Source organism: Sphingobium terrigena (assembly GCF_003591655.1).
In the GTDB taxonomy this organism is placed as follows: domain Bacteria; phylum Pseudomonadota; class Alphaproteobacteria; order Sphingomonadales; family Sphingomonadaceae; genus Sphingobium; species Sphingobium terrigena.
On sequence record NZ_QVRA01000011.1, the window covers coordinates 57,672 to 113,985 of the forward strand.

Here is a 56,314-nt window from a genome sequence, read left to right on the forward strand (position 1 = left end):
GTCACATTCGCAGCGCTGGACGATCGCGAGGGGCTGATCAGCAGCGAGGTGACAAAGCATATTCACCGCGACGAGCAGAATGTTTTTCGTCGTGCGCTGCTCTACAATCTTGATGGTCCGGCAACCACGATCCTGGGCCATGCCGACCGGGCGGCACTCGAAAGCCATTTCCTGGTGCTGCCGCAGGGTCTGGACGGCGACGTCGTCGCGCAGCGCCTACTCAGTGCGGGGGCCGCCATGGTCGCGCTCCATGATCTTGCCGGCGCCGATCCTGCTGGCTGGAACGACACCGATGTCGATGAGGGTGGTGCGGGCCGGCTGTTTGGCGCCATCATCCAGTGCTGGTGGATTGATGGCGTGGCGGCCAACGCCGTCCTTGCCGACGTGGTGAGCGCGAGCGAGGGGCAGATCGCGTGCTATCGCACGGACGCGCGCTATCCGATGGTCGATCGAGGCCGCCCGACGCTTATCGGCCTGCGCGGCCTGGATGTGGTCCGCACCATCGATGAGGCACAGGCCGCCAATCAGCGCGAACTCGATGTGTTACGCGCCATTTACGGATCTATCGCAGGATGAAGCCGACGGAGAGAGAGGTGGCCTGGCAAAACTGAACATTGAGATAAGTGGATTTTCTGCCTGACGGTGGCCAGTATGGCTGCGAGACAGGAGCAGAGATGAGCCAACGACCCCGCCGGAACCACAGTCCGGCTTTCAAGGTGAAGGTGGCACTGGCTGCCGTGAAGGGCGAGAAGACGCTGGCCGAGTTGGCGCAGCAGTTTGACGTGCATCCGAACCAGATCACGACGTAGCGTAGGCAGTTGCTGGAGGGCGCAGCCGGTGTGTTTGGTTCGGACAAGGCATCGGAAATGGGCGAGCCGCCGGTTGACGTGAATACACTACATGCCAAGATCGGTGAGTTGACGCTGGCGAATGATCCCCGATCAGGTCGAGGACAAGCTTTTTGGCCGGCGCGCTCGGGAAGGCCGGTCTGTTGCCGAGCGCAAAGCGATGATCGATCGTTCGCACAGTCTGCCGCTGTCGCGGCAGGTGCGGGAACTGGGGATCAGCCGGGGCAGCGTCTATTATCTGCCCAGGCCGGTTTCGGTGGCTGATCTGGCGATCATGCGGCGCATCGACGAACTGCACCTGGAATTTCCGTTCGCGGGCAGTCGAATGCTGCGCGATCTGCTGCGGCAGGAAGGGATCGCGATCGGCCGCCAGCATGTGGCCACGCTGATGAAGAAGATGGCGATCGAGGCGATTTACCGTCGCTCGAACACATCGAAGGCTCTCCTGAGCTTGTCGAAGGGCCGACGCCAGGGCACAAGGTTTACCCCTATCTGCTGCGCAAACTGCCGATCGTGCGGCCCAACCAGGTCTGGGCGACTGACATCAGCTACATCCCGATGGCGAGGGGGTTCGTCTATCTCGTGGCCATCGTGGATTGGTTCAGCCGTAAGGTCCTGGCCTGGCGTGTGTCGATCACGATGGAGGCCGACTTCTGCGTCGAGGCGCTGGAGGAAGCCCTGGCGCGCTACAGCAAGCCCGAGATTTTCAATACGGATCAAGGCAGTCAATTCACCAGTCACGCCTTCACCAGCGTGCTGCACCGGGAGGAAATCGCCATCAGCATGGACGGCCGGGGCGCATGGCGCGACAATGTGGTGGTCGAGCGCCTGTGGCGCTCGGTGAAATATGAGGAGGTTTACCTCCGCGCCTACGCCGCGGTCAACGAAGCCCGGATATCGATCGGTCGTTATCTGAACTTTTACAACGCAAGGAGGCCGCATTCGAGCCTTGGTGCCCGGACCCCGGACCAGGCATATTTTGACAACCTGCCAATGGCGATGACAGCATGAATTTGGCCGCCGATATGGGGCGTCACTCCGGTCGGGCTTCGCCCTCCCTGCATGACGCCCCATATCGGCAGTTCGATGATGAAACCGGCAGATGATCCACTTATCGAATGCCGATCCGTGTTCAGACTACCCCGGCCACCTCTGAATAGCCCATGCGCCGCAATGCCGCGTTGATGGTGTTTTCGCTGATCGGCCTTGCTCGGGTGCGGATCGAAGGGAACACATAGCGCCCGGAGCCGGATAAGGATCGCATGGCTTGCAGTATCGCGAGAGCCTGCCGAGACAGAGGCACCGAATGGGGCTGGCGCATTTTCATCTTTGTTACCGGGATCGTCCAGACAGCTTTGTCGAAATTGACCTCAGCCCATTCCATCTGCCGCAGTTCGCCCGGACGCTGTAAGATATGAGGTGTCAGTTTAAGGGCGTACATGACGGCGGGATCACACTGATAATCCTCGATAGCGGGCAGGAGGGCGCCGGATCACGTTCGGCACGCGCCGTTGCGACTGCAAAGCGGAAAACACGGCTGGCAAAGGCGCGCAGGAGATTGGCGGTTTCCAAGCGGCCCCGTCGTTCATGCTTCTGCAGTTCATGAAGAAGTTCCTGAGGCGTGATATCGGTGACAGGCCGCTTTCCGAAGTCTGCCCCCATCAGTTTCACAAACCAGCGCATCTTCTCCAGCGTTGGCTCAGCCAACCCCTCACGCGCTTTCTTCTCTATCAATTCCTCGGCCACGCTAGCGAAGCTGTTGCTGGCCCGAATGCTCGCCTCGATGCGGGCTTGCCGCTTGGCTACATTGGGATCGACCGCGTGAGCCAGTTGCTTACGGGCTGCATCCCTGGCGGCGCGCGCCTCGGCCAGCGTAATCTCGGGATACGCCCGTAGCGACAGCTACCGCTCCACGCCGTCGATACGGCATTTGATTCGCCACAGCTTGCTGCCTCTTGGATTGACGAGCAAATATAAACCCTGGGAGTCAGTAACCTTGTAAGGCTTGTCTGCGGGCTTGGCATTGCGAATAGCGGTATCGGTTAGCGCCATTGGGGCCTCGATTCTGCTGGGGCCTTTTGAGGCCCCCAAATTAGGCCCCCATCATCCGCAGTTGCAGGCAAATAAGGGCATCCACTGATAATCAGCGAATGCCCATAAACATAGGGAAATCAGGGATTTTTCAACTGTTGGCAGACGTCGCCAGACAGGATTTTGGAGGCCCGAGCCGGAATCGAACCGGCGTGCAAGGATTTGCAGTCCTCTGCGTAACCACTCCGCCATCGGGCCATCCGTCGCGGTGGACGCCGCAAATGTGCGGCTTTGGTTGCAAAGTCAAGCGGCGGATCGGGCGGGGGCGTCAAGATTCTGATCGCCTGCCATGCAAAGCCGCTTGGCGTGGCCTGCGCGCTGATTTAGAGGTCCGTTGATCCCCTTGCTGTATTGCATTGCCAATACAGTTGTGCCAAGTCCAGTCGACCAAGCGAGAATGATCGTGACCGAGCAGAATTTTTCTTCGATGCGGACCGCCATGGTCGAAAGCCAGTTGCGTACCAGCGACGTGGATGATCCGCGCGTGATCGCCGCGATGGCCAGCGTGCCGCGTGAGGATTATGTCCCGGCCGAACGCCGCGCCATGACCTATATCGATCGCCCGATCCCGCTGAGCGGTGGCCGTGCGCTCAACCCGCCTTTGGTGGTTGGTCGCCTGCTGACCGAGGCGAAAGTTGCACCCGGTGACAAGGTGCTGCTGATCGGCGCGGCGACGGGCTATAGCGCCGCGCTGCTGACCGCGCTGGGCGCGCAGGTGACGGCGGTAGAGGAAGAGGGCGGGCCGGACATCGCTGGCGCAAGCCTGGTGCGCGGGCCGCTGAACGCCGGGGCGGCTTCTGGCGCGCCCTATGATCTTTTGTTCATCGACGGCGCAGTGGCGGAAGTGCCTGCCGCGCTCGTTGGGCAGCTTGTCGACGGGGCGCGGGTCGTCACGGGTGTGGTCGAACGCGGGGTCACCCGGTTGGCGAGCGGTCGGGTTGTTGCGGGCGTGCTGGGCCTGTCCAGCGTTGCCGATATCGAGATGGTGGTGCTGCCGGGCTTTGCCGCGCCGGAGCGATTCGTTTTTTGAGACGGGGATCATGACAGCAAAGCGACCTACTTTCCGGCGGACCACCGCTACAGCCTTGCTGTTGCTATCCTCTTGCCTGGCCGGTCCGGCCATGGCCGAAACGCTGCAAGGCGCGCTGGCGAAGGCCTATGCGTCCAACCCGACGCTGACCGGCGCGCGCGCGGGGCAGCGGGCGACCGATGAGAATGTGCCGATCCAGAAGGCGGGCGGGCGTCCCGCGGCGGATGTGAGCGCCAGCTTTTCGGAGAGCATCCTCAAACCCACGATCAGCTTTACGTCGCCCCAACGGACGGTGAATGCGCAGGCGCAGTTGAGCGTGCCCATCTATTCGGGCGGGTCGGTCCGCAACGGTGTAAAGGCCGCCAAGGTCCGGGTCGAGGCGGGGCAGGCCAATCTGCGCGGCACCGAAGCCAGCATTTTTTCGCAGGTCGTCGGTGCCTATATGGACGTGATCCGCGACAGCGCGATCGTCTCGCTCAATCAGGCCAATGTGAAGGTGCTGGAGGTCAATCTCCAGGCGACCAACGACCGGTTCGAGGTCGGCGACCTGACCCGCACCGACGTGGCCCAGTCGCAATCGCGGCTGGCGCTGGCGCAGGCCGATTTGCAGACGGTGCAGGCGAACCTGATCACCAGCCGCGAAAATTACATTGCGCTGGTGGGCGAGGCGCCCGACATGCTGGAGCCGCCGCCGGTCCTGCCGGGGCTGCCCGCCACGCCCGATCTGGCGGTGCAGGTGGCGCTGGCCGACAATCCCGACATTGCGTCGGCCAAGAAAGCGCGGGAAGCCGCTCGCTATGACGTGCGGGTGGCCAAGGCGGGCAATCTGCCCATCCTCTCGGCCTTCACCCAGGCAGGCTATACCAATTATCTCGATACGCTCGAAAATGGCACGGCCGGGGGCGGATCGCAGATCAACAAGCAGGCGCAGGCCGGGGTGCAGCTGAGCATCCCCCTTTATCAGGGTGGCCGCGTCGCCGCGCAGGTGCGCCAGCGCCAGGCGCAGGAATCGCAGGCGATCGAGCAGGAAATCCAGGTCGAACGCGGGGTCATCGCCCAGGCGCGCGCCGCCTATGCCAGCTGGCAGGCCTCGCTCCAGGCGATCGAGTCCAACCAGAAGGCGGTCGATGCGACCAGCCTGTCGCTGGAAGGCGTGCGGGCCGAAAATTCGGTGGGCAGCCGCACCATCCTCGACATCCTCAATGCCGAACAGGAAGCGCTCAACGCCCGCGTCCAGCTGGTGTCGGCGCGGCGCAACGCCTATGTAGCGGGGTTCAGCCTGCTCGCCGCGATGGGTCATGCCGAAGCGGACGATCTGGGTCTGGCCAGCGGCGCGCTCTATGATCCCATGGTCAATTATGATCGGGTGAAGGGCAAATGGTTCGACTGGGACTATGATGCCGCGCCCCGGCCGGTCGCCACGCGCACCGTTGACACGCTGCCGCAAAACGCCAATGTGAGTCCCGATACGGCACAACAGCCATAAGGGGCTGTTTTTGCGCGGCCGATAGTCAGGGGACGGCATGGGCGACATGAGCAAGGAACCCTCGATGGAAGAGATACTCTCGTCCATCAAGCGGATCATCGCCGAGGAAGGCGAGGATGCTGTGCAGGCGGTACCACGTCGTGGCCGCGCCGATGCTGCGCCCAAGGCGATGATCGAACCGGGTGAGCCGGAGCGCGCCCCCTTCGTGCCGCTGATCGACGAAGTGCTGGAACTGACCGAAGAGGTCGTGGTGGAGGATGTGATGCCCGCTCCCAAGCCTGCCGCCAAGGCGACGCCGGTGGCCAAGCCTGCCGCCGCAGCGGACGAGTCGATCCTGTCGGTCGAAAGCGAAGTCGCGGCGCGCCATTCGCTCTCCGCCCTCTCTTCCATGCTGGTCGCCGCCCCGGAAGGCGCGGACAATACGCTCGACGGGCTGGTCCGGTCGATGCTGAAACCCATGCTCAAGGAATGGCTCGACGCGCGCCTGCCTGCATTGGTCGAGGACATGGTGGCCAAGGAAATCGCGCGCATCACCGCGCGCTGAGCCGCACCCCTGCCGCTCCATTTTTTGATACGGGGCGTGGACTATATCATGATGGACATGCGCAGCCCGATGCCCGGATAGACAGACGGGTTTTCAGGGGATTGGTGATGATGTTGAGCAGACGCGGCCTGGTTCTTGGCGCAGTAGGCGCATCGCTCGCCGCGATGACGCCCTCCCTCCCGATGTGGAGCGCGGTGGCCCAGCAGGCGGGCGATGCCGCCGACATGGCCCGCTTCATCGCCGCGCTGCCCAAGGCGGAATATCATGTCCATCTGGAAGGCACGCTGGAAGCGGACATGAAGTTCGCGCTGGCGAAGCGCAACGGGCTGGACCTGCCCTTTGCCGATGTCGCCGCGATGAAGGCCAGCTATATTTATCATGACCTGCCCAGCTTTCTGGCCATCTATTATGACGGCATGAAGGTGTTGCGGACGGAGCAGGATTTTCACGATCTGGCCTATGCCTATCTGGCCAAGGCGGCATCGCAGAATATCCTCTATGCCGAAATGTTCTTCGACCCGCAGGAGCATCTGAAACGCGGCGTGCCGATGGCCGCGGTGATTGGCGGCATCACCAGCGCGCGGGTGGCGGCTGCGGCGCAACTGGGGATCGGGTCGCAACTCATCCTCTGCTTCGTGCGTGACCTGTCGGCGGAATCGGCCATGGCGGCGCTCGAAGCGGCGCTGCCGTTCCGCGAGCATCTGGTCGCGGTCGGGCTGGATTCGGACGAGAAAGACCATCCGCCGATCAAATTCGCCGCCCATTTCGCCAAGGCGCGGGCGGCGGGCCTGAAGGTCACGGCGCATTGCGACCTCAACCAGAAGGATATTTTGGAACATATCCGCCAGGCGATTGTCGACATTCGCGTCGACCGGATCGACCATGGCGGCAACATATTGGAATCGCCGGAGCTGATGGCGATGGCGAAGGCGCGGAACCTGTATTTCACCGTCTGCCCCAGCTTTTCCGGCACGGTGCGCGGGGATAAGCCGCCGATCGATGTGGTGCGCGGGATGCTGGACGCGGGCCTCAACGTCACCATCAATTCGGACGATCCGGCCTATATGGGCAGCGAATATCTCAATGAGGTGCTGGTGAAGGCGCAGGCGCGCAGTGCGCTGACCAAGGCGGAACTGGTGCAGTTGCAGCGCAACGCCTTCAACGCGGGATGGATGAGCGAGACGCAGCGCGCCGCCTGCCACGCGAAGCTGGACGCCTTTGCGAGGGCGCAGGGTGTGGCGGGCTGATAGTTTCGCTGGAATGGAAGGGGAAGGGCCATTAAGGGCGCTTCCATGACCGATCTGCCCAAGACATTCGACCCCGCCGATATCGAAGCCCGCTGGTACGCGCATTGGGAGGCGAACGGCCTGTTCCGTCCCGAACGGCCCGACGCGCAGCCCTATACCATCGTCAATCCGCCGCCCAATGTGACGGGCAGCCTGCATATCGGCCACGCGCTCGACAATACGTTGCAGGACATCATGATCCGCTACGAGCGGCTGCGTGGCAAGGATGCGCTGTGGGTCGTCGGCACCGACCATGCGGGCATCGCGACCCAGATGGTGGTCGAGCGGCAGATGGCAGCACAGGGCAAGTCGAAACACGACTTTGGCACCGACACACTCAGCCCACGGGATGGCTTCATCAAGAAGGTGTGGGAGTGGAAGGAAGAGAGCGGCGGCACCATCACCGGCCAGTTGCGGCGGCTGGGCTGTTCGATGGACTGGAGCCGCGAACAATTCACCATGGACCCGCATTTCAGCAAGGCCGTGGTCAAGGTGTTTGTGGAACTGCACCAGCGTGGCCTGCTCTATCGCGACAAAAGGCTGGTCAATTGGGACCCGCATTTCCGCTCCGCCATTTCCGATCTGGAGGTGGAGACGAAGGAGACGCAGGGCGGCTTCTGGCGGTTCCGCTATCCGCTGGCCGATGGCGTGACGTTGGCGGACGGCAGCGACCATATCGTCGTCGCGACGACGCGGCCGGAAACGATGCTGGCCGACATGGCGGTGGCGGTCCATCCCGACGATCCGCGCTATCAGAGCGTGATCGGCAAGGAGATTCTCCAGCCGATCACCGGACGGCGCTTGCGGATCGTGGGCGACGATTATGCCGACCCGGAACTGGGGTCCGGCGCGGTGAAGATCACGCCGGGGCATGATTTTAACGATTTCGAGGTCGGCAAGCGCGCGGGCATCGCGGCGGGCCAGATGCTCAATATGTTCGATGCGGATGCTAAGGTGGTGCAGACGGCGGATGGTCTGGTGCCGGAAGCCTATCTGGGGCTGGATCGGTTCGAGGCGCGCAAGGCGGTGGTCGAAGCGATGAAGCCAGATTTTTTGGTGCCGCACGTTACCAAGAATAAGGAGGGCGAGGAGGTCGCCGCCGACTTCGAGCCGCGGGTTATCCAGACGCCGTTTGGCGATCGGTCGGGCGTGGTCATCGAACCCTGGCTGACCGACCAATGGTATGTCGATGCCGCCAAGCTGGCCGTCGCGCCGATGCAGGCGGTGCGCGACGGGCGGATCGAGATAGTCCCCAAGACATGGGAAAAGACCTTCTTCAACTGGATGGAGAATATCCAGCCCTGGTGCGTGAGCCGCCAGCTGTGGTGGGGGCATCAGATTCCGGCTTGGTTTGGGCCGAAGCTGGAGAATGGTCGCACCACCACCGAGACTGAGTTCTTCGTCGCCGTTGACGAAGGTGAAGCGAAGGCGGTCGCTCAAGAGTATTATGGGGCAAATGCTTCTATATACTTTGTCGATTTTGAGCAGCGCCATTCGCCTCAGGGTATTGTTTCGGAAACCGACTGGCAGTCCGGTAATTTTGTCCTATTGCATCGCGATCCCGACGTCCTCGACACCTGGTTCTCCTCGGCGCTGTGGCCGTTCGGGACGCTGGGCTGGCCGGAAGAAACCCTCCCCTCTCCTTCAGGGGAGGGGCCGGGGGTGGGGGCCGTCGATCAGGCGCAGACTGTCGGGCACGCCCCCACCCCAACCCCTCCCCTGAAGGGGAGGGGCTTAGTGGAGCGCCACTACCCCAATGATCTCCTCATTTCCGGCTTCGATATCCTGTTCTTCTGGGACGCGCGGATGGCGATGCAGGGCATGGAGTTCATGGGCGATGTGCCGTGGCGCAAACTCTATCTCCACGGCCTCGTCCGTGCGGCGGACGGGCAGAAAATGTCCAAGTCTAAGGGCAATGTGGTTGATCCGCTGGGCCTGATCGACAAGTTCGGGGCCGATGCGCTGCGTTTCTTCATGAGTGCGATGGAGAGCCAGGGCCGCGACGTGAAGATGGATGAGAAGCGGGTCGAGGGCTATCGCAACTTCGCGACCAAGCTGTGGAACGCGGCGCGCTTTTTGCAGGCGAACGGCGTGACGGCCTCGAACAGCATCGACGCGCCTGCCGCCCACGCGCCAGTCAACCGCTGGATCATTGCCGAGACGGTGGCCACCGTGCAGGCGATCGACACGGCGCTGGCCGACTTGCGTTTCGATGCGGCGGCCAACGCCATCTATCATTTCGTCTGGGACCAGTTTTGCGACTGGTATATCGAACTGACCAAGGGCGCGATGGATGACGAGACGCGCGCCGTTGCGGGCTGGGCATTCGACCAGATTTTGGTGATGCTCCACCCGTTCATGCCCTTCATCACCGAAGAGTTGTGGCACCTGACCGGCGCACGCGCGAACGCGCTGATCGTCGCGCAATGGCCCAAGGCGCTGGCGGCGGTGGACAGCGAGGCTCAGGCGGAGATTGACTGGCTGATCCGCCTGGTCAGCGCGATCCGCGCCTCTCGAACCGAATTGAATGTGCCTCCATCAGCTAAGCTGAAACTTTCTGTGCAAGACGGTTCTTATCTGAGTCTGCCAGATCGGGTCGTGCGCAATAAGGATGCGATCCATCGCCTTGCTCGTGTTTCAGAGATCATGCACGCTCAGCCAATCGAAGTTTCTACGCGGACAGGGTCTGACAATTACGAAGCTCGGCTTATGGCTCAGCGCGGTGCTATTCAGATCGTGGTGGATGAGGCGACCTTCATCCTGCCGCTGGAAGGCGTGATCGACATTGCTGCCGAAAAAGCCCGTCTCGCCAAGGCGCTGGCTGCGGCGGAGAAGGAGCGGGATGGTCTGGGCGGGCGATTGTCCAACCCCAGTTTCGTTGAAAAGGCCAAGCCCGAAGCCGTGGCCAAGGCGCGCGAGGATCATGCCGAAAAAACCGCCGAGGCGGAAAGGCTGAAAGCGGCGCTGGACCGGCTGGGGTGAAGCTATAAGGACTATGGGTTCCCGCCTGCGCGGGAGCACCGGCACGAGGGGAGAGGCAGCAAGTGGCAGCAAGCACAGCAGGCGCAAAAGACCTGACGCAGGGGCCGATCGCGTCCACGCTGCTGCTGTTCGCCATTCCCACGCTGGCGTCGAACATTCTCCAGTCCCTCAATGGCTCGATCAACGCGATCTGGGTCGGGCGGTTTCTGGGGCCGCAGGCGCTGGCAGCGACGGCCAATGCCAATATCATCATGTTCCTCATGTTCTCGGTTGTGTTCGGCTTTGGCATGGCGTCGACCGTCATGATCGGCCAGTCGATGGGACGGCGCGATATCGACGCGGCGCGGCGCGCGTTCGGGTCGGCGGTCGGTTTCTGCATGGGGCTGGCGGTCGTGGTTTCGACGGCGGGCTGGCTGGGCGCGCCGGCGCTGCTGCGGATGCTGGCGACCCCGGCGGAAGCCTATGACATGGCGCTGGTCTATCTGCGCGTCATCTTCGTGGCGATGCCCGCCAGCCTGTTGTCGGTGATGATCATGATGGGCCTGCGCGGGGTGGGGGACGCGCGCACGCCGCTGATTTTCATGATCGTCAGCGTGGCCATGGACCTGATCCTCAATCCGGTGCTGATCCTGGGGCTGGGGCCGTTTCCCGCCATGGGCATCGCCGGATCGGCGACCGCGACCGCGGTGGCGGGCTTTGTCAGCCTGATCGGCATCATCGCCTACACCTATGCCAAGGATCTGCCGCTGCGGCTGCGCGGCGCGGAACTCGCCTATCTGCGCCCTGCGGCGGACCAGATGGGGGTGCTGCTGGGCAAGGGGCTGCCGATGGGCCTGCAGATGATCGTCATGTCCGCGTCGGGGCTGGTGATGATCGGCCTGGTCAATCGCGAAGGGCTGCTGGTGACGGCGGCCTATGGCGCGTCGCAGCAGCTATGGACCTATCTCCAGATGCCCGCCATGGCGATGGGCGCGGCGGTCAGCGCGATGGCGGCGCAGAATGTCGGCGCGGGCCGGTGGGACCGGATCAGCCGGATCACCGGGGTCGGCATCGGCTATCAGCTGCTGATCACCGGCACGATGGTAACTTTGATGCTGGTGTTCCACGAGCCGCTGCTGGGGTTGTTCCTGGGCGATAATGGCGCGGTGATCGCCGAAGCCTGGCACATGCAGTTGCGGGTCAGCTGGAGCTTCATCGCCTTTGGCTGCACCATGATCCTGTTCGGGGTGATGCGCGCCAATGGCGTGGTGGTGAAGCCGCTGATCATCCTGATCTTCACTCTGTTCGTGGTGCGGATCGGCTTCTATTATGTCGCCTATCCGCTGATCGGGGCGGATGCGCTGTGGCTCAGCTTCCCGGCAGGGTCGTTCGTGTCGCTGCTGCTGGCGTTCCTCGTCTATGCCCATGGCGGCTGGCGCACGGCCAAGCTGCTGATGCCGGTGCATGAGGAAGAATGTCGCGAGGCTGTGAACAGTGAGGCTGAGCCTGTCGGGCGGATTGCGCCGACGGGGTAATAACAATGCGCATTGATGGAAACCTACGAACTGTTGTTCCCCGGCAATGGCCGGGGAATTGCATATGAGTTTCCGTTATTCAGCAACGTCATGCTGAACTTGTTGCAGCATCCATCATGCCCCAAAAGCTGCCGCTCGGTACGAGGAATGGATCCTGAAACAAGTTCAGGATGACGAGGAGGGAGGGGGTAGTTTCATATGCGATAGCCCGGTCTTCGCCGGGGAACGCTATCACCTTTCCCATGCGTGACGATCAACGCCCCTGATTGCGCCAGCGGGTGATGGTGCGGTCGAGGATGGCGTCCTCGCCGCCCGACTGGCGCCATAGTTCGGTGAAGCTGGGGTCGCCCGATGCGGGGCGGCGATGTTCTTCCAGATTGTCGAGCGCGACGCGGATCGGCACCGCGACGCCTTCGCCGCAGATGATCGCTTCCCGGTTGCGCAGCGCGGGGATGGAATCGAGGAAGCCGCGCGCGCCTTCGGGCATGGCGGCCTTGACGAATGCCTGGTCGCGGTCGTTGTTCAGGCGCATCGAAATGATGGTGCCGCACTGCGACAGCACGCCTTCGGCCAGATCCGACGGACGCTGGGTGATGAGGCCAAGCGAGACGCCATATTTGCGGCCTTCCTTGGCGATCCGCTCCAATATCTTGCGCACCGCCTGCCCTGCGCCGGTGGTGCTGTTGGGGATGTAGCGATGGGCTTCCTCGCAGACCAGCAGGATCGGCCGCTGCGGCTCGTCGCGCGCCCAGATGGCATAGTCGAACACTAACCTGGACAATACCGACACGACGGTGGAGGTGATGTCGGACGGCATGGCCGACACGTCGATGATGGAGATCGGCTTGCCGTCCGATGGCAGGCGGAAAATCTTGGCGATGAAGGCCTGCATCGTGTCGGCGACCAGCATGCCGGAGAACATGAAGCTGTAGCGCGGATCGGCCTTGATCTCGTCAATCTTGGTCTTGAGCCGCATATAGGGCAGCGAGTTGGTGCCCTTGTCGAGCTTGCCCATCTCATTCTGGAGGATGGAGGTCAGGTCGGACAGCAGATAGGGGATGGGCGAATCGACGGTCAGGCGGCCAATCTGTTCGGCCAGGCGGTTCTTCGATCGCGCGGCGAGCAGACATTTGGCGAGAATGTCGCAATCGACGGTGCGTTCGGAGCCGGACGAGGTGACGAACACCTCGCAATGCTCCTCGAAATTCATCAGCCAGTAGGGCAGGGCCAGATTGTTGATGTCGAACACCGCACCGTTGTTGGCGAAGGCGGCGCCATATTCGCCGTGCGGGTCGATCATGACAATGTGCCCCTGGGGCGACAGGTCGCAGATGCGGTGCAGGATCAGCGCCGCACTGGTCGATTTGCCGGTGCCGGTGGAGCCGAGCAGCGCGAAATGCTTGCCCAGCATCGAATCGACATAGAGGGCGGCGCGCGTGTCATTGGTGGGATAGACGGTGCCGATTTCGACATTGGGGCGATCGTCTGCGGCGTAGATTTGCTGCATGTCGCGGCCCGACACCGGGAAGATATCGGTTCCGGGCGTGGGATAGCGGGTCACGCCGCGGCGGAAACGATAGATGCGGCCGGTCAGCTTTTCCTCATCGCCCTCACCCAGAAAGTCGATGTCGGCGATGATGCTCTTGCTCGCCTGATCCAGCGTCATCGCGCGCACGCTGGCGACCAGCCAGCATTGGCCGACGCGCATCTTCACCTGGCTGCCGACCTGTCCCGCCATCGCGGTGCAGGGATCGGGATCCTGCCCCAGCACGGCAAGGCGTGTGGCGTCGATCATCACCTTGGAACTGGACCCGGCAATCTGGAACACCATACCCATGGCCTGACCCAAAGCGGGGTGTGCGGACGATGCAGCATTAGTAAATTGTTGTGCGCCCGGCATCTGGGTCATGAGCCTTTGTCGTCCCTTCGACCGGAGCGGCTTCCGGCAAACAGGCACTTATCTAGGCGATAGAGGTAAAGATTGGCTTATAGCCGCACAGGGTTAACGCGCGGTAGGCACAGGTCCGAAACGGATCGACATGGGGCGGCGCGGAACAGCGGGCCAGTTGGCGCATTATTGCCGCGTAACAGTCAGGATCTTTGCTTGTCCGAAACGATAGTGGCCGATGGAGCGCGTCGCTCCGACGCGATCGCCATAGCCCGTGTCATCTGTATCCTTGGCGTTGTCTATGTCCACGCCTGGACCGGGCAGAATGGCGCAGCACTCGACGCGCTGCGCGGCACGGGGCAGGAGACTCTGCGCTGGGCGCTGATGGAGATATTCGGGCGCAGCGCGGTGCCGCTGCTGGGGCTGATTTCCGGCTGGCTGGTGGCGGGGTCGGAGAGCGCGCGGCACTGGCGGGGCCATGTCTGGCGCAAGGCACGGACGATCCTGCTGCCGATGATCCTGTGGAACGGGCTGGCGATCCTGCTGGTGTCGGGCGTGGCCTGGTTCGGGTCGCTGAGCGCGCCGGTGCCGACATCACTCTGGTGGGTGGTGCAGGAGGTGCTGATCGTCAGCCGCAATCCCGACATCAATGTCCAGATGCCGTTTTTGCGCGATCTGTTCCTGTGCATGGTTGTAGCGCCGCTGCTGGTGCGATCGCCGGGATGGACGCTGTGGATGGTGGTCATTGCGGCGGCGGCGGCGCATGTCGCAGGGCTGGGGCCGCCGGTGCTCATGCGGGCGTCGATCCTGTGCTTCTTCACGCTCGGCATCCTTGCCCGGCGTGGCGGGTGGGAGCGGCGGGCGATAGCGCTGCCGCTGGCGGGGGCAGTGCTGCCCTTTGCGCTGCTGATCAGCGTCCAGCTTTATGTGATGGTCGGGCTGGCGGAGTTGCCGCCCGTGCTGGTGCGCAATGCCATCGATCTGGCGGTGCGGATCGCGGCGGCGCTCGCTTTCTGGCGGCTGGCCTGGGCGCTGGCGGGGAGCGGTGTGCGTGGCGTATTGCTGCGGATCGAGCCGTTCGTCTTCTTCCTCTTCTGTGCGCACCTGATCCTGATCTGGCTGTTCGGCCCGTTGCTGGGCGAGCTGTTCGGGTCGCTCGGATCGCCGCTCTATCCGCTCTATCTGCTGATCCAGCCGCTGCTGGTGCTCGGCGCGGTCATGCTGATCGCCACGCTGCTGCGCCGGATCGCGCCCGGTGCGGCCACTATGCTGAGCGGCGGACGGATCAGGCCGGTTCGCGAGCGGTAAGCGCCTGTGCGGCGGCCATTGCAATGGCGAAGCTGCGTTTGCGCGCAGCCACATCATGGATCTGGCCGGTGAGGATCAGTTCGTCGACCTGGGTGCGGCGTAGAAAAGCGGCAATGTCGCGCTCGACATCGGCCTGGGTGCCGATGCTGGAGACGCTCAGCACGTCGGACAGCATCGCCTGCGCTTGCGGTGGCAGGCTGTCATAATAGCCCTCCACCGGCGGCTGGAGCTTGCCCGGCTGGCCGGTGCGCAGGCGGACGAACGCCTGCTGCATCGAACTGGCGAGCAGCTGCGCTTCGTCGGCGTTGTCGGCGGCAAAGACATTATAGCCCGCCATGACATAGGGAGTTTTGAGCTGCGCCGACGGGCGGAAGTCGCGGCGGTAGATGGCGATCGCCTCGTCCAGTGCGCCGGGTGCGAAATGGGAGGCGAAGGCATAGGGCAGGCCAAGCGCGGCGGCGAGTTGCGCGCCATAGAAGCTGGACCCCAATATCCATAGCGGCACATCCTCGCCCGCGCCCGGTGTCGCCTGAATGCCCAGCCGATCATCGCCCGCAAAATAGGCCTGCAACTCCATCACGTCGCGCGGGAACTGGTCCGCGCCGCCCGCCAGATTGCGGCGGATCGCCTGTGCCACCCGCTGGTCGGAACCGGGCGCGCGACCCAGCCCCAGATCGACCCGGCCGGGGAACAAGGCGGCGAGCGTGCCAAATTGTTCGGCGATCAGCAGCGGGGCATGGTTGGGCAGCATGATGCCACCTGCGCCGATACGGATGGTGGAGGTCGCATGGCCGATATGGGCCAGCACCACGGAGGTGGCGGCCGACGCGATGCCCGCCATGCCATGATGTTCGGCCACCCAGTAGCGATGATAGCCCAGCGCTTCGGCATGGGCGGCAAGATCGGCGGCATTGGCCAGCGCGGTGGCGACGCTGTCCCCTTCACGGACGGGGACGAGGTCGAGCATGGAAAAGCGTGTCATGCCTGCCATATGGGGGCATGATGGGTTTTATTTCAATACGGGAAAATCAGACGGCGCGACCAAAGCCCTGTGCCGGGGTGTCGGTGCGGCGACCAAATGTCACCGGACGACGCGCGACCAGCGGGTTGGCGTCGCGGTCCAGCAGCGCCATCGTCTCGGTAAAGCAGGGGCGCAGCGCGACGACGGTTTCGATCAATTCGTCCGGGCTTTCCCGCGTTTCCACGCAGCGGCGGGCGACCATTTCAATTTCTTCGGCCATGGCGCTCAGCCGATAGGCACCAAATTGCGCCGATTCGCCCTTGAGCGTATGGGCGGGCGTCACCAACGCGGCGGCATTGCGGGCGCGGAAAGCATCCTCGACCGCACCGATGGATTTGGCACCATCTTCCCGGAAATAGCCAAGGATGCGCAGAAATGCCGTACCCAGCTCACCGCGGGTGCGTGCAAAATCGCTCCAATTCACCAGATCGGTTTCTTGATGAGGCACCCGTGCCACTCCTTGCTCTAACAACGAGAAAATAGGCGGTGCATGTAAACAGAGCGTTAAAGCGTGGCGATCAGCAATGGATTAGTTGGTTCAATCCGGTGTTAATTGCGACAGCGCATAACGATGCGTGTCGAGGATCGCAAAGGACCAGCCATGTTGCCGGGCGAGCGCTTCCAGTTCGCGCCCGGCAATCGGGTCGTCCGCTTCGATCATAATAGCGTGCGCATCGCGCATGGCCCGTGCCGCGCGCAGGGCGGGCCAGGGACATTTCATGCCGCGCGCATGGACGATGACCGGATCGGCCATCGCGCCTATTTGCCGAACGGGTTTTTGGCGCTGCGCAGCGTCAATCGCACCGGCACCGCGCCAAAGCCCAGTTCCTTGCGGATGCCATTGACCAGATAGCGACGATAGCTTTCGGGCAGATCGTCAAGCCGCGTGCCGAACAGGATGAAGCCGGGGGGGCGGGTCTTGGCCTGGGTGATGTAGCGCAGCTTGATCCGCTTGCCGCCGGGCGCTGGCGGCGGATTGGCCTCCAGCGCGCTCTCAAACCAGCGGTTGAGGACGCCGGTGGACACGCGCTTCGACCAGGTGGTGCGGGTTTCGAACGCGACGCGGATCAGGTCGTCCAGCCCCTTGCCGGTCGCGGCCGACACGGTCATGATCGGCACGCCGCGCACCTGTGCGAGACCATCGAACAGTGCCTGCTTGATGCCCTGATAGAGGGCCGAACCATGTTCGACCGTATCCCATTTGTTGAGCGCAACGACGAGCGCGCGTCCTTCCTCCAGCACCTTGTCGGCGATGCGCAGATCCTGCGCCTCCAGCCCGCGGGTCGAATCGAGCAGCAGCACGACGACTTCGGCAAAGTTCACAGCGTTCAGACCATCGGTGACGGCCAGCTTTTCCAGCTTGTCCTGCACCTTGGCATGTTTGCGCATCCCGGCGGTGTCGATCAGGCGGACGGGGCGTTCTTGCCCTTCGTCGCTGATCCACATCCAGTCGACGGCGATGCTGTCGCGGGTGATGCCCGCTTCCGGGCCGGTCAGCAGACGGTTTTCGCCCAGCAGCCGGTTGATCAGCGTGGATTTGCCCGCATTGGGGCGGCCGACGATGGCGAGCTTGAGCGGGGCGCTCTCGTCATCCTCGTAAAATTCCTTTTCGTGCGGCTCGTCATCTTCTTTTTCCAGATACGGCAGCAGCGCCTGAAACAGGTCGGCCATGCCCTGACCATGTTCGGCGGAAAAGGGGATCGGTTCGCCCAGCCCCAGGCTGAAGGATTCCATCACGCCATCGTCGGCGGCCTTGCCCTCCGCCTTGTTGGCGACCAGCACGACCGGCGCATCATTGGCGCGCAGCCAGCGGGCGATTTCCTCGTCCAGCGGGGTGATGCCCGCGCGCGCGTCGATCATGAACAAAGCGAGGTCGCAATTTTCGACTGCCGCCTCGGTCTGCATCCGCATCCGGCCGGGCAGGCTGTTGGCGTCCTCATCTTCATAACCGGCAGTATCGACGATGATGAAGTCCAGGCCGAGCAGATGCGCTTCGCCCTCCCGCCGGTCGCGGGTGACGCCGGGCTGGTCATCGACCAACGCCAGCTTCTTGCCGACCAGGCGGTTGAAGAGGGTGGACTTGCCCACATTGGGCCGCCCGACAATGGCTACTGTGGGCAGCATGGAGGCCCGTTTCCTTCTGACAAATTCAAAATCGACAAATGCGGTGCTCCCGCGAAGGCGGGAGCCCAGTCCGTAAGGTGGAACTGGGCTCCCGCCTTCGCGGGAGCACATCTAGCATGATTGTTGCTCTTAGCGGAGTGCCGTCAATTTTCCATCATCGGCAAGCAGATAAAGCATGTTGTTGGCAACGATGGGCGAGAGCGACATGGAGCGATCCATGTCCACTTGCGCCTGCACGCTGCCATTGGTGGGATCGACATAGACCATCTGGCCGCGCGTGGACACGACGATCAGGCGATTGCCCGCCAGAACAGGACCGGTCCAGCGGATCGCCTTGTCCTTCTTCTTTTCCTTCTGCCAGCGGCGCAGTTGGCTGACCCAGCGGATCTTGCCGGTGGCGCGCGCGACGCAGAGCAGGCGGGCGTCGCTGGTGACGACGAACACCCATTCGCCGACCACCGACGGGGTGGAGATGCCCGCAATGTTGATTTCCCACAGGCGCTGGCCGCTGGTCAGTTCATAGGAGGCCATGCGGCCGCCCTGACCGATGGCGAATACCCGGCCCCGGTCGATCACCGGGTCGGCATCGATATCAGTCAGCGTGGCAACAGCGGTCGAAATGCTGGTACGCGAGAGCGCGTCGCCCCACAGGGTCCGGCCATTTTCGTAGCGATAGGCGGTCAGTTCGCCTGAGCTATAGCCCGCGATCACCGTGCCTTGGGCGGCGGCGGGGGCGGCGACGCCGAACACACCGGTCACCTGCAACGTGCCGCTGTCGGTCCACTGGGTTTCACCATCGGACTGGTTGAGCGCGAAAATCTGGTTGTCCTGACCCATCACATAGACATGGCCATTTTCCAGCGTCGGTGCGCCGCGCAGCGGCCCGGCCAGATGCTTCTTCCAGATGATCGCCCCGTCGGCCGCGTTGAGCGCGAATACGTCGCCCAGACCCGTGCTGGCGAACACCCGGTCGCCCAGGACGCTGACGCCGCCGCCGAAGAGCGAACGGCCATTGCCCTTGCCCTCGGCAGGCAGGCTGGTCTGCCACAATTTGCCGCCACTCGCCGCGTCGAACGCGATGACATGCGCGCCAGCGTCGGTCACGAACAGCTTGCCGCCTGACACGACCGGCGACGCGGCAAGGCGCGCCTGCGGCGAGCTGCCCTCGATCGAGGCGCTCCACACCTGCGTGGGTGATCCGCCCAGCGAGACATTGCCCATCGCCTTGGACGGGTCGCCACCCGGCTGCGCCCATTGATCGTTGACATAAGGGGCAGGCAGGGCGACCGGCACGTCGGCCAGCGCCGGTTCGACCTCGACACCCTGTTCATTGTTCAGGATGGACACGCGGTTGCCCAGCACAGGGGTCTTGGGCCCGCCCTTCTTGCCGCCGACGATGCCGCAGCCGGCCAGCAGCGCGATCATCAGGGTGAGCGTCACGGCGCGGCCAATGGGCGCTTTTGTCTTCATGCTGTCCATTCCCATGCGCTCATTCATCCCTGTGCCGGATCAGCGGGCAATTCAACCGCGTCGATCCCCAATAAACCTGCCATCTGTCGCGCGCGTGAACGGATCGACTGGGGGACATTGGCGTCCTTGGCGATTCCGGCGAACAGCGGCCCGGCGAGGTCATTCTTGCCCATCTTCATATAAGCGATGGCGACCAGTTCGCCCGCGCTGCCGAACCAGGGCGCACCCTCGATCGCCAGCGGTTTCAGGCGATCGACGATCTGCTGCGGCTTTAGCGTTTCAAATTGCAGCGCGGTCTGGCGGATCAGCGCCAGATCACGATAGGGCTGGTCCAGCCCGGTATCCGCGACCATCGCGCCATAAAGAGCGATTGCGCCCTTGGCGTCGCCCTTGCGCGAGGCTGTCCCGGCCTGCACCAGCAAAGCCGACGCGCGATAGCCCGGCTGGCTGGCCTTGGTCAGCGCGTCCAGCTGCTTGGCATCGGGCGTGCCGCCGCCGGTGGCGGTCGCCAGCACGGCGTCCATCTGTTCCGACACGGCTTCGGACTGGGTCTTGCTATGATGCTGCCAGTAGAGCCAGCCGCCAAAGGCCGCGAGTCCCGCCACGACCGCGACCAATATCCAGCGCCCATAGCGCTGCCACACGGTCAAAAGCTGGTCCTGACGGACTGCTTCATCGACTTCACGCATGAAGGCTTCGCTATTTTGCGGCGTCAGGGCCACGATATTCTCCGGGACATGGATCAGAAACAGATGGGCAGAAGGCGCGATCAATAGCGGCGCTTATGCCACAGGCAAATCACTTTTTCGGGCGATAGACCTGTTCTTCGGTCGGAAAGCTGCGCGCCCGCACATCGGCGGCATAACGCTCCGCTGCGCTGGTGATGGTTTGCGCGATATTGTCGAAGCGTTTGACGAAGCGCGGCACCCGTTCGAACATGCCCAGCATATCTTCGGTCACCAGCACCTGCCCGTCACAATGGGCCGATGCCCCAATGCCGATCACCGGCACATCGACGCTGTCGGTGATGGCGACGGCCAGTTCCTCCATCACCCCTTCCAGCACCAGGGCAAAGGCACCCGCCTGCGCGACGGCACGGGCGTCGGCCATGATCTTGGCATGTTCTTCCTGGCTCTTGCCGCGTGCGCCATAGCCGCCCAGCGCATTGACCGCCTGGGGGGTCAGGCCGACATGGGCCATGACCGGGATGCCGCGCTGGCTGAGGAAGGCGATCGTCTCCGCCATCACCTGCCCGCCTTCCAGCTTGACCGCCGCCGCGCCGGTTTCCGCCATGATGCGGCTGGCGCTGGCAAAGGCCTGTTGCGGCGAGGCTTCATAGCTGCCGAACGGCATGTCGACCACGACGACGCTATGATAGCTGCCGCGCACTACCGCCGCGCCATGGGCGCACATCATGTCGAGCGTGACCGCGAGGGTAGAGGGCAGGCCGTAAATCACCTGTCCCAGCGAATCGCCGACCAGCAGCATGTCGCAATGCGGGTCGAGCAATTGCGCCTGCCGCGCGGTGTAGGCGGTCAGCATTACCAGCGGCTCGGCTGTTTTCCCCTCAAATTTGCGCCGCTGGATGGCGGGCACGGTCAGGCGCTTCATCGGCGCAGGGGTGGGCGTAGCGCGGCTGGTCGACGTGTCGAGCGTGAAGGTCGTGGACATGGGGGCGCTCTACCGCACCGGGGCGCGGGGCGCAAATGCCGGAGGGGCGGGGGTGGTCTTACTGGCCCAGCAGGCGCTGGCTCAACAGTGCCTGCATGTCGCGACGGCCATCGGCAATCATGAGGATGAGGACGAACGCGCCAGTGAAATGATAGATGATGCGATAGGGCGGTTGAACGATCTGGCGATACGCATCCTCGCCCAGAACGGCCATTTCCTGCGGAACCGTGCCACGCAACGGGAAGTCGCGCAGTGCATTCATGCGTTCTACCAGACGGTCGATCAGAGCATCGGCATCGTCGGCGGAGCGGTGTGCTGCCATATAGGCATGGATACTCGCCAGATCATTCTCGGCGTCGCTGGTGACTTTGATCGGATATGGCGGTTCAGCCATTTTCGTCCTGACCACGATCCTTCAATCGAGCGACGACCTCCTCTAGGGGTTTGACGCGACCGGCTCGTAAATCTTCCATCCCCAGCGCCAATATCTTGAGCATCGCCAGTGTTTCCTGGGTCTTTTCATAATCGCGAATGTCCTGCACGATGGCCTTCGCTTCACCATTTTGGGTGAGGATCATCGGCTCGGCACCCTCGCTGAGGTCGGCGAGGATTTCGGCGGCATTTGCCTTGAAATAGCTGATCGGCTTGATCCGGGTGGAATAGCGCATGATAGTGATCCTCGATCAAATTCGGACCATATATAGTCTATTGCGCCCCGCAACGCAAACGGGGCGGCATTGCTGCCGCCCCGCCGGGGGTGAGCTGGATAATTTGCGGATCAGAAGCTGAATTTGATCGTGCCGCCCCAGGTTTGCGGATCGCCGGGCTGGCCGGCGATCAGGCCGGTGTTGCCGGGTGCGACCTGCAGGGTTTCGATATAATCGACGTCGAGCGCGTTGCGGACCCAGCCAAACACATCGAACCCTTCGCCCCGGAAACCGGCGCGGAAGTTGGTCAGCGCATAGCCCTTCACATTGGTGTAGATCGATGGCGAGGCATTGCTGTTCCAGTGCGAGCGGTAATTGCCGTCCACGCCGAAATAGACCTGACCTTCCTTCGCCAGCAGCGTCACCGGCTGGTTGATCTCCGCACCGTAGGAGAAGGCCCATTTGGATACGCCCGGCAGGTCGGCACCCGAAATGTCGCACTGGCGCGGGCTAAGCGCACCCGGCACGCCCGGCTGCGAATAGTCCGGTGTTGCATTGGCCGCCTGGAACGTGCCGCCCGACAATTCGGGCGGGCAGGGCGCGTCCACAAACTTCTTATATTTGGCGTCGGTATAGGCACCATTGGCATAGGCGGTGAAGCGATCGCTGGCGACGATCTTGAAGTCTGCCTCGATCCCCTGCGACCGGACCTTGCCCGCGTTGGCGAGGTAGCCGCGCACCGTGCCGAACTGGCCGCCATTCACCGTTGCCTGGAAATTCTTGATATCTGTGCGGAAGGCGGTGAGGTTGAAGGTGGCCCGGCGATCGAAGAACTGGGTTTTGAGGCCGATTTCATAATGGTTGACCGATTCCGGCTTCACCGTGCTGGCGTCGTAATTGACCGTATTGTCGGCGTTGAGCGGCAGGCCGTTCTGGTTGATCCCCAGCGTCTTGAAACTCTTGGCATAGGTTGCATAGGCCAGCACGTCGCGGGCGATCTTGTAATTGATGTTGAAGTCGTAGGTGAAATTCCATGCGCTGTCGGAGGGCGCGCTGACCTGTGGCTGATAGACGCCACATTGCTGGGTCGTACCCTTGATGGTCCCCGGTTCGGCGACAGTGGTGCAGCTGATGGCCTGACCCTGCGCATTGGTGACGACGCGCTGATAAAAGCCCGATTTCTTGTCATAGTTCAGGCGCAGGCCCGGCTGGATCGTCAGCGCGTCGGTCACTTTCCAGCTCAGCTGACCGAACAGCGCGGCACTGTCAGCCTTGAGATATTGGGTGTTGCTGGCGGTCAGACCGGCGAGTGTCGCGGGATTATTGGCCGGGTTGGCCGGATCGGTGGAAGGGGCAAGGCTCCATTGCGCGGCGTCGTCGCCCTGCTGTTCTGTGCCCTGGGTGTCGATCCGCTGCTTGAAGCCGAACAGGCCGACGACGAAATCGACATCCTGGCTTTCGTAATTATAGCGGAATTCCTGGCTATACTGGTCCTGCTGCGAGGGGTTTTGCGATCTCGAAACGATCGACAGGCCGGTAAAGTCGCGATCATTTTCCGGCTTCCAGTCCCAAAAGCGCCAGGCGGTGACCGACGTCAGCGTGCCGGGGCCGACATCCCATTTGATCTTGGCCGACACGCCGCCAATCTTGTTGCCAGCGTTCAGGTTGCTGTCCAGATCAGTCAGCCGGTCATAGGGATTGCGGCTGGGCACGACATAATTTTGCGCGGCGGCCAGCGCATCATATTGGCGGTTGAGCGGGCGCTGGGTCTTGCCAACGCGCACGAAGGTGGTGCCGCAGCATTCAGGGTCCTGCTTGCTGTAATCGCCCGACAGGGTGATGCTGAAATCCTCGCTGGGCTTGAACAGCAACTGACCGCGAAGGCCCAGATTGTCCTGCTCGTTGATCCAGCGCTGGCTCGTCACATTGTAGAGCGTGCCGCGACGGCTGGTCGATGCCATGGCGACGCGCACCGCGACCGTGTCCGACAGCGGGCCGGAGATAGCGGCCTTCGCCTGTTTGAGATTGAGGTTGCCGACGGTCAGTTCGGCGCGGCCCTCAAAATCGAAGGTCGGCTGGTTGGTCGTGATGTTGATCGCGCCTGCCGTGGTGTTCTTGCCATAGAGCGTGCCCTGCGGCCCGCGCAGCACTTCAACCTGATTGACGTCAAGGAAGTCGAAGGTCGCGGCGGCGACGCGGCTGTTATAAACGTCGTCGACATAGATGCCGACACCCTGTTCAAAGCCATCGCTGGTCAGGCCGAACGGCACGCCGAGGCCACGGATGTTGACCGACGTATTGCGCGGGTTGGTGGTATAGACCTGGAGCGTCGGGGCGAGTTGCTGCAGCTTCACGATGTTGAAATTGCCGGTCGCCTCGATGCTGTCGCCCTTCACCACGGAAATCGCCAGCGGCACTTCCTGCGCGGTTTCCTGACGGCGGCGGGCGGTCACGACGATGACGTCGCTGCGCGGATTCTGCGTTTCGACGGCCGGATCGACCGGCTGCGGCGTGGCGTCCTGCGCAAAGGCGGCAGGCGTGATGAGGGAGGCGCTTGCCACGCTGGCAAGCAACAGAAAACGCGCAATCATGATGGTCCCCTTTTTCCGGCGGTCCGGTGTTTATTTGATCGCGGCATTTCCGGTGGTCCGGTCAAAGCCTGGTATTTCGGGATGATGAAATGTGGCTCATCCCCAGCCAAATGGGTCGTGCGACCCGGTAACTCTGGTGCGCGCCAGCTCTGCTCAGCTGGTCAGGCGCGTCTTTTCGGTCACGTCGATCTGGACCACGCGGGCGTCATGGACGGTCAGCGTGATCGATCCGAACTTCAGTCCCGCCAGCACGCCGCGCACCTTGTCGATGCTGGTTATGATGTCGGACCGTTGCGTGTCGGCGCGGCCATTACGGAAGTCAGTTGGTTTGGTGTCTGTCATGTTTAACCTCTTTCCCGCTTATTATCTCAACTTTATTGATAGACAAAAAAGCAAATATAAGGGGCGCGCAAGTTTCTCTTGTCGCGCCCCTTGGGGTGAGGTCAGGGATGAGCGCGCAGGCCCACAGGAGCCTGCGTCTGTCGCGCCAGTGGCATGGCCGGACGGGACTGGCGCATCGCGGACGCCTGTTCCTGCGCATTGTCGATCAGCCGTTCGAGCAGCCCCTGCCCAAAACTCCATTCGCCAAGGCCCGAATCGGCGTTGATGTGGCCGACATGGCCCGCATCCACAAATTCGCTGCCCCAATATTTGCCGATGCTGTGAGCGCGCTCGAAGAAGATATAAGGGTCGTCCCGGCTGGCCACCAGGATGGACGGGAAAGGCAGCGGCGCGCGCGGGGTGGGGCCAAAGCCGCCGATCGTTTCGGGGGTTTCCATCCGGTCGCAATCGGGCGGCGCAACCAGCAGTGCGCCGGTTACTGGCCAGCCATAGGCCTGGCTCTGCAACGCGCCCCACCAGGCGACGGCCATGCAGCCCAGGCTGTGCGCGGCCAGGATGACGGGGCCGTTGGCGGCGCGGATTGCTGCGTCCAGCCGCGTGACCCAGGCATTGCGGTTGGGGCTGGCCCAGCTGCCCAGATCAACCCGCTCGCAATCGCCGCGTGTTTCCTCCCAAAGGCTTTGCCAGTGGCCCGGCCCGCTATTGTTCAGGCCAGGGATGGTCAGCACGACCGGCTGGCGCGTGTCACCCGAAAATCCGAATCGCTCCATGGTCTGGTCCTCATCCTGTCTATCCAGGCGATGGCGATAATTCTATTCTTATGGTAGACAATGGGCAAGCGACAAAATGTGTCGAAATCTGGGCGACCGGAAGGTGCGGGCGGGCAGGCGGCTTTGCTGCTGCCGTCTGTCCGCCCGCCAGCCCTTACCAGGGGTAGATCAGTCCATAATATTGATAGACGTTGCGGCCATAGCCATCGTCATAATCGGGGCGCTCATCGGCCATGTGGCGCGGCGCGTCCTCCAGCAGCTTGCGGTCGAGGTCGACCACATAGCCGCCCTGCTGCGTGTCGTAATTCAGCATGGACCAGGGCAGGGGATAATGGTCATGCCCCATGCCCAGAAAGCCGCCAAAGGACAGCACCGCATAACGGACCTGCCCCGACAGCTTGTCGACCATAAAGTTGGAGATTTTGCCGAGCTTCTCGCCCTGCCGGTTGTAGACGGCGGTGCCTTCGACCCGATCGGACGCGATCAGATCGCCATGATGTTCCAGTGTCGTGTCGGACATTGTCACTCTCCTGCACAAGAAGGATTATAAGGATGCAACTACGGGGGTGCTCGCGGGTTCCTTGTCGGCAAAAGCAGGAGAAAGAATTATGAAGATCAATCGCAGCGGGTCCGCGGTGTGGAGCGGCGGGCTGAAGGACGGCAAGGGTGCGATATCGACCCAGAGCGGCGCGCTGGATGCCTATCCCTATGGATTTGCTACCCGTTTTGAAGGCGTGCCGGGCAGCAACCCCGAAGAACTGATCGCCGCGGCCCACGCCTCCTGCTCACCATGGCGCTGTCGCTGATCCTGGGTGAAGCTGGGTTGACCGCAACCAAGATGGATACGAAGGCGGTCGTCACGCTGGAAAAGCTGGACGATGGTTTTGCCGTCACCGCCAGCCATCTGACGCTCAAGGCCAGCATCCCCGGCGTGGATGATGCGACATTTCAGGATCTGGCGGGCAAGGCGAAGGCCAATTGCCCCATTTCCAAATTGCTGAAGGCCGACATCAGTCTGGATGCAGAGTTGCTGTCGTAGGCACCGCCGCTTTGCCGCGGACATGTTCGCGCCAGGCAATATAGAGACCGCTGGCGATGATCAGGCTTGCCCCGATCCAGGTCGTCGCCAGCGGCCATGGTTCGCCGATCGCCAGGCCTAGCAGCGTCGTCCAGATGATCGCGCTATAGTCCATTGGCAGCACCACCGACACCGGCCCCCATCGCAGCGCGGCGGTCAGGCAAAGCTGCGCGATGCCGCCGAACAGGCCGATCAGCAGTAATAGCCCCCAAGTGACCGGATCATGCATCTGTGCGAAGAAGGGCATGGCGATGCCCAGCGGGATCATCGACAGCGTGGTGAACCAGAACACCACCACGCCTGCGCTTTCGGTCCGGCCCAGTTCGCGCAGCACCAGGCTGACGCTGGCCGTCACGAAGGCAGCGGCGATGGCGACCGCGACCCCCTGTAGCGGGAAATGGCCGGCATCGGGCCGGATCATCACCAGCACCCCGACAAAGCCGATCAACACGGCCCCCCAGCGATGGATGCCCGTCGCCTCCCGCAGGATCAGCGCCGACAGGATCGTGCCGAAAATCGGCATGGTAAAGCCGATCGTCGCCGCTTCGGCGGGCAATAGCAGGATATAGGAGAGGAAATTGAGCAACATGCTGCTCAGCCCCAGCATCATCCGGCTGGCATGGACGCGGATGCGGTTGGTGCGCACGGTGCGGAGGCCATCGGCCATCGCCACCCAGCCGAGCACGAAGGGCAGGGCGAGCGCCTGACGATAGAAAAGCGATTCGACGACATGCACGCCCCGTCCATCGACCACGCGCACGGTCACGAACATGATCGACAGGCAGATGACGGCCGTCAGCCGCAGCCCGATGGCAAAAAGAGGCCGGTGCGGTCGGGGTTGGGGCGGGGAGGGCGTCACCGCTCCGCCTTAGCCCGGTTGCGCCGTGGCGCAACCGGTTAGGGCCTATTGCAGCGGCTTGACGAATTTCAGCGTCATCCGGTCGCTTTCGCCGATCGCCAGATATTTGTCGCGATCGACATCCTTGTTGGTCAGCACCGGGGGCAGGGTCCAGACGCCCTTGGCCCAGTCCGCCGTATCCTTGGGATTGGCGTTCACTTCCGACGCGCCGACATAGGTGAAACCGGCGGCCTCCGCGATGCGGCGGATGGTGGAGACTTTGAGATAGCCGCTCGTCTTTTCCAGCGCGCTGTCGCGGGTTTCGGGCAGGCGATGATCGACCACGCCCAGCGTGCCGCCGGGCTTGAGCATGGCGAAGAAGGCGGCGAAGGTCGCCGCCTCCGTCCCGCCCATCACCAAATTATGGACATTGCGGAAGGTCAGCACCGTGTCCACGCTGTTGGCGGGGATCGTCGCGGTCGCTTCGGGGTGGGCGACCACCATCACCTTGTCATAGACATCAGGCTTGGCGGCCAGGAATGTCCTGTAGCCATCCAGATAGCGACCGGTGGGTTGCAGCGCGTAGAATTTGCCCTGATCGCGCAGCAACGGCGCCAATATTTCGGTGTACCAGCCACCGCTGGGGGAATATTCCACCACTGTCTGGGTCGGTGTGACACCGAAAAAGGCCAATGTTTCGGCCGGGTGGCGATATGTGTCGCGCAGGACATTGGTCGGTGTGCGGCTGGGCGCGGCGATGGCGGCGGCAATTGGGTCAGCCGCCTTGTGCGCGGCATGATCGCCATGGCCGGCATGTTGGGCCATCAGGGGCAAAGCGGGCAGGGCAAGGCCGGTCAGCAGCAGTCCGGCACGGGCGAGACGGTTCATCGGCAGTCCTCTCTCGATACGTCAGAAGAGGGGTGTGCCGGTCGTAGCGAGTGGAAGCAAGGGGGCTGGAGGGGAAATCCCCGCCAGCCATGATTCGTTACAGGCAGGCTTCCAGAAAAGGCTGATCGAAGCCGAACATGCGCGCCTTGTCCAGCGTGTAGGGACGCAGGCCCATCGACCGATATTCGCCGACGATTTTGCCGCTGTCATCCTCGTCATGATATTCGAATTTGAACAATTCCTGGGTGACGATGACGTCGCCTTCCATGCCGATCACCTCGGTCACGTTGGTGATGCGGCGCGAACCGTCGCGCAGGCGCTTGACCTGGATGATCAGATCCACCGAGTCGGCGATCTGCTTGGAAATGGCTTCCTTGGGGATTTTAATGTCCCCCATCAGGATCATATTTTCCATACGGCCCAGGCATTCACGGGGTGAGTTGGCGTGGAGCGTACACATGGAGCCGTCATGGCCCGTGTTCATCGCGGCAAGCAGATCGAAACATTCCGCGCCACGAATTTCGCCCAGGATGATCCGGTCCGGGCGCATACGCAGGGCGTTCTTGACCAGATCGCCAATGGTGATGGCGCCATTGCCCTCCAGATTGGCCGGGCGGGTTTCCAGCGGCAGCCAGTGCGGCTGTTGCAGCCGCAATTCGGCGGCGTCCTCGATCGTCAGCACGCGCTCGCCCGGATCGATCATCTTCGACAGGGCATTGAGCATCGTGGTCTTGCCCGAACCGGTGCCGCCCGAAATGACGATGTTGAAGCGGCAGGCCCCGGCGATCTTGAGCGCCGTCGCCATCTTGGGGCTCATCGCGCCCCATTGGGCCAGCATGTCGATGGTGATCGGCTTGGCCGAAAATTTACGAATCGAGATGGCGGTGCCGCGCAGGGACAGCGGCGGCACGATGACGTTGACGCGGCTGCCGTCGGGCAGGCGGGCGTCGGCCAGCGGGGTGGTCTGGTCGACGCGGCGGCCGACCTTGCTGACGATCCGCTGCGCGATCTGGAACAGATGCTCCTCGTCGCGAAACTTGATCGGGGCAATGATCAGCTTGCCCTTTTTTTCGATATAGGTTTGGTCCGGGCCGTTGACCATGATGTCGGTCACGTCCGGGTCGGACAGCAATTCTTCGAGCGGCCCCAGGCCCAGCAATTCATCGACCAGCACCTTTTCCAGCGCGAACTGTTCGCGCCGGTTGAGGGTCAGCTTCAGCTCCGCCAGCACTTCCATGATGATCGGGCGGAATTCCTCGGCCAGTTCATCCTTGGTCAGGGTGGCGGCAGCTTCAGGATCGACCCGCTCCAGCAGGCGGGGCAGCACCTGTTCCTTGATCTTGTGGACGCTGGCTTCAAAACCCTGCGGCCCGGCGTCAGCCACATGTTCGTGATTGGCGCGGTCGGACAGGCGCTGGATCGCATCGGCATTGCGCTGCATCTGGCTGGTCGGCGCGGTGAGCGGATCGAAGCTGGTTTCGCCCGGCAAGGCGGCGATGTCGAGCGGGGGGAATTGGTCACCGCCGCGCGGTTCGTCCTTGGGTGCGCCGCCACCCTGCATCGGCCGGGCGACGCCAAAGCCGGGCTTGATGCCAGCAGGTCCATTTTTCCGTCCAAAGGCGCTCATAGGTCTCCGCCAGTAATTCGCGATCGAAGCCGCCCGAAAGAAGGCCGATCAGATAGGGCTTGGGAAGGTGAATAAGATGGAAACTTTGACAAATGGCTAATGCGGCGGCGAAGGATCAGCAGCGCCAGCCCCAGCAGCGCGATCAGGCTGATCGTCGCGCCGACTTTTTCCTGCCACAGCCGCACCCGTTCGATGCGATAGGTGCCGGGTGTGGGCGCCACGAAATGCAGTATTGGCCCAGCGGACGGGATCGTTACCCCTTCGCGCTCAACCTGCCAGATCGGGAAGGCGGCGCGACCGACTGTGACAGGGCCGGGCCGCTTTACCGTCACGACATCGCTGCGTGGCAGACCTTGCCATTGGCGCAAATCCATCATCCGATCTGTTGTTCGGATGAGCTTGCCGTCAAAGCCGGTCGGCAGATATTCCGCCGCATCGGGCAGATCGCGCGCCAATGCCGGGAAATCCACCGGTCGGGAAAAGCTGTCCACTGTCCGTTGGGTCCAATGCCCATAGGCAAATACGGCAAGAATGGCGGCCAGTCGCGCGGCCCAAGGTTGGGGCCGGGCAGACATGAAGGCGGTTATGGCAGCAAACTCCACAATTGCCAGGAGACGCCAGGGAAATTGGACCTGGCCCAACAGCGGCAAGTCCCAGAGGAACGGGATCAGCCCAAGCGAGGCAAGGCCGGTCACCCATGTGATAAGCCGCCAGGGTTGCTGCGCCCTTGATGCAATGAGCATAGCGACGGGCGCGACAGCGAGGAACGCCGGGAACTGATAAATCAGGGAGTGCGGCGACAGTGCCGACCAGGACGAGGGTTGGTGATATGGTCCCCACAGCCACTGGGTTGATGCATAGCGCTGGAGCGTCAGGGCGGGAACGAGGTAGAAAGCCGCAAGCCCGAATGCCAGCGCGCCGGCCAGCGCAGCGGGCAGCAAGACAGTTCGATCAGTACGCAACCGCCAGACCAGCAACGGCAGGACCAGAAACAGGCCCGTTAGAAGCGCCATAGGAAGATGGGTGATGAGCAATCCGGCGAAGGACAGGCAGAGCAGGATGAATCCGTTGCGCCTGGGCAGGCGCGCAATACCCAGCGCGACCAGGGGTAGCAACGGAAAGGCCGCCGTTTCGGCCAGTGCGCCGCGGACATAAATGTCCATCAGATGATAGGGCGCGGCCATATAAAGCAATGCGCCGAGCATGGGGCGCGTGCCGCGATCTGCCAGCCAGGCGTGCATTGTCGCGCCTGACAGGGCGAGCAGGATCGTGAAGCTGGCGGTGATCGCCAACTGGGTGCTCAGCCCGATGGCCTTGAGGCCCCCTGCCAGCCAGTAGCTGGCGGGCGGGTAGAAATAAAAGGACGGGCTACCCAGACCTTGGAAGCTGTCGGGTAGCCAGCGCGGATAGAGGTTGCCCGCCGCCATCGCCTTGCCGAACTGTTCCGCCCAGACAAAGCTGTACCGCACATCGTCAGTATCGCCTGGTCCCCACAACAGATTGGGAAGCATGATGAGGATCGCCATTAGGCCGATCAACGCCAGACGGCCATATATGGAGTTCACGCACCGCTTCCTTCCGGTTGCTCTTGCGTAAAGTCATGACCAACAATGGTTAATAGACTTCTTATGGGCGGACGAGGGTAGAACATTATTAACCATTATGGCCGATAGCAGAGGCAGCTTTTCCGTGAGGATCATCGCGCCCATGCGCACCCTGTCGATCGTCATCCCCGTCTATAATGAGCAGGACAGCCTGTCGCTGTTTCTGGAGGCGGCGCGTCCGGCGGTGGGGCGTGCGCTGGCGCTGATCGGCGCGGATGCGCGGGCGGAATATCTGTTCGTCAATGACGGCAGCGGCGACCGCACCGGCGACATATTGGCGATATTGGCGCGGCTCAATCCCGACGTGCGCTGCGTCACTTTGTCGCGCAATTTCGGCAAGGAAGCGGCGCTTGCGGCGGGAATCGACCATGCCTGCGGCGACGCGGTGATCCCGATCGACGTCGATCTGCAAGACCCGCCGGAGGTGATCGTCGATATGGTCCGCCACTGGCTGGCGGGCGCGCAGGTGGTGAACGCCCGCCGCACAGACCGGTCCACCGACGGCTGGTTCAAACGGACGAGCGCAAGCACCTTCTACCGCCTGCTCAACCGCCTGTCCGATTATCCCATACCCGAAAATGTCGGCGACTTCCGCCTGCTCGACCGGCAGGCCGTGGACGTCATCAAGCAATTGGGCGAACAGGCACGGTTCAACAAGGGGCTGTTCAGCTGGATCGGCTTTCGCGTCGCCACGGTCGATTATGTGCGTGCCGCGCGCGGGACGGGGACGACCAAATGGCGGCTGGGCAAGCTCTGGTCGCTGGCGATCGACGGCATCACCGCATCGACCACCATGCCGCTGCGCATCTGGTCCTATATTGGCGGCGGCATTGCCTGCCTGGCCTTTGCCTATGCCGCCTTTCTGGTCGCGCATACGATCATCACCGGGGTCGATACGCCCGGCTATGCCTCCATCATGGTCGCGGTGCTGGGGCTGGGCGGGCTTAATCTGCTGAGCCTCGGCATCATCGGCGAATATCTCGGCCGTGTCGCGCGCGAAGTGCGGCAGCGGCCGCTCTATGTGGTCGCGGACCAGTCCGCTGCGCCGGTGGCCCCGGTCGCCACGCCAATCAGGGATGAACAGGAATGGACCGATCAGCCTATGCGAGCCTGAGCGCGCAGGAGGGGAGCCATTGGTGGTTCGTCGCCCGCCGCGCCATATTGGACGCGCTGATCCGCACCCGGATTGCGCCGCGCGCCGACGCGCGCATATTGGAGGCGGGCTGCGGCACCGGGGGCAATCTGGCGATGCTGGCGCGCCATGGCAGCGTCGATGCGCTGGAATATGATGATGACGCGCGACGCCACGCCAGCGAACGGGGTATCGCCCGGATCGAACCGGGAATGCTGCCCGGCCGGATCGGTTTTGACGGTGCCCGCTATGACCTGATTGCCCTGCTCGACGTGCTGGAGCATGTGGAGGAGGATCGCGCCTCGCTTGCCGCTTTGCGCGCGCGGCTGGCGGAGGGGGGGCGGATATTGCTGACCGTTCCGGCGGTGCCATGGCTCTGGTCCGACCATGATGTGCTGCACCATCACAAGCGCCGCTATACGCTGGCCGGGCTGCGCGCGGTGGCGCAGGAGGCGGGACTGAAGGTCGAGGCGATCGGCTATTTCAACAGCCTGCTCTTTCCCCTCGCGGTTGCGATCCGGACCGCGCATCGGCTGCTGGGGCGCAAGGGCGGGCTGGACGCGCAGCCATCGCCGCCGGTCAACGGCCTGTTGCGGCGGATATTCGGCTGGGAACAGCATCTGCTTGGTCGGATGCGCTTCCCCATCGGCCTGTCGCTCTACGCGATCTTGTCAGCCTGACGGATCGTCGGGATGGTGCCATGGCCCGTCCCAGCAGCGGGCGGGTTCGGCGGCACTGACCGGCGCGGGGTTGGCGGGCCGCACCAGCGACGGCATCTTGCCCAATGGCGCGACATAGGAGTCGATCGGAAAATCGCCGAAACTCTGGTCCCACGCCTTGAACAGGCTGCACCGGACCTGCGGCGCGGCGGTATGTGCCAGCGCCCGGCGGATTTCCACAATGCCAGTGACGGACCCGATTGCCAGCAGCACGACCAGCGGCAGGCGCGCGCGGGGCGCGTTGAGGAGGGCATCGGCGACCATGACGGCCAGTATCGTCAATGCGCAGATCGACCCGCGCATCATGAAATCGGTGGACGCGCCAATCTGGACGAAGGGAATGGCGATCAGCCACAATGTGAGTAGCGCCAGCGTATCGCGGCCAAAGCGGGGACGGTGGACCAAAAGTGCCAGCGGCGCGACATAGACCAGCACCTCCAGCAGCTCGAACAGGCCCCATTGCAGCGGCGACAGCGCCATCAGCCGCACGCCAACCCCATCGCCTGCCGCGCTGAGATAGAGCAGACCGGGAAGACACAGTAGTGTGGTGAGTGCGGGCAGGGCGATGTCAGCGGGGTGGATGCCGCGGGCGCGCAGGCTTCTTATGCCCGCCAGCGCCGCGAACGGCATTGCGCCCATCAGCCCCAGCGGCGACCAGAGCGCGGTCAAAGGCAGCAGCGCCAGATAGACGCCCAGCGGCAGCTTTTCCGCCCGCCACAGCAGGAAGCCCAGCGCGCCGATCCAGCCCGACAGCGCATGTTGCGGCACCCAGAAGGCCAGCGTGATGGTCGATGAATATTGGAGATAGGCCCAGTTTTCGAGATGATCCGACAGCCCGCCGCGAAACAGAATACGCCCCAGCGCGTCGAGGCCGCTGAACCCGATCACCACAGCAAGCGCGATCAGCCTGGCGCGTCGTGTCGCAAACAGGGTGGACCCCAAAGCCAGCAACGTGCTGATCAGCAGGCTGTTCTGCACCAGCAGCGCGATGTCGGCGGCGCGCCCGTCCAGCGCCTTGGCCGCCAGCGCAGGGATCAGGAACATGCCGATCGGCGCGCGCAGCAGGTCGGGTTCGCCGCGCGTGGTATAGACGAAGGGCCAGGGATTGACGCTCATGTCGCGCAGCACCGCGAACCGCACCTGCCAGTCGATATTGGCGTAGAAGAAGCGGCCTTCTCCCCCCAACGCCAGCAGCATCGTCGCTACGCCGACGCAAATGAGCCATGTCGCAGGCGTCGGCCCGGCAAAGCTGCGCGCCGAACGGACGATGGCGACACAGAGCGCCGCGATCAGCAGCGCGCCCAGTCCATAGGCCCAGAGCGGCATGACATCCAGAAAGCGCCACAGCAGCAGCTGATCGACGCCCAGCCAGCCGACCAGCAACGCGATCAGCCAGCCGCCGGGCAAAGGGCGCTGGAGCGCGGGGGAAGGGGGCGGGGCGATCATTGGGCTTGTTCATGACAAGGCGGGGCGAGTGCGGCAATCGGCGTTGCCCGCCCCATGCATAAAAAAGTTGCGGTAAGGATGCAGATTGCCAACATTGCCCCATAGGACAGCAGGGCTATCGCATATGACACCATGCCTATCTTACTCGTCACCCTGAACTTGTTTCAGGGTCCATTTCGCCAGCCCATGCCGTTGTCTGCGACGATAAATGGATGCTGAAATAAATTCAGCATGACGTTTGGGGGTGACGCAAAGTCATACGCGATAGCCCTGCATTGAGCAGGGAGACGGCGGATGCGGGTTATGGTGTTGGTGAAGGCGACTGGAGATAGCGAAACGGGTCAGTTCCCCGAACCCTGGACGAGCGAGATGATGGCGGCAATGGGTCGCTATAATGACGCTTTGCGCGACGCTGGAATATTGGTTGCCGCCGATGGCCTCACCCCTACATCGCAGGGCAAGCGTATCGCGTTCAACGGCGCGGATCGCACGGTGATCGATGGCCCGTTCACGCCCAGCGGCGATCAGGTCGCGGGCTTCTGGCTCTGGAATGTCAGGGACATGGACGAAGCGGTCGCCTGGGCCAAGCGCTGCCCCAACCCGATGCCTGGACCCAGCGAGATCGAAATCCGGCCGTTCTACGAGTGATCACCAATAAAAACGCAATTATGCAGTTTGCTAATCCGATATTGGCGTGTTGAACAAAGCCCATCCTCCCCTGCAAGGGGAGGTGGATGGCCGCAGGCCAGACGGAGGGGTGTCACCCTCTCGATAGGGCGACACCCCTCCACCACTGGCTACGCCAGCGGTCCCCTTCGGCAGAGTCACGTGCCTCTGCCGAACCTTGCAGGGGAGGATTTTGGTGTCGGTTTTGCAAATGATGTGAAACCCAACAAAAAGGGGCGCTGTCGAGCGCCCCTCTGGATGACCGCGCCACGTTTGGCCGGTTGTCAGGTGCCGTGATCAGCCGGCTTTTTCGGCCAGGACCGTCAGACCCTTTTCATTGACCTCGGCAAAACCGCCCTCGACCGGGATGATTTCCGGCGTGGAGCCTGCGGTCGCGTAGATCTGGATGCTGCCGTCGCGCACGGTCGACATGAAGGGCGCATGACCCTCCAGCACGCCGAAGTCGCCATCGGTGCCGGGCACCACGACCTGATAGACATCCTCCGACCGGAAGAGCTTTTCGGGGGTCACGAGTTCAAAATGCAGTGCCATTTTTCTTACTCCCCCCTCCCTTTAGGGAGGGGTCGGGGGAGGGGATGTTGGTCAGGGATAGCCCATGACAGGCCCTCCCCTAACCCCTCCCGCAAGCGGGAGGGGAATTTGGATTTACGCCGCTTCGGCAGCCAGCTTCTTGGCCTTTTCAATGGCCTCGTCGATGCCGCCGACCATGTAGAAGGCGTTTTCGGGCAGATGGTCATATTCGCCGTCGACCACAGCCTTGAACGACTTGACCGTGTCCTCGACCGCCACGAACTTGCCGCTGATGCCGGTAAAGACTTCGGCGACGTGGAAGGGCTGCGACAGGAATTTCTGGATCTTGCGCGCGCGGGCGACGGTCAGCTTATCCTCTTCGGACAGCTCGTCCATGCCCAGGATGGCGATGATGTCCTGCAGCGACTTGTATTTTTGCAGGATCGACTGGACCGCGCGGGCGGTGTCATAATGTTCCTGGCCCACGGTACGCGGCTCCAGCACGCGGCTGGTGGAGTCGAGCGGATCGACCGCCGGGTAGATGCCCAGTTCCGAAATGGCGCGGTTGAGAACGGTCGTCGCATCAAGATGCGCGAACGAGGTTGCCGGTGCCGGATCGGTCAAATCGTCCGCTGGAACATAGACGGCCTGCACCGAGGTGATCGACCCCTTGTTGGTGGAGGTGATGCGCTCCTGCAACTGGCCCATGTCGGTCGACAGGGTCGGCTGATAGCCCACGGCCGACGGAATACGGCCGAGCAGAGCGGACACTTCCGCGCCTGCCTGGGTGAAGCGGAAGATGTTGTCGACGAAGAACAGCACGTCCTGATTTTCGACGTCGCGGAAATATTCCGCGATCGTCAGACCCGACAGGGCGACGCGGGCGCGCGCGCCCGGCGGTTCGTTCATCTGACCGTAAACGAGGGCGACCTTGGAGCCTTCGGAGATGGCATTGCCATCAGCGTCCTTGGCGATGACGCCCGCGTCGAGGAATTCGTGATAGAGATCGTTGCCTTCACGGGTCCGCTCACCCACGCCTGCGAACACCGACGTGCCGCCATGGCCCTTGGCGATGTTGTTGATCAGTTCCTGGATGAGAACCGTCTTGCCGACGCCCGCGCCGCCGAACAGGCCGATCTTGCCGCCCTTGGCGTAAGGGGCGAGAAGGTCGATGACCTTGATGCCGGTGACCAGGATCGAGCTTTCGGTCGACTGATCGACGAACTCAGGCGCCTTGGCATGGATGGGCGAGCGCATTTCGGTCGCGACCGGGCCGCGCTCGTCAATGGGTTCGCCAACGACGTTGAGGATGCGGCCGAGCGTGGCGGGGCCGACGGGGACGCTGATCTGCGCGCCGGTGTCGGTCACTTCCTGGCCACGGGTCAGGCCTTCGGTCGAATCCATCGCGATGGTGCGGACGGTGTTTTCACCCAGATGCTGGGCGACTTCCAGCACCAGGCGCTGGCCGTTATTGCTGGTTTCCAGCGCCGAAAGAATGAACGGGAGCGCATCAGGGAAGGTCACGTCGACGACAGCGCCGATGACCTGCGAAATGCGGCCTACATTGTTGGTGGTTGCCATGACTGCTTCCTTGCGTGCGTGTGCTTAGAGGGCTTCAGCGCCCGAAATGATTTCAACGAGTTCGGTGGTGATCGCGGCCTGGCGGCTGCGGTTATACTGGATCGTCAGCTTGTTGATCAGGTCGCCTGCGTTGCGCGTGGCATTGTCCATCGCGGTCATCGACGCGCCCTGTTCGGATGCGTTATTTTCCAGCAGCGCCTTGAACAGCTGGATCGCGACGTTGCGCGGCAGCAGGTCGTCCAGGATCGCTTCCTCGCTCGGCTCATATTCAACCGTTGCGGCGATGGCGTTGCGGTCGGCGTCAGCGGGGATCTTGACCGGGATGATCTGCTGTTCGGTCGGGATCTGGGCGAGGGCCGACTTGAAGCGCGAATAGAAGAGATGCGCGACGTCGAACTTGCCGTTCAGATACATGTCGGTCAGCTCGCCCGCGATGGCGTGCGCCTGATCATAGCCGGGCTGCTTCGCGCCGGTCGTGTCATATTGGGCGACGATCTGGCCGGGATACATACGGTTGATCACCGGACGGCCCTTGCGACCGATCAGATAGAATTTGACCGTCTTGCCCTGCTCGATCAGCTCGTCCGCCTTGGCGCGCGCGGCCTTGACGATGTTGGCGTTGAACGCGCCAGCAAGGCCACGGTCGGAGTTGGCGACGACCAGCAGATGGACGTCATCCTTGCCGGTGCCAGCCAGCAGGGGCGATGCGCCTTCGCCCGAACCGCCCGCAATCTTCGAGGCAAGCGAGGCGACGACGGCTTCCAGACGGCTGCTATAGGGGCGCGCGGCTTCCGCTGCAGCCTGCGCCTTGCGCAGCTTCGCGGCGGCGACCATCTGCTTCGCCTTGGTGATCTTCTGGGTCGATTTGACCGACCCGATGCGGATCTTCAGTTCTTTGAGGCTAGCCATCTCAATCCCGTGTTTCCCTCTCCCTTGAGGAGGCGAGGCAAGTGAAACTTGGCGGCTTGCCGCCTAGTTGAACTTGGTGAGGGTGTTCTGCCTCAACGAGGCCGGGCCACCCTCACCCAACCCTCTCCCTCAAGGGAGAGGGCTTATGTTACGCGAACGTCTTGCCGAAGCTGTCGAGCGCGGCCTTGAGCTTGCCCTTGGCCTCGTCACCCAGATCCTTGGTGTCGCGGATCGTGGTCAGCACGTCGGCATGATCGTGGCGCAGATAGGCCAGCATCAGTTCTTCGTAGCGGGTCACGTCCTTGACAGCGACGCTGTCGAGATAGCCGTTGGTGCCAGCGAAGATCGACGCGGTCTGCTCTTCAAACGGCAGGGGCGAGAATTGCGCCTGCTTGAGCAGCTCGGTCAGGCGCGCACCGCGGTTCAGCAGCTTCTGGGTCGAAGCGTCGAGGTCCGAACCGAACTGGGCAAAGGCCGCCATTTCGCGATACTGGGCCAGCTCCAGCTTGATCGAGCCGGACACCTTCTTCATCGCCTTGGTCTGCGCAGCGGAACCGACGCGCGACACCGAGAGGCCCACGTTAATGGCCGGACGGATGCCCTGGTAGAAGAGGTTGGTTTCCAGGAAGATCTGGCCGTCGGTGATCGAGATCACGTTGGTCGGGATATAGGCCGACACGTCGCCCGCCTGGGTTTCGATGATCGGCAGTGCGGTCAGCGAACCGGAACCATTGTCGCTGTTCATCTTGGCCGCGCGCTCCAGCAGGCGGCTGTGCAGATAGAACACGTCGCCCGGATAGGCTTCACGGCCCGGAGGACGACGCAGCAGCAGCGACATCTGGCGATAGGCCACGGCCTGCTTGGACAGATCGTCATAGACGATGACCGCGTGCATACCATTGTCGCGGAAATATTCGCCCATGGTCACGCCGGTGTAGGGCGCGAGATACTGGAGCGGGGCGGGTTCCGAAGCGGTCGCGGCGACGACGATCGAATATTCCATCGCGCCATTTTCTTCGAGCTGCTTGACGATCTGCGCGACGGTCGACCGCTTCTGGCCGATCGCGACATAGATGCAATAGAGCTTCTTGCTCTCGTCATCGCCGGCGTTCGCGGCCTTCTGGTTGATGAACGTGTCGATCGCGACGGCGGTCTTGCCGGTCTGGCGATCGCCGATGATCAGTTCGCGCTGGCCTCGGCCAACCGGGACGAGCGTGTCGATGGCCTTGAGGCCGGTCTGCACGGGCTCATGGACCGAGGTGCGCGGGATGATGCCGGGCGCCTTGCGCTCGACGCGCATACGCTGGTCGGACACGATCGGCCCCTTGCCGTCGATGGGATTGCCCAGGCCGTCCACGACGCGGCCCAGCAGACCCTTGCCGACGGGAACGTCGACGATGGTGCCGGTGCGCTTGACGGTGTCGCCTTCCTTGATCTCGCTGTCGGACCCGAAAATCACGACGCCGACATTGTCGGCTTCCAGGTTCAGCGCCATGCCCTGAATCCCGTTGGCGAATTCGACCATTTCGCCCGCCTGGACGTTGTCGAGACCATGGACGCGGGCGATGCCGTCACCCACGGTCAGCACGGAACCGACTTCGCTAACCTGCGCTTCGGTGCCGAAATTGGCGATCTGGTCCTTGATGACCTTCGAAATTTCTGCGGCGTTGATATCCATGTTCAGCCTTTCATCGCCATAGCGAGACTATTCAAACGGGTACGAATGGAGCTGTCGATCATCTGGCTGCCGATCTTGACGACCAGCCCGCCCAGGATCGCGGGGTCAACCTTGGCATCGACGGCGACGGTGCGGCCGACACGGGCCTTGAGGCTTTTGGCCAGCGCTGTGATCTGCGTCTTGGTCAGCGGATGCGCGCTGGTGACTTCGGCGCGGGCCTCACCCTTATGATTCGACAGCAGGGTTTCATAGGCGCGGATGACGGCGGGAAGCTGGCCAAGCCGGCGGTTCCCGGCCAGCACGCCCAGAAATTTCGTGGTCAGGGGATCAATCCCCATGGAGGATGCGACCGCGCCGATCGTCTTGCCAGACGCATCGCGGCTCAGCACGGGGCTGTTGATAAGCGCTTTGAAATCAGGCGATTGGGCAATCGCCGCCTTCAACGCGGCCAGGCTTTCCGCCACGGTATCGAGCGATTGGCCGTCGCGTGCCAGATCGAACAGCGCAACCGCGTAGCGGCCGCTGAGGCTGGCCTGTATGCTGCCGGTAGTCTCCACGCGCTTGCCGTCCTCCGTCTCATGTGCCGGTCATGCAAAGAGGGGGGAGCAGTTACGCCCGTCCCCCTTGTTGAGGGGCCGGTTAGCAGCGCGATTATGACTATGCAAGTCATGCTGCGCGATTCCGTCAATAGTGCGAAATCGCTGGCATTTGACTGAGTTTTTCTGCGGCCGCGAATCGACTATTGTGCGGGATCGAGCGATTTCGGGTCAGCGGGGGCAAGCCGACCTTTCTGGCAATGATAGACGATCCGCTCATTGGGCTGGGCCGGGACCAAGGCCGCCATTTGCGATTGCAGCGCGGCGATCCGGGCCAGCGCCTCCGGGTTGCTGCCACAGGCGGGAATCGGTTTGTCGCCCACCAATGCGCGCGCCTTCGCCATCGTATCCCCATCGGGCAGCCAGCGATCGACGCGCAACACGCCATTGACCGGATCGAAGCGGCTGGAGGCCAGATAATGGCCGTCTGCCGGGATGGTGACCCGCTGCCATCCGGTGCCGCTGGCGACATATTGGGTGTCGCCATTGACGCAGCCGCCTTCGGCCCAGTTAAAGCCGATATCATTGGGTTGCGACAGGGTCAGGCGGCTGCGCGCTATATCCACCTTGCAGATATTGTCGCCCGCCCAGGCGAAGGCGGCATTGCTGACGACGCCCCCGTCCTGCGCCACGGCGACCTTCTCGTCGATGCTGGCGAAGCTGGGTTTGAAGAAGAACAGCCCCAGCGCGCCGAACAACAGCAATCCACCGGTCGCCAGCGCCCAGGTCGCATGTTTCTCACGCTTCTGGCTGTAGAACAGCCCGCCAGCGCCCAGGCCCAGCACGGCCAGCGCCAGCAGCATAGCGGCCCCGGCCATGGCGTTTTCGCGGGCGGAAATAACCTCCCGCTCGGCAGTATCGCGGGCGCGATCCATCGCTTGCTCACGCGCGCTGTCGCTGGCGCGCAGCTTCTGCTCGCTCATCGCCGATTCGCGCTGGAGGATGGCGGCTTCGGCCGAATCGGCGTCGGCAAAGGACCGGCACGGAACGATGGTATGGAGCGATGACACGCCCGCCTGTCGCAGGAAGGAGGCGATCTCGCGCCAGGATACGGCAAAGCCGAATTCCGCGTCGCTGCCGTCGGATACCGACCCGAAGCTGTTGACCCCCAGCACCCGGCCGCAATCATCGACCAGCGGTCCGCCGCTGTTTCCGGCAGCAAGCGGCGCGGTGTGCAGCAACGTGTCGAAGCTGCGGCTGGCGCGGCCCGCCGACACATTGCCGCTGGTTTTCACCGTCGCCACCGGCTCGACCATCTGCTTGAGGCCCAGCCCCTGCGCCCGATCGACCGTGCCGGGATAGCCGATCGCGGTGACATGCTGGCCATCGGTCACGGCCCCGGCATAGAAAGTGCTGACCGGCAGGCTGCCCTGTTCCAGCTGGATGAGCGCCAGGTCATTGCCCGGCGAAAAGGCGATGATCCGCCCGCCATAGGTTTTGGCCCCTTCGGACGGGATGACGCCGATGACGAGATTCTTTTCCTCGCGCGCCAGTTCCACGACATGGGCGTTGGTCAATATCTTGTCGGGCGCGACCGCCAGCCCGCTGCCATGGCCGACAAAATAGGCTTCGCTGCCATCGGTCGCGACCAGCACGACACGCACCACGCCGCGCGCGGCAGCGGCGATGTCCTGCTGTTCGGCATGGGAGGCAGCCGGCGCGGCAAGGGCGAGCGCCAGGAGGATGAAGCGGAAAAGAGCGACCATATGGGGCGCATACATATGCGAAGGCGGGCGTTGCGCAATCGGGAAAAGTGCGTGGTTTTTTTGAGCGCAAGGCACGGGAAGCATGGCCAGGGGTTTCGCTTTATCCCATAACGCCATGAACCAGATGACCCGCCTGTCCGCCGCCCCAATCGCTCCGGCGCCCTCCATGCCCGATCCCGACCAGTGCTGGGCGGCGGTGTTGCGCCGTGACCGGGCGATGGACGGGCGGTTCGTGGGCTGCGTCGCCACCACCGGCATCTATTGCAAGCCGAGCTGCGCCGCGCGCCACCCGAAGCGTGAGAATATGCGCTTCCTGCCTGATCCCGCAGCGGCGCGGGCTGCGGGCTTTCGCGCCTGCCTGCGCTGCCGCCCGGACGAAACGGCGCGGGACCAGCGGGCCGTGGCGGCTGCGATCGCCCTGATCGAGGCGGCGGAGGATACGCCCCGGCTCGACGCGATTGCCGCGCATGTCGGCTACGCCCCGCATCATTTCCATCGCCTGTTCAAGCGTGAGACCGGCCAGACCCCCGCCGCCTATGCACGGACGCTGCGGGCGGATCGGCTGAAGGTGGCGCTCGATGCGGGCGGCAGCGTGACCGCAGCCATTTATGAGGCAGGTTATGCCGCGCCCAGCCGCGCCTATGCCGATGCAGCGTCCCATCTGGGGATGACGCCCAGCGCCTGGCAGGCGGGCGGACGCGGCGTCACCATCCGCTGGCGCAGGGTCGACAGCAGCCTTGGCCCGATGCTGGTCGCCGCCACGGACAAGGGGCTGTGCCGCATCAGCTTTGACGAGGGCGAGGCGGCCTTGCGCGCCCGCTTCCCCCATGCCGATCTGCAACCCGCCGATGCCGCGCTGGACCGGCTCGCCGCTGCGGTCGTGGCGCTGGTGGATCATCCAAGCGCCGCGCCGGACCTGCCCGTCGATATCGGGGGCACCGCCTTCCAGCAGGCGGTCTGGTCCGCGCTACGCGCCATTCCCGCCGGGCAGACGCGCAGCTATGGCCAGATCGCCGCCGCCATCGGTCGCCCCGGCGCTGTGCGGGCCGCGGGGAGTGCCTGCGGCGACAATGCACTCGCCGTCCTCATCCCCTGCCACCGCGTCCTGCGCAGCGACGGCACGGCGGGCGGCTATGCCTGGGGCGTCGAGCGGAAGCGGGCGCTGCTGGCGCGGGAAAAGGGGAAATAGCGGATCAAATTGCGCTTTCCATTCCGTCCGGTCTCCGCCACTTTGGCCGCCGGAATTTGGGGTCACCGGTTTTTGGGGTGGAATGCGACGATGCGGATATGGGTGGCCCTTCTGCTAGGCATGGGATGGATGACGGCGCTGCCCGGCACGGCGCAGGCAGCGTGGTGGCAGGCGAAAAGCCGTCACTTTACCGTGTACAGCGAGGGCAATGACGAAAAGCTGCGCGGCTTTGCCGAACGGCTGGAGAAGTTCGATTTCCTGTTGCGGCGGCTGTACAATGTGACCGATCCTGAACAAGGCAGCCCGGTGCTGGTCTATCTCCTGTCCAACGACCGGAAAGTGCAGAAGCTCGCGGGCAATCCCAATATTGGTGGCTTTTACACCACGTCGGACCGCACCGCCTTTGCTGTGTTGGCGCGCGGTGACAAGACCGGCAAATTTGATTTCGGCGCGGAGGAAATCCTCTTCCACGAATATACCCACCATTTCATGCTGCACCACTTTCCGGCTGCCTATCCCGCCTGGTATGTCGAGGGATTTGCCGAGTTTTTCTCGGTCGTAAAATTCCCGAAAAGCGGCGCGATCGAGTTCGGCCATGTACCAATGGCGCGGTTGCCCGGACTGGTGCTGGGCCAGCCCTATCCGGTCAAACATCTGTTCGCCCGCGACACGGGCGATCTCAGCAGACGTGACGGTGACCGTTATTATGGCACCGCCTGGCTGCTCACCCACTTTTATCAGTATAACAAGACGGAGCGCCGCAAGGAAATCGCCAGCTATTTGGAGGATTTGGTGAGAGGCGTTCCAGACCGGTCGCCTGACAGCTATTTTGAAGGCGGGCTTGACGGTCTGGAAAAGGATCTCAAAGCCTATATGCGCCATCGCTTGTCGGCGTCATCGCTCAAATCCAATGAGATGAAAATTGGCGAGATCGTCGTCAGCCCGGTCGATCCGGCGCAAGGCGCGCTGGTAGAAGATGAGTTGCGGCTCATCAATCACCCGAAGGCTGACGAATTACCCGCTATCGCGATAGCCATCCGTGCCACCGCTGCCAAATTTCCTGATTCTGCCTATGCGGCTGCACTGCTGGCGGAAGCGGAATGGGCTTTGGAGGACAAGGATGCAGCCTTGGCCGACGCCGACCGCGCGGTCGCGCTAGATGCCCAATCATCGCGCGGCCATGCGGTCCGCGCGCAAGTCCTGCTGGAGCGCGCGCATGACAGCGACAAGGCGGAGGATTGGAAGGCGGCGCTGACCGCCATCGTCCGCGCCAACCGCGCCGATACGGAGGACCCGGTGCCGCTGGCGCTCTTCTACCGCTATCATGCGATGCGCGGGGGCAAGATGCCCGACCTTGGCTATGATGGCCTGTACAAGGCCTTCACATTGCTACCGCAAAGTTCGGACTATCGCTTCAATGTCGTCCACGCCATGGCGGCACGGGGCGATTATGCCACGGCCTCGCTGCTGCTCGATCCCATCGCCTATTCGCCCCACGCATCGGACATGCGTGAGGCGGCGATCAGGATGAAGGCGGAACTGGACGCCCAGGCGGCAGAGAAGGCGGCGAAGAAACCGGGAAATCCCGCACCCGCGCCATGACGGCGGCGCGCGCTTCGTCACCCATGCTGCGCCAATGGACGATCTCGTCGATCGTCCGCCCGCACCCGGTGCAGACACGCGCCGCGTCGAGCGTGCAGAGGTTACGGCAGGGCGTGTCCATCACATGAAACTATAGGGATCGACATCCACCGCCACGCGGGTGCTGGATTTCCACACGATATTGCCCAGCCATTCGCGGATCGCTGCCTGTATGTCGACCTGCCGCGTGGCGTGGATCAGCAGCCGGTGGCGATGCCGCCCGCGCAGGACGGAAAGCGGCGCAGGGGCGGGGCCATAGACCCGCATCCCGTCTATCACTGGCGCCGACTTGCCGATCAGCCGCGCCACCTGCGCGGCTTCATCTGCATCCTCGCTGGAAATGATGATCGCGGCGAAGCGGCCGAAGGGCGGGGCGTTGGCGCGGCGTCTATTCTCCGTCTCGACCGCGTAGAAGCGCTCGGTATCGCCCTCGATCAGCGTCTTGATGACTTCGCCTTCGGGCATCCGCGTCTGGATGAATACGCGCCCCGGCTTCTGCCCGCGCCCCGCGCGCCCGGCCACCTGCATGATCTGCTGGAAGGTGCGCTCAGACGCGCGCAGATCGCCGCCCTCCAGCCCCAGATCGGCGTCGATCACACCCACCAATGTCAGATTGGGGAAATGATAGCCCTTGGTCACCAATTGCGTGCCGACGATGATGTCAATGTCGCCCGCCTCCACCGACTTCACGAAATCGGCGACCTTGGCGGGCGAAAATAGCGTGTCGGAGGTGACGATGGCGGTGCGCGCCTGTGGCCATAGCGCCTTCACCTCATCGGCGATCCGTTCCACCCCCGGCCCGCAGGCGACCAGACTATCCTCCTCCTTGCACTCCGGGCAGAAGCGCGGCGCGGGGACGACATGGCCGCAATGATGGCAGGCCAGCCGGTGGGTCAGCCGATGCTCGACCATCCAGGCGGTGCAATTGGGGCATTGGAAGCGATAGCCGCAATGGCGGCACAGCGTCAGCGGCGCATAGCCGCGCCGGTTGAGGAAGAGCAGGCTCTGCTCGCCCTTGGCCATCACCTCGTCGATCGCCTTGACCAAAGGCGGCGCGATCCAGCGGCCGCGTTCGGGCGGATCGGTCAGCAGGTTGATCCCCTCGATCTGCGGCATCTCCGCCCCGCCATAGCGCGAGGGCAGCCTGATTTCGCGATAGCGGCCCAGCTCGACCTGATGCCGCGTTTCGATCGCCGGGGTGGCCGACGCGAGGATGACCGGGAATTTTTCGATCAGGCCGCGCATCACCGCCACGTCGCGGGCGTGATAATGGACGCCATCCTCCTGCTTGAAGCTCGCCTCATGCGCCTCATCGACGACGATCAGGCCGAGCTTCGGATAGGGCAGGAAGAGCGCCGACCGCGCGCCGACCACCACCTGCGCCTGTCCGCTGGCAATCGCCCGCCATGCCCGCCGCCGCTCGGTCTGGCGCAGGCCGCTATGCCAGTTGACCGGGATCGTGCCGAAGCGCGCCTCGAACCGCTCCAGAAACGGCTCGGTCAGCGCGATTTCGGGCAGCAGCACCAGCACTTGGGCGTTAGCGCGGATGGCGGCGGCAATCGCCTCGAAATAGACCTCGGTCTTGCCCGATCCGGTCACGCCATCGAGCAGAAAGGGCGCAAAATCATGCGCGCGCACGGCGTCCGCCATCGTCGTTGCCGCCTCCGCCTGCGCTGCCGACAAAGCGGGCGGGGCATGGTCGGGGTCGGGCGAGGGGAAGGGGGTATCGACGCTCACCTCTATGGCGTCGAATATATCCTGCTTGATGAGGCCGCGAATCACCGCGTCGCTGACCCCGCCGATCAGCGCCAGTTCGCGGATCAGCCCCTGCCGCTCCCCGATCCGCTCCAGCGCCTGCGCGCGCTGGTCGGTCATGCGATCGGGCTGGCGGCCATTGGCCTTATATTCGATGACGGTGCGCGTCCCCTCCAGCGCCGCCATCGATGCCAGCGCCATCCGCAGCACGGCGGCGGGGGGCGACAGATAATAGTCCGCCGTCCATTCGATCAGCCGCCGCAGCGTTTCGGGCAAAGGCGGCGCGTCGACCACCTCGATCAGGTTGCGCAGCCGATTGTCGCCCACGCTTTCGACGTCGGGGAAACTATCCTCCTCCCACACCACCCCGACCAGCTGGCGGGGCCCAAGCGGCGCGACGACGATGCTGCCGGGCTTGACGTTCATCCCGTGCGGCACGCGATAGTCGAGCGGCCCCAGGGCAGCGTTGAGCAGGAGGACACGGGCGCGGGACATGCCCTGTCCTTAGCGCCTGGCGCCCGGCAGGCAAATGCCGCCTGCCTACATTCGCACGCTCAGCGTCAGCCATGGGATATGCGCGACGACATCGGGCCGACCGTCGCGGAAATTCTGCTGCCGCATATAGAGCAATTGCGCGTCCACATGATCGCTGACCGGATGGCGCAGGCCGATCTGGTGCCGGATCGTCGCAAGCCCGGTCTTGTCGCTGGGCCGCGCACGGTTGAGGTGAAAGAACAGCTCGGTCGCGACGATCGCCGTCCACTGCTTCGCCCGGTCCAGCGGCACGCTGGCCTGCACCCGCTGGCGCAGCCGCCAGCTGGCGGTGTCGGCATTGTCGAAGAAACGCTGCTCCATCCGGGTCCGGGCCAGCCATATCCCCTTGCCGAGCGTCACCTGCTGGAACAGCCGCAATTCCTGATCCACCTGGCTTTTGAGATAGGCGATGCCGCCGCCAACCTGCACCAGCGGGGTCATGCGATGGTCGATCGCGATCCGCGCCAGAAACTGCTCGCCGCCGCTGCCTGCGTCCGACCGCGCCCGCTGGCTCGAATCGATGGTCACCAGATCGGCCTTGCTGGCCCGGATCGTCGCCATTTCCGTGATCCACATTTGCGATTCCTGGGTCGCGGCGGCGGCGGGCGAAATGATCGCCATGGCCGGCAGGACGCCCGCCAGCAGGCGGGAGCGCAATAAGCGGAGCATGTCTGGTCCTTTGGAAAGGTGCCCGCGCTGTAATCGCCCCGGCCCGCCGACACAATCGCCCTTCGCCGCGATGGCCAATCCGTCCGCCAGCCGCTAAAGGGACCGGATTCGCCTATCCCCGGAGCCGCATCCCATGAAATTCTTCGTCGACACCGCCGACACCGCCGAAATCCGTGACCTCGCCGCCACCGGCCTGCTCGACGGCGTCACCACCAACCCGTCGCTGATCCACAAGTCGGGCCGCAAGTTCCTGGAAGTGGTCGAGGAAATTTGCGGGCTGGTCGATGGTCCCGTTTCCGCCGAAGTCGTCGCGCTCGATCATGAGACGATGATGAAGGAAGCCGCCGTCCTGCGGAAGATCGCCCCCAATGTCTGCATCAAGGTGCCGTTGACGATCGACGGTCTCAAGACCTGCAAGGCACTGACCGACGATGGCGTGCTGGTCAATGTCACCCTGTGCTTCTCCGCCAATCAGGCGCTGCTCGCGGCCAAGGCGGGCGCCAGCTTCATCTCGCCCTTCGTCGGTCGCCACGACGATAACGGCTTTGACGGCATGGCCCTCATCCAGGACATCCGCCTGATCTACGACAATTACGGCTTCGACACCGAAATTCTGGTCGCGTCCGTCCGCCACCCCATCCATGTGCTGGAAAGCGCCCGCATCGGCGCCGACGTGATGACCGCCCCGCCCGCGGTCATCAAGGCGCTGTTCAACCATGTCCTGACCGACAAGGGCATTGCCGGCTTTCTGGCCGACTGGGAAAAGACCGGCCAGACGATCCTTTGATCCATGATCGCCGGGTGCGTGGAACCGCGCGCCCGGTCCCTGCTCTTGATCCATGGTGACCCCTATGGCCACCCAACAATCACATCAAGGCATTGCTTTACCTCAGTTTTTATTCCGACAAGCGCGTTATGCCATCATAAATGCCAACTGCCTATCGGGATTTCATGATAACGAACGAGATAGCGTTGGACAGGTTTAGGATGAAGCAAGCGCAGTTGTCAGCGTCGTAATTTCCGAGCGCCCATATTGTAGCTCGCTAAATTCCAATCTTCCATCAGCAGCCAGTTCGAACTGCACGGTAGGGGGGCGGCGTAACGCCGCTCGGTGACGCGTTCGTGTTCGAAGGCAGCCTGATCAACGAAGGCCTGCTGCGCTCCCTCCATGCCGGCTCGTTCCTCGCCGGTCGACGCAACATCGGCTGGTTGGTGGCACCGGGACCGGCAATGACAGCTGGCGTCTCAAGCACCGCAGCTAGACCCCCCCTCCCGGTTGTTGACCCGATGGGTCCAAAGGAACCTCCCACGCCCGTCACCGCCAGCGCTCGTGGCGGCGCGCTGCGACGGCCGCGGGTCCCTCCTATGGACTACCGGGACAACAGCCCAAGATCACGAAAAGGGGGCCCGGTTCGACGCCTATTTGCCGAAATCCAGCGCAATCTAAGTATCGAAACCTATGTCGTGACGGACGTTGCGCTTCTCATTGAATTCTTTACAACCTTTGCAAACCAGATCGAGGGATGAATTGCCCACGACCGGCTGTAACAGAGAACAATTGCATATTTTTTCTTTTAAACTCGAGGTGCTGATGACTGATATTGCCCTGCCCGCTGAACCTTACCTCCTCAGCCAGGAAGATTTCAGCAATCTTCGAGGTACCCAGTATATTGATTTTTTGAAATATATCGCTGATCACGTCAGTCCACAGTCCTATTTCGAAATCGGTACGGAAACGGGGCGATCCTGCAAACAGTTCACATGCCCTTCTGTTTGCGTCGATCCGCAGTTCCGATTGACCGAGGATATTATCAGCGGGAAAACGGAACTTCATCTTTTCCAGATGCCGTCCGATGTCTTTTTCCGCTCTCGCCGGCTCGGAAAGATTTTCGATGAAGGCATCGACATATGCTTCCTAGATGGCATGCACCGCTGCGAGTATCTCCTGCGCGATTTCATGAATGCTGAGAAGCATTGCCATTCGCGTTCGCTCGTTCTTCTCCACGACTGTATGCCACGCAATCAGCGGATGGCCCTTCGTACCCATGAGATCGGTACTGAAGAGGAAGGTGAAGACACCCGCTACGCCTGGACCGGCGATGTTTGGCGAGTGGTGCCGATCCTGATGAAATATCGTCCTGATCTCAAAATTTCGCTGATCGACTGTCCGCCCAGCGGCTTGGTAGCGATCAGCAACCTGGATCCTGAATCAACTGTGATCGAAAAGAATTACGCAAACATCGTGCGCGAGATGCACGCCCTGAGTTTCGCCGCCAGTCCGTTCGAGACCTATCCACATCAGCCGACACTGATTTCGTCGGCCGGGCTGATTGCGAAGCCAGAGGACTTCTCACTCCTGTTCAATATCTGGTGACCAATCGGCGAAACGCATGATTCGCGTTTCGCCGACACATTCTTGTCGGAAGACCGTCAGATCGGACGGTCTTCCGACTTGCCATGGGCAATATAATGGCCGAGAGGGTCAACTCCGCTGACCGCAACGTCGGAATTGTGGGCGAGATAGGATTGGCTATCGAACGCTCCCGCCCGTGCCAACAACTCCAATACCCGCTTCCGGCGAGGTTGCTCCGGCAGGAACCTCCACCAGGGAGGACAAGGCCTCAATATACCGTAGCTGTTCGACCTGCCCAGCGAACCGCTCGGCACGCATTGCCGCCATCGCGACATCTCTAGCCGGCCCAGCTTCAGCGCGGTCCCGGGCCTCCGTGGCTTCTGCAATTGGAGTTTCTGCCGTTTATCTTGCCTTTTCTTCCACGGCCAGCTGCCCTTCTCTGAATCGAAAGAAGTCGGTCAGACGGGCTATCTGGGCGTTACCTCCCGGTCGCGCCCGGTGGCGGCAATCTGTTCTTCCAACTGGTCAACGCGCGATATGAAAAAAGGCGCGATGATCCTAACCTCCATCCGCCAGTAGCGCCCACCATTGGGTGCCACACAGAGGAAAAGGCCATTGCTATCGATGAGTTTATAGGGCTTGGCTTTGCCCCTGGCGTTTTTGATCGCAGCGGCGGTCAGCGCCATGATGGTATCTCCTTTTCGAGGAGGGCCACGTTACCATCAGACATACCATCACGTTGATAGTATCCGGTGGTCCAAGACCGCTCCCTACGGGATAGCTATACCATGAAAAACCTCGGAAATCCGCCGTTCCCGGTACTTCCTGAAACCCTATGGGAGAGGATTTTGGTGACCCCGGCGTGACTCGAACACGCAACATCCCGCTTAGAAGGCGGGTGCTCTATCCAGTTGAGCTACGGGGCCTTGGGCTGGCTCGATAGCGGGCAGTGCGACCGCTTGCAATCACCGGGCTGTGCGATATGCACGGTTCCCATGAGCGATGGGACAGTTCACAAAATCGATGCAGGCGCGCTGGGTGGTCGCCCGCTGCGCTATTTCGACTTTGTCATGGCGGCCTTCGTCGTCATCCTGCTGCTTTCCAACCTGATCGGCGCGGCCAAGCTGTCGACGCTGGGCGGCGTCACCTTTGGTGCTGGCATCCTCTTCTTCCCGCTGGGCTATGTCATCGGCGACGTGCTGACCGAAGTCTATGGCTATGCCCGCGCGCGCCGCTGCGTCTGGGCGGGTTTTGTCGCGATGCTGTTCATGGCGCTGATGAGCTGGGTCGTGGTCGCGCTGCCGCCTGCGGCGGGCTGGCCGGGGCAGGCCGCTTATGAAGCGGTATTCGGCAGCACCTGGCGCATCGTATTCGCCTCGCTCGTCGCCTTCTGGGCCGGGGAATTTGCCAACAGCTTCGTCCTGGCGCGGATGAAAGTGCTGACGCAGGGCAAGCATCTGTGGATGCGCACGATCGGGTCGACCGTCGTGGGGCAGGGGGTGGACAGCCTGCTTTTCTACCCGCTCGCTTTCTATGGAGAGTGGAGCAATGCGCAGGTGCTGACCGTCATGGTCACCAACTGGGCGATGAAGGTTGGCTGGGAAGCGCTGCTGACGCCGGTCACCTATGGCGTGGTCAACATGCTCAAGCGGCGTGAGGGGCTGGACGTCTATGATCAGGGCACCGATTTTACCCCTTTCCGCGCCCGTCTCTGACTTTTTTATACGCTTGTGCGGTGCGGTAAAGTCTCTGTTTACCCTCCCTGCCCCATGCAGGCGGCATGAGCAGGCAGTCGCACCGGCAGTTCCACGAATCGAACCTGAAGAAGGACGGGCAGGATGCGCCCGTCGAAGCGACCGCGTTGCGCCGGTTCGAGGCGACTTTTCTTCACGCGCCGGTCGGCATCGCCCATGTCGGGTTGGACGGTGGCTTCCTGCTGGTCAATCCGCGCTTTTGCGAGATTAGCGGCCATGATGCCGACACGCTGATACGCACCGGCTTCCAGCAGATCACCCATCCCGATGATCTGGATACCGATCAGTTGTTGCTCGCGCGCCTGAACGCCGGAGACTTTCCCCGCTATACGCTGGAAAAGCGCTATATCCGCGCGGACCGGACGATCATCTGGATCAACCTGACCGTCGCGATGGTGCGTGATACGGCGGGCCAGCCCGAATTTTACGTCGCGGTGATCGAGGACCTGTCTGAACTGCGTCAGGCGAGTTTCGAGGCGGTGCATGATCCGCTGACCGGGCTGCTCAACCGGCGCGGTCTGGCCGTGCGCGCCAATGCCATATTGGCCGACGCCGCGCGCCTCAGCACGCCGGTCAGCCTGCTGTTCCTTGATCTCGACGGCTTCAAGCAACTCAACGACAGCCGGGGCCATGCGGCGGGCGACGCCTGTCTGGTCGAGGTGGCGGCGCTGCTATCGCATCATGCCGGGACCAGCGACGCGGTTGCGAGGGTGGGCGGCGATGAATTTCTGATGCTGATTCCCACGCTGGACGCAGGTTCCGCCGCAGAACGGGGCGAAACGATCCGTCTCGCACTGGGCGCGCAGAGCATCGGCGTCAGCGGATCGTTCGGGCTGGTCACGGCCAGCGGCACGACCGATCTCGACCGGCTGATCGACAGCGCCGATGGCGCGATGCTGGCGGCCAAACGCGCGGGCAAGAACCAGTTGCGGGCCGCGACGCTGGGCTAGGCCGGATAATCGGCCCGCACGAAATAGAGGCCATCGGGTGGCGCATTCAGCCCCAGCGCTGAGCGATCTGCCGCCGCGAGCGCATCGCGCAGATCATCCGCCGACCATCGCCCCATCCCCACATAGACCAGACAGCCCACCATCGATCGGACCTGATGATGCAGGAAGGATCGCGCGGCGGCATGGATCGCGATGCGGTCGCCCTCCCGCTCGACGCTAAGCCGGTCGAGCGTCTTGACCGGACTGGCCGACTGGCAATGGGCCGACCGGAAGGTGGTGAAATCGTGCAGCCCCACCAGCGCCTGCGCCGCCTCATGCATCGCGCCTGCATCAAGCGGCTGTTTCACCTGCCAGGCCAGCCCGGCCTCGAAGGTCAGCGCCGCGCGGCGGTTGACGATGCGATAGACATAGGATCGACCCATGCAGGAAAAGCGCGCGTGCCAGTCGTCCGCGACCTCTTCACACGCCAATATCGCCACAGGCTGTCGTCCCAGCCGCGCGTTGATCGCCTCCATCAGGCGAAACGGCGTAATTGCCTTGGCCACATCGGCATGGGCGCGCATCGCCAGCCCATGCACGCCCGTATCGGTGCGCCCGGCGGCATGGACCGCGACCCGCTCACCGGTGACGGCATGGATCGCATCCTCGATCGCCTGCTGCACGCTTGGCCCATGCGCCTGTCGTTGCCACCCCATATAGGGCCGCCCGTCAAATTCGACGGTGAAGGCAAAACGGGTCATCGCTTAAGGCTGTTCGTTTCGAGCATAGTCGAGACACCCGACGCGCGCCGTCTCACCCATCCACCCGGCTCCCCGCCGGCATGTCGAACCCGCGCAGCATCTCGTCGGGCGTCATCGCGGCCTTGCCTGCGCGCTGGATCAGGGTCGGGCGGATCGCGCCATGGCCGCAGCCGATCAGCAGTGCGTCGTCCAGCATTTCGCCAGGCAGGCCATCCTCATGCTCGATCTGCGCCGCCAATATGCGAAACCGCTCCCCGCCATATTCGAAAAAGGCGCCGGGAAAGGGATTGAAGCCGCGCACCTGCCGCTCGACCTGAATCGCGGGCCGGGTGAAGTCGATCCGCGCTTCGGCCTTGGCGATCTTGGCGGCATAGGTCACGCCCTCTTGCGGTTGCGCCATCGGCGGGTGTTGCGCAACATCGTCCAGCACCTCGACCATCAGCGTTGCGCCCGCCTGCGCCAGTTCCGCTGTCAGCGCGCCCGCCGTCTTGCCCTCTATCTTGGTCACATATTTGGCCCGCATCGGCCCGGTGTCCAGGCCCGCTTCCATGTCCATGATCGTGACGCCGGTGACATTGTCGCCCGACAATATCGCCCGCTGGATCGGCGCCGCCCCGCGCCAGCGCGGCAGCAAGGATGCATGGATGTTCATGCAGCCATGGCGTGGCGCGTCCAGCACGGCGCGCGGCAGGATCAGCCCATAGGCCGCGACCACCGCGACATCGGCATTGAGCGCCGCGAAGTCTGCCTGCACTTGGGCGTCCTTCAGCGACTCCGGCACCCGCACCTCGATCCCCATCGCCTCGGCCCGCTGATGGACCGGGGAGGGGGTCAGGCTCTTGCCGCGCCCCGCCGGACGGGGCGGCTGGCTATAGACGGCGACGATGTCATGCCCAGCTTTCGCCAGCGCGTCGAGCGCGGGAACCGCGAAATCGGGAGTGCCCATATAGATGATACGCATGGTGCCATCTCAAAGCCCTTGTCGGGACGGGTTGCAAGCCCTTATCTCATCACATGGCATCCACTGAAATCGAAGCGCTGACGCAAGCCCTGTCCCGCCTGCCTGGCCTTGGCCCGCGTTCGGCGCGGCGCGCGGTGCTGCACCTCATCAAGAAGCGCGAAGCCGCGATGGCCCCGCTGCTGCGCGCGCTGGAGGCCGTGAACGAGCGGCTGGTGACCTGCCAAGTCTGCGGCAATGTCGATACGGTCGATCCCTGCGGCATCTGCACCGACATGCGCCGCGATCCCCGTGCGCTGTGCGTGGTGGAGGATGTCGCCGACCTTTGGGCGCTCGACAAGTCCCGCCTCTTTCCGGGCCGCTTCCATGTGCTGGGCGGGCGCCTGTCCGCGCTGGAGGGTATCCGACCGGAGGATTTGACGATCGACGCGCTCGTCACCCGGCTGGAACAGGGGGGCGTCGATGAAGTGGTGCTGGCGATGAACGCCACGCTGGAGGGCCAGACCACCGCCCATTATCTTGCCGAACGCCTGGAACGCTTCCCGATCCGCCTGACGCAACTGGCCCATGGCGTTCCGGTCGGCGGCGAACTCGATTATCTGGACGAAGGCACGCTGGCGCAGGCGCTGCGGGCAAGAAGGCCGGTGGGGTAGGGCACCCTGCCAAAGCTGTTAGCTGACCCCGTCGCATCCCTCCGCTAGACCGGGCACGATAACCCACTGGAAGGATGCCCGATGATCGACCTTAGCCGCACCCATCATAAGGGCATTACCGTTCCCGACATCGACCGGGCGGTGGCCGATTATAGCGCGGCGCTGGGGCTGACCTTCGCGTCGATCCGCGATTTCAATCCTTTGCCCTTCTGGACGCCGGAGGAAGGCGCGCGGGAGATCAGCGTGCGCGCCACTTATTCGCTGGGCGGGCCGATCCATCTGGAACTGGTGCAGGGCAATAGCCGCTTTTACGATACCGCCAGCCCAGCTGGCGCGCGCCATATCGGTGTTTGGGTGGATGATCTGCCCGCCGAAGCGGACCGTCTGGTGGCGGCGGGCTGGACACCGCGCGCGGCCAACCTGCCGCCGGAACAGGGCTATGGCGCGATCGCCTATCTGACCTCGCCCGATGGCGGCTTGCTGGTCGAGCTGATTTCGACCATATT

The 56,314-nt window shown here is 63.1% G+C and carries 51 protein-coding genes, 2 tRNA genes and 5 pseudogenes (2 of these 58 only partly in view); 22 read left to right on the forward strand and 36 right to left on the reverse strand.

The genetic code is table 11. The annotated features are described in order from the left end of the window. Positions 1-576, forward strand: the 3' portion of a protein-coding gene (locus D0Z70_RS13380) for an EthD domain-containing protein (RefSeq protein ID WP_182913962.1). Its footprint begins 198 nt before the window's first position; the window shows 576 of its 774 coding nt (coding positions 199-774); its start codon lies beyond the left edge, outside the window; it ends in the stop codon at positions 574-576. A 98-nt stretch (positions 577-674) separates the two neighbouring features. After that, positions 675-1,859 (forward strand): annotated as a pseudogene (locus D0Z70_RS13385) (IS3 family transposase). 121 nt (positions 1,860-1,980) lie between these two features. Here the strand turns inward: D0Z70_RS13385 and D0Z70_RS25365 are convergent. The 4 genes and pseudogenes from D0Z70_RS25365 to D0Z70_RS13395 all read right to left on the reverse strand — a co-directional run bounded on the left by D0Z70_RS25365 (position 1,981) and on the right by D0Z70_RS13395 (position 3,137). Further along, positions 1,981-2,289, reverse strand: a complete 309-nt coding sequence (locus D0Z70_RS25365) for a tyrosine-type recombinase/integrase (RefSeq protein ID WP_239018917.1) — start codon at positions 2,287-2,289, stop codon at positions 1,981-1,983. Next, positions 2,271-2,594 (reverse strand): phage integrase central domain-containing protein, encoded by a 324-nt coding sequence (locus tag D0Z70_RS25370; protein WP_239018918.1) that lies wholly within the window; start codon positions 2,592-2,594, stop codon positions 2,271-2,273. Before D0Z70_RS25370 ends, D0Z70_RS25365 begins: the two co-directional genes overlap by 19 nt. 102 nt (positions 2,595-2,696) lie before the next feature. Further along, positions 2,697-2,900 (reverse strand): annotated as a pseudogene (locus tag D0Z70_RS25375) (Arm DNA-binding domain-containing protein); the annotation flags it as partial. A 163-nt stretch (positions 2,901-3,063) separates the two neighbouring features. Further along, positions 3,064-3,137, reverse strand: a tRNA-Cys gene (locus tag D0Z70_RS13395). A 199-nt stretch (positions 3,138-3,336) separates the two neighbouring features. On the opposite strand from D0Z70_RS13395, the gene D0Z70_RS13400 reads away from it, so the two are divergent. The 6 genes from D0Z70_RS13400 to D0Z70_RS13425 all read left to right on the forward strand — a co-directional run bounded on the left by D0Z70_RS13400 (position 3,337) and on the right by D0Z70_RS13425 (position 11,781). Further along, positions 3,337-3,969: a protein-L-isoaspartate O-methyltransferase family protein gene (locus D0Z70_RS13400; protein WP_119747227.1), complete on the forward strand. Its 633-nt coding sequence runs from the start codon at positions 3,337-3,339 to the stop codon at positions 3,967-3,969. A 10-nt stretch (positions 3,970-3,979) separates the two neighbouring features. Next, a complete protein-coding gene (locus D0Z70_RS13405) occupies positions 3,980-5,455 on the forward strand; it encodes a TolC family outer membrane protein (RefSeq protein WP_420820382.1) in 1,476 nt (491 codons plus the stop codon). A 37-nt stretch (positions 5,456-5,492) separates the two neighbouring features. Next, positions 5,493-5,999 (forward strand): DUF2497 domain-containing protein, encoded by a 507-nt coding sequence (locus tag D0Z70_RS13410; protein ID WP_119747232.1) that lies wholly within the window; start codon positions 5,493-5,495, stop codon positions 5,997-5,999. A gap of 107 nt (positions 6,000-6,106) precedes the next feature. After that, entirely contained in the window at positions 6,107-7,246 is a 1,140-nt protein-coding gene (add, locus tag D0Z70_RS13415) for an adenosine deaminase (protein WP_239018920.1), read from the forward strand. Between the two features lie 45 nt (positions 7,247-7,291). Beyond that, positions 7,292-10,267: a valine--tRNA ligase gene (locus tag D0Z70_RS13420; protein ID WP_119747234.1), complete on the forward strand. Its 2,976-nt coding sequence runs from the start codon at positions 7,292-7,294 to the stop codon at positions 10,265-10,267. A gap of 62 nt (positions 10,268-10,329) precedes the next feature. After that, entirely contained in the window at positions 10,330-11,781 is a 1,452-nt protein-coding gene (locus D0Z70_RS13425; RefSeq protein WP_119747236.1) for an MATE family efflux transporter, read from the forward strand. A 253-nt stretch (positions 11,782-12,034) separates the two neighbouring features. Here D0Z70_RS13425 and D0Z70_RS13430 read toward each other — a convergent pair whose 3' ends face one another. After that, complete coding sequence (locus tag D0Z70_RS13430) at positions 12,035-13,690, reverse strand: ATP-binding protein (RefSeq protein WP_119747238.1); 1,656 nt, start codon at positions 13,688-13,690, stop codon at positions 12,035-12,037. A 195-nt stretch (positions 13,691-13,885) separates the two neighbouring features. On the opposite strand from D0Z70_RS13430, the gene D0Z70_RS13435 reads away from it, so the two are divergent. Further along, the gene (locus D0Z70_RS13435) at positions 13,886-14,977 is read left to right on the forward strand and encodes an acyltransferase family protein (protein WP_119747240.1); all 1,092 of its coding nucleotides are present in this window, start codon (positions 13,886-13,888) and stop codon (positions 14,975-14,977) included. On the opposite strand, the gene D0Z70_RS13440 is transcribed toward D0Z70_RS13435, so the two are convergent. From D0Z70_RS13440 to D0Z70_RS13500, 13 genes are all read right to left on the reverse strand, one after another. Continuing rightward, on the reverse strand, positions 14,955-15,959 hold the full coding sequence (locus tag D0Z70_RS13440) for an LLM class flavin-dependent oxidoreductase (RefSeq protein ID WP_119747414.1): 1,005 nt from the start codon (positions 15,957-15,959) through the stop codon (positions 14,955-14,957). The genes D0Z70_RS13435 and D0Z70_RS13440 overlap by 23 nt on opposite strands. A 46-nt stretch (positions 15,960-16,005) precedes the next feature. Further along, entirely contained in the window at positions 16,006-16,446 is a 441-nt protein-coding gene (locus D0Z70_RS13445) for an Hpt domain-containing protein (RefSeq protein ID WP_119747242.1), read from the reverse strand. 90 nt (positions 16,447-16,536) lie between these two features. Continuing rightward, positions 16,537-16,752 carry a sulfurtransferase TusA family protein gene (locus D0Z70_RS13450; RefSeq protein WP_119747244.1) on the reverse strand — a complete coding sequence of 72 codons (216 nt, stop codon included), beginning with the start codon at positions 16,750-16,752 and terminating at the stop codon, positions 16,537-16,539. A gap of 5 nt (positions 16,753-16,757) precedes the next feature. Next, positions 16,758-18,122, reverse strand: coding sequence for a ribosome biogenesis GTPase Der (der, locus tag D0Z70_RS13455; RefSeq protein WP_119747246.1), 1,365 nt, complete (start codon positions 18,120-18,122; stop codon positions 16,758-16,760). Between the two features lie 129 nt (positions 18,123-18,251). Beyond that, on the reverse strand, positions 18,252-19,601 hold the full coding sequence (locus tag D0Z70_RS13460; RefSeq protein WP_182913963.1) for an outer membrane protein assembly factor BamB family protein: 1,350 nt from the start codon (positions 19,599-19,601) through the stop codon (positions 18,252-18,254). Positions 19,602-19,615: 14 nt separating this feature from the next. Continuing rightward, positions 19,616-20,314, reverse strand: a complete 699-nt coding sequence (locus D0Z70_RS13465) for a tetratricopeptide repeat protein (protein ID WP_119747416.1) — start codon at positions 20,312-20,314, stop codon at positions 19,616-19,618. 76 nt (positions 20,315-20,390) lie between these two features. Further along, entirely contained in the window at positions 20,391-21,263 is an 873-nt protein-coding gene (gene panB, locus D0Z70_RS13470) for a 3-methyl-2-oxobutanoate hydroxymethyltransferase (protein ID WP_119747250.1), read from the reverse strand. A 58-nt stretch (positions 21,264-21,321) separates the two neighbouring features. Beyond that, positions 21,322-21,657 carry a type II toxin-antitoxin system RelE/ParE family toxin gene (locus D0Z70_RS13475; RefSeq protein ID WP_119747252.1) on the reverse strand — a complete coding sequence of 112 codons (336 nt, stop codon included), beginning with the start codon at positions 21,655-21,657 and terminating at the stop codon, positions 21,322-21,324. Next, a complete protein-coding gene (locus D0Z70_RS13480) occupies positions 21,650-21,931 on the reverse strand; it encodes a type II toxin-antitoxin system Phd/YefM family antitoxin (RefSeq protein ID WP_119747254.1) in 282 nt (93 codons plus the stop codon). The genes D0Z70_RS13475 and D0Z70_RS13480 overlap by 8 nt, the downstream gene beginning before the upstream one ends. Before the next feature lie 110 nt (positions 21,932-22,041). Next, complete coding sequence (locus D0Z70_RS13485; RefSeq protein WP_119747256.1) at positions 22,042-24,501, reverse strand: TonB-dependent receptor; 2,460 nt, start codon at positions 24,499-24,501, stop codon at positions 22,042-22,044. 153 nt (positions 24,502-24,654) lie between these two features. Continuing rightward, entirely contained in the window at positions 24,655-24,843 is a 189-nt protein-coding gene (locus D0Z70_RS13490; protein ID WP_119747258.1) for a YezD family protein, read from the reverse strand. Between the two features lie 101 nt (positions 24,844-24,944). Further along, the gene (locus D0Z70_RS13495) at positions 24,945-25,613 is read right to left on the reverse strand and encodes an RBBP9/YdeN family alpha/beta hydrolase (protein WP_119747260.1); all 669 of its coding nucleotides are present in this window, start codon (positions 25,611-25,613) and stop codon (positions 24,945-24,947) included. 154 nt (positions 25,614-25,767) lie between these two features. Further along, entirely contained in the window at positions 25,768-26,133 is a 366-nt protein-coding gene (locus D0Z70_RS13500) for a PRC-barrel domain-containing protein (RefSeq protein ID WP_119747262.1), read from the reverse strand. 88 nt (positions 26,134-26,221) lie between these two features. Here D0Z70_RS13500 and D0Z70_RS13505 point away from each other — a divergent pair. Continuing rightward, positions 26,222-26,652: pseudogene (locus D0Z70_RS13505) on the forward strand (OsmC family protein). Here the strand turns inward: D0Z70_RS13505 and D0Z70_RS13510 are convergent. The 4 genes from D0Z70_RS13510 to D0Z70_RS13525 all read right to left on the reverse strand — a co-directional run bounded on the left by D0Z70_RS13510 (position 26,624) and on the right by D0Z70_RS13525 (position 31,609). Beyond that, the gene (locus D0Z70_RS13510; RefSeq protein ID WP_275402217.1) at positions 26,624-27,502 is read right to left on the reverse strand and encodes a DMT family transporter; all 879 of its coding nucleotides are present in this window, start codon (positions 27,500-27,502) and stop codon (positions 26,624-26,626) included. The pseudogene D0Z70_RS13505 and the gene D0Z70_RS13510 sit on opposite strands and share 29 nt — an antisense overlap. Positions 27,503-27,595: 93 nt before the next feature. Then, on the reverse strand, positions 27,596-28,417 hold the full coding sequence (locus tag D0Z70_RS13515; RefSeq protein ID WP_119747266.1) for a class I SAM-dependent methyltransferase: 822 nt from the start codon (positions 28,415-28,417) through the stop codon (positions 27,596-27,598). 97 nt (positions 28,418-28,514) lie between these two features. Next, positions 28,515-30,044: a TadA family conjugal transfer-associated ATPase gene (locus D0Z70_RS13520; protein ID WP_119747268.1), complete on the reverse strand. Its 1,530-nt coding sequence runs from the start codon at positions 30,042-30,044 to the stop codon at positions 28,515-28,517. Next, a complete protein-coding gene (locus D0Z70_RS13525) occupies positions 30,041-31,609 on the reverse strand; it encodes an integral membrane-like protein (RefSeq protein WP_239018921.1) in 1,569 nt (522 codons plus the stop codon). The genes D0Z70_RS13520 and D0Z70_RS13525 overlap by 4 nt, the downstream gene beginning before the upstream one ends. 142 nt (positions 31,610-31,751) lie before the next feature. Here D0Z70_RS13525 and D0Z70_RS13530 point away from each other — a divergent pair, with 142 nt between their 5' ends. Both D0Z70_RS13530 and D0Z70_RS13535 read left to right on the forward strand, forming a co-directional pair. Further along, positions 31,752-32,762, forward strand: a complete 1,011-nt coding sequence (locus D0Z70_RS13530; protein WP_119747418.1) for a glycosyltransferase family 2 protein — start codon at positions 31,752-31,754, stop codon at positions 32,760-32,762. Continuing rightward, positions 32,735-33,460 (forward strand): class I SAM-dependent methyltransferase, encoded by a 726-nt coding sequence (locus D0Z70_RS13535; RefSeq protein WP_119747272.1) that lies wholly within the window; start codon positions 32,735-32,737, stop codon positions 33,458-33,460. Before D0Z70_RS13530 ends, D0Z70_RS13535 begins: the two co-directional genes overlap by 28 nt. Here D0Z70_RS13535 and D0Z70_RS13540 read toward each other — a convergent pair. Further along, the gene (locus D0Z70_RS13540) at positions 33,452-34,945 is read right to left on the reverse strand and encodes a hypothetical protein (protein WP_119747274.1); all 1,494 of its coding nucleotides are present in this window, start codon (positions 34,943-34,945) and stop codon (positions 33,452-33,454) included. The genes D0Z70_RS13535 and D0Z70_RS13540 overlap by 9 nt on opposite strands. 294 nt (positions 34,946-35,239) lie before the next feature. Between D0Z70_RS13540 and D0Z70_RS13545 the strand changes: the two genes are divergently transcribed. Further along, positions 35,240-35,593 (forward strand): YciI family protein, encoded by a 354-nt coding sequence (locus tag D0Z70_RS13545; protein ID WP_119747276.1) that lies wholly within the window; start codon positions 35,240-35,242, stop codon positions 35,591-35,593. A 315-nt stretch (positions 35,594-35,908) separates the two neighbouring features. Here D0Z70_RS13545 and D0Z70_RS13550 read toward each other — a convergent pair whose 3' ends face one another. The 6 genes from D0Z70_RS13550 to D0Z70_RS13575 form a co-directional block, all read right to left on the reverse strand. Then, the gene (locus D0Z70_RS13550; protein ID WP_006951519.1) at positions 35,909-36,163 is read right to left on the reverse strand and encodes an ATP synthase F1 subunit epsilon; all 255 of its coding nucleotides are present in this window, start codon (positions 36,161-36,163) and stop codon (positions 35,909-35,911) included. A gap of 114 nt (positions 36,164-36,277) precedes the next feature. After that, complete coding sequence (gene atpD, locus D0Z70_RS13555) at positions 36,278-37,723, reverse strand: F0F1 ATP synthase subunit beta (protein ID WP_119747278.1); 1,446 nt, start codon at positions 37,721-37,723, stop codon at positions 36,278-36,280. 24 nt (positions 37,724-37,747) lie between these two features. Beyond that, on the reverse strand, positions 37,748-38,632 hold the full coding sequence (locus D0Z70_RS13560; RefSeq protein ID WP_119747281.1) for a F0F1 ATP synthase subunit gamma: 885 nt from the start codon (positions 38,630-38,632) through the stop codon (positions 37,748-37,750). A gap of 148 nt (positions 38,633-38,780) precedes the next feature. Beyond that, positions 38,781-40,310 carry a F0F1 ATP synthase subunit alpha gene (gene atpA / locus D0Z70_RS13565; protein WP_119747283.1) on the reverse strand — a complete coding sequence of 510 codons (1,530 nt, stop codon included), beginning with the start codon at positions 40,308-40,310 and terminating at the stop codon, positions 38,781-38,783. A 2-nt stretch (positions 40,311-40,312) separates the two neighbouring features. Beyond that, positions 40,313-40,867 carry a F0F1 ATP synthase subunit delta gene (locus D0Z70_RS13570; RefSeq protein WP_119747285.1) on the reverse strand — a complete coding sequence of 185 codons (555 nt, stop codon included), beginning with the start codon at positions 40,865-40,867 and terminating at the stop codon, positions 40,313-40,315. A gap of 182 nt (positions 40,868-41,049) precedes the next feature. Further along, the gene (locus tag D0Z70_RS13575; protein WP_119747420.1) at positions 41,050-42,612 is read right to left on the reverse strand and encodes a S1C family serine protease; all 1,563 of its coding nucleotides are present in this window, start codon (positions 42,610-42,612) and stop codon (positions 41,050-41,052) included. Positions 42,613-42,727: 115 nt separating this feature from the next. Between D0Z70_RS13575 and ada the strand changes: the two genes are divergently transcribed. Next, on the forward strand, positions 42,728-43,801 hold the full coding sequence (gene ada, locus D0Z70_RS13580) for a bifunctional DNA-binding transcriptional regulator/O6-methylguanine-DNA methyltransferase Ada (RefSeq protein WP_119747287.1): 1,074 nt from the start codon (positions 42,728-42,730) through the stop codon (positions 43,799-43,801). Between the two features lie 90 nt (positions 43,802-43,891). Then, the gene (locus D0Z70_RS13585; protein ID WP_119747289.1) at positions 43,892-45,403 is read left to right on the forward strand and encodes a hypothetical protein; all 1,512 of its coding nucleotides are present in this window, start codon (positions 43,892-43,894) and stop codon (positions 45,401-45,403) included. Here D0Z70_RS13585 and D0Z70_RS13590 read toward each other — a convergent pair. Genes D0Z70_RS13590 through D0Z70_RS13600 form a run of 3 tightly spaced genes read right to left on the reverse strand, consistent with a single transcriptional unit; the run spans position 45,324 to position 48,400 of the window. Further along, positions 45,324-45,524, reverse strand: coding sequence for a DUF1289 domain-containing protein (locus tag D0Z70_RS13590; RefSeq protein ID WP_119747291.1), 201 nt, complete (start codon positions 45,522-45,524; stop codon positions 45,324-45,326). The genes D0Z70_RS13585 and D0Z70_RS13590 overlap by 80 nt on opposite strands. Beyond that, positions 45,524-47,692 carry a primosomal protein N' gene (locus D0Z70_RS13595; protein ID WP_119747293.1) on the reverse strand — a complete coding sequence of 723 codons (2,169 nt, stop codon included), beginning with the start codon at positions 47,690-47,692 and terminating at the stop codon, positions 45,524-45,526. The genes D0Z70_RS13590 and D0Z70_RS13595 overlap by 1 nt, the downstream gene beginning before the upstream one ends. A 45-nt stretch (positions 47,693-47,737) precedes the next feature. Next, positions 47,738-48,400 carry a DUF2490 domain-containing protein gene (locus tag D0Z70_RS13600; RefSeq protein WP_119747295.1) on the reverse strand — a complete coding sequence of 221 codons (663 nt, stop codon included), beginning with the start codon at positions 48,398-48,400 and terminating at the stop codon, positions 47,738-47,740. Positions 48,401-48,533: 133 nt separating this feature from the next. Between D0Z70_RS13600 and fsa the strand changes: the two genes are divergently transcribed. The 3 genes and pseudogenes from fsa to D0Z70_RS25185 form a co-directional block, all read left to right on the forward strand. Continuing rightward, positions 48,534-49,187, forward strand: coding sequence for a fructose-6-phosphate aldolase (gene fsa, locus D0Z70_RS13605; RefSeq protein ID WP_006949896.1), 654 nt, complete (start codon positions 48,534-48,536; stop codon positions 49,185-49,187). Between the two features lie 804 nt (positions 49,188-49,991). Then, on the forward strand, positions 49,992-50,774 hold the full coding sequence (locus tag D0Z70_RS13615; RefSeq protein WP_147418764.1) for a class I SAM-dependent methyltransferase: 783 nt from the start codon (positions 49,992-49,994) through the stop codon (positions 50,772-50,774). Between the two features lie 458 nt (positions 50,775-51,232). Then, a pseudogene (locus tag D0Z70_RS25185) lies at positions 51,233-51,326 on the forward strand (AAA family ATPase); the annotation flags it as partial. A gap of 17 nt (positions 51,327-51,343) precedes the next feature. Here the strand turns inward: D0Z70_RS25185 and D0Z70_RS25780 are convergent. Both D0Z70_RS25780 and D0Z70_RS13630 read right to left on the reverse strand, forming a co-directional pair. Continuing rightward, positions 51,344-51,439 (reverse strand): annotated as a pseudogene (locus D0Z70_RS25780) (Arm DNA-binding domain-containing protein); the annotation flags it as partial. A 163-nt stretch (positions 51,440-51,602) separates the two neighbouring features. Further along, positions 51,603-51,679, reverse strand: a tRNA-Arg gene (locus D0Z70_RS13630). Positions 51,680-51,748: 69 nt separating this feature from the next. Between D0Z70_RS13630 and D0Z70_RS13635 the strand changes: the two genes are divergently transcribed. Together D0Z70_RS13635 and D0Z70_RS13640 are read left to right on the forward strand one after the other, a co-directional pair. Continuing rightward, positions 51,749-52,468, forward strand: a complete 720-nt coding sequence (locus D0Z70_RS13635; RefSeq protein ID WP_119747299.1) for a queuosine precursor transporter — start codon at positions 51,749-51,751, stop codon at positions 52,466-52,468. 65 nt (positions 52,469-52,533) lie between these two features. Beyond that, positions 52,534-53,457: a GGDEF domain-containing protein gene (locus tag D0Z70_RS13640; protein ID WP_119747301.1), complete on the forward strand. Its 924-nt coding sequence runs from the start codon at positions 52,534-52,536 to the stop codon at positions 53,455-53,457. Here the strand turns inward: D0Z70_RS13640 and truA are convergent. Both truA and fmt read right to left on the reverse strand, forming a co-directional pair. Next, positions 53,454-54,197 (reverse strand): tRNA pseudouridine(38-40) synthase TruA, encoded by a 744-nt coding sequence (truA, locus tag D0Z70_RS13645; RefSeq protein WP_119747303.1) that lies wholly within the window; start codon positions 54,195-54,197, stop codon positions 53,454-53,456. The genes D0Z70_RS13640 and truA overlap by 4 nt on opposite strands. A 52-nt stretch (positions 54,198-54,249) precedes the next feature. After that, entirely contained in the window at positions 54,250-55,158 is a 909-nt protein-coding gene (gene fmt / locus D0Z70_RS13650) for a methionyl-tRNA formyltransferase (RefSeq protein ID WP_119747305.1), read from the reverse strand. A gap of 53 nt (positions 55,159-55,211) precedes the next feature. On the opposite strand from fmt, the gene recR reads away from it, so the two are divergent. Together recR and D0Z70_RS13660 are read left to right on the forward strand one after the other, a co-directional pair. After that, positions 55,212-55,808 (forward strand): recombination mediator RecR, encoded by a 597-nt coding sequence (gene recR, locus D0Z70_RS13655; protein ID WP_119747307.1) that lies wholly within the window; start codon positions 55,212-55,214, stop codon positions 55,806-55,808. Between the two features lie 81 nt (positions 55,809-55,889). Next, positions 55,890-56,314, forward strand: partial view of a VOC family protein gene (locus D0Z70_RS13660; RefSeq protein WP_119747309.1) — the 5' portion only. Its footprint extends 34 nt past the window's final position; 425 of the gene's 459 nt are visible here — the first part of the coding sequence; its start codon is at positions 55,890-55,892; its stop codon lies beyond the right edge, outside the window.

Excerpts from the sequence above, each read along its gene's own strand:
- D0Z70_RS13545 (WP_119747276.1), top strand. The coding sequence starts at position 35,240 with ATGCGGGTTATGGTGTTGGTGAAGGCGACTGGAGATAGCGAAACGGGT.
- D0Z70_RS13485 (WP_119747256.1), bottom strand. The coding sequence starts at position 24,501 with ATGATTGCGCGTTTTCTGTTGCTTGCCAGCGTGGCAAGCGCCTCCCTC.
- D0Z70_RS13420 (WP_119747234.1), top strand. The coding sequence starts at position 7,292 with ATGACCGATCTGCCCAAGACATTCGACCCCGCCGATATCGAAGCCCGC.
- D0Z70_RS13515 (WP_119747266.1), bottom strand. The coding sequence starts at position 28,417 with ATGAACCGTCTCGCCCGTGCCGGACTGCTGCTGACCGGCCTTGCCCTG.
- D0Z70_RS13635 (WP_119747299.1), top strand. The coding sequence starts at position 51,749 with ATGAGCGATGGGACAGTTCACAAAATCGATGCAGGCGCGCTGGGTGGT.
- D0Z70_RS13520 (WP_119747268.1), bottom strand. The coding sequence starts at position 30,044 with ATGAGCGCCTTTGGACGGAAAAATGGACCTGCTGGCATCAAGCCCGGC.
- D0Z70_RS13500 (WP_119747262.1), bottom strand. The coding sequence starts at position 26,133 with ATGTCCGACACGACACTGGAACATCATGGCGATCTGATCGCGTCCGAT.
- D0Z70_RS13400 (WP_119747227.1), top strand. The coding sequence starts at position 3,337 with ATGATCGTGACCGAGCAGAATTTTTCTTCGATGCGGACCGCCATGGTC.
- atpA (WP_119747283.1), bottom strand. The coding sequence starts at position 40,310 with ATGGATATCAACGCCGCAGAAATTTCGAAGGTCATCAAGGACCAGATC.
- fmt (WP_119747305.1), bottom strand. The coding sequence starts at position 55,158 with ATGCGTATCATCTATATGGGCACTCCCGATTTCGCGGTTCCCGCGCTC.
- add (WP_239018920.1), top strand. The coding sequence starts at position 6,107 with ATGATGTTGAGCAGACGCGGCCTGGTTCTTGGCGCAGTAGGCGCATCG.
- fsa (WP_006949896.1), top strand. The coding sequence starts at position 48,534 with ATGAAATTCTTCGTCGACACCGCCGACACCGCCGAAATCCGTGACCTC.
- D0Z70_RS13430 (WP_119747238.1), bottom strand. The coding sequence starts at position 13,690 with ATGACCCAGATGCCGGGCGCACAACAATTTACTAATGCTGCATCGTCC.
- ada (WP_119747287.1), top strand. The coding sequence starts at position 42,728 with ATGAACCAGATGACCCGCCTGTCCGCCGCCCCAATCGCTCCGGCGCCC.
- D0Z70_RS13560 (WP_119747281.1), bottom strand. The coding sequence starts at position 38,632 with ATGGCTAGCCTCAAAGAACTGAAGATCCGCATCGGGTCGGTCAAATCG.
- atpD (WP_119747278.1), bottom strand. The coding sequence starts at position 37,723 with ATGGCAACCACCAACAATGTAGGCCGCATTTCGCAGGTCATCGGCGCT.
- D0Z70_RS13475 (WP_119747252.1), bottom strand. The coding sequence starts at position 21,657 with ATGGCTGAACCGCCATATCCGATCAAAGTCACCAGCGACGCCGAGAAT.
- D0Z70_RS13450 (WP_119747244.1), bottom strand. The coding sequence starts at position 16,752 with ATGGCCGATCCGGTCATCGTCCATGCGCGCGGCATGAAATGTCCCTGG.
- recR (WP_119747307.1), top strand. The coding sequence starts at position 55,212 with ATGGCATCCACTGAAATCGAAGCGCTGACGCAAGCCCTGTCCCGCCTG.
- D0Z70_RS13540 (WP_119747274.1), bottom strand. The coding sequence starts at position 34,945 with ATGATCGCCCCGCCCCCTTCCCCCGCGCTCCAGCGCCCTTTGCCCGGC.
- D0Z70_RS13410 (WP_119747232.1), top strand. The coding sequence starts at position 5,493 with ATGGGCGACATGAGCAAGGAACCCTCGATGGAAGAGATACTCTCGTCC.
- D0Z70_RS13480 (WP_119747254.1), bottom strand. The coding sequence starts at position 21,931 with ATGCGCTATTCCACCCGGATCAAGCCGATCAGCTATTTCAAGGCAAAT.
- D0Z70_RS13460 (WP_182913963.1), bottom strand. The coding sequence starts at position 19,601 with ATGGACAGCATGAAGACAAAAGCGCCCATTGGCCGCGCCGTGACGCTC.
- D0Z70_RS13585 (WP_119747289.1), top strand. The coding sequence starts at position 43,892 with ATGCGGATATGGGTGGCCCTTCTGCTAGGCATGGGATGGATGACGGCG.
- D0Z70_RS13615 (WP_147418764.1), top strand. The coding sequence starts at position 49,992 with ATGACTGATATTGCCCTGCCCGCTGAACCTTACCTCCTCAGCCAGGAA.
- D0Z70_RS13405 (WP_420820382.1), top strand. The coding sequence starts at position 3,980 with ATGACAGCAAAGCGACCTACTTTCCGGCGGACCACCGCTACAGCCTTG.
- D0Z70_RS25365 (WP_239018917.1), bottom strand. The coding sequence starts at position 2,289 with ATGTACGCCCTTAAACTGACACCTCATATCTTACAGCGTCCGGGCGAA.
- der (WP_119747246.1), bottom strand. The coding sequence starts at position 18,122 with ATGCTGCCCACAGTAGCCATTGTCGGGCGGCCCAATGTGGGCAAGTCC.
- D0Z70_RS13530 (WP_119747418.1), top strand. The coding sequence starts at position 31,752 with ATGCGCACCCTGTCGATCGTCATCCCCGTCTATAATGAGCAGGACAGC.
- D0Z70_RS13535 (WP_119747272.1), top strand. The coding sequence starts at position 32,735 with ATGGACCGATCAGCCTATGCGAGCCTGAGCGCGCAGGAGGGGAGCCAT.
- truA (WP_119747303.1), bottom strand. The coding sequence starts at position 54,197 with ATGACCCGTTTTGCCTTCACCGTCGAATTTGACGGGCGGCCCTATATG.
- D0Z70_RS13590 (WP_119747291.1), bottom strand. The coding sequence starts at position 45,524 with ATGGACACGCCCTGCCGTAACCTCTGCACGCTCGACGCGGCGCGTGTC.
- D0Z70_RS13550 (WP_006951519.1), bottom strand. The coding sequence starts at position 36,163 with ATGGCACTGCATTTTGAACTCGTGACCCCCGAAAAGCTCTTCCGGTCG.
- D0Z70_RS13595 (WP_119747293.1), bottom strand. The coding sequence starts at position 47,692 with ATGTCCCGCGCCCGTGTCCTCCTGCTCAACGCTGCCCTGGGGCCGCTC.
- D0Z70_RS13575 (WP_119747420.1), bottom strand. The coding sequence starts at position 42,612 with ATGGTCGCTCTTTTCCGCTTCATCCTCCTGGCGCTCGCCCTTGCCGCG.
- D0Z70_RS13440 (WP_119747414.1), bottom strand. The coding sequence starts at position 15,959 with ATGACACGCTTTTCCATGCTCGACCTCGTCCCCGTCCGTGAAGGGGAC.
- panB (WP_119747250.1), bottom strand. The coding sequence starts at position 21,263 with ATGTCCACGACCTTCACGCTCGACACGTCGACCAGCCGCGCTACGCCC.
- D0Z70_RS13640 (WP_119747301.1), top strand. The coding sequence starts at position 52,534 with ATGAGCAGGCAGTCGCACCGGCAGTTCCACGAATCGAACCTGAAGAAG.
- D0Z70_RS13495 (WP_119747260.1), bottom strand. The coding sequence starts at position 25,613 with ATGGAGCGATTCGGATTTTCGGGTGACACGCGCCAGCCGGTCGTGCTG.
- D0Z70_RS13490 (WP_119747258.1), bottom strand. The coding sequence starts at position 24,843 with ATGACAGACACCAAACCAACTGACTTCCGTAATGGCCGCGCCGACACG.
- D0Z70_RS13600 (WP_119747295.1), bottom strand. The coding sequence starts at position 48,400 with ATGCTCCGCTTATTGCGCTCCCGCCTGCTGGCGGGCGTCCTGCCGGCC.